Origin of the sequence: Vibrio genomosp. F10 str. ZF-129, from assembly GCF_000287055.2 — a bacterium.
Classification (GTDB): domain Bacteria; phylum Pseudomonadota; class Gammaproteobacteria; order Enterobacterales; family Vibrionaceae; genus Vibrio.
Map to the genome: position 1 here is coordinate 1 of NZ_AJYQ02000119.1, position 57671 is coordinate 57671.

Annotated in this window: 53 protein-coding genes and 1 other RNA gene (1 of these 54 running past the window's edge); 13 read left to right on the forward strand and 41 right to left on the reverse strand. The window is 43.6% G+C overall.

Translation table 11 applies throughout. The features are described 5' to 3' along the window. The 7 genes from A1QO_RS15290 to ectA all read right to left on the reverse strand — a co-directional run. The coding region (locus tag A1QO_RS15290; protein ID WP_017040907.1) for a PDC sensor domain-containing protein at nt 1-2080 on the reverse strand (2080 nt) is incomplete at its 3' end. A 260-nt stretch (nt 2081-2340) separates the two neighbouring features. Further along, the gene (locus A1QO_RS15295) at nt 2341-3117 is read right to left on the reverse strand and encodes a class II glutamine amidotransferase (RefSeq protein WP_017035266.1); all 777 of its coding nucleotides are present in this window, start codon (nt 3115-3117) and stop codon (nt 2341-2343) included. A gap of 218 nt (nt 3118-3335) precedes the next feature. Next, nucleotides 3336-4298, reverse strand: a complete 963-nt coding sequence (locus A1QO_RS15300; RefSeq protein ID WP_017039360.1) for a sensor domain-containing diguanylate cyclase — start codon at nt 4296-4298, stop codon at nt 3336-3338. 179 nt (nt 4299-4477) lie between these two features. Then, nucleotides 4478-5911 carry an aspartate kinase gene (locus tag A1QO_RS15305; protein WP_017039361.1) on the reverse strand — a complete coding sequence of 478 codons (1434 nt, stop codon included), beginning with the start codon at nt 5909-5911 and terminating at the stop codon, nt 4478-4480. An 85-nt stretch (nt 5912-5996) separates the two neighbouring features. Then, on the reverse strand, nt 5997-6383 hold the full coding sequence (locus tag A1QO_RS15310; protein WP_017039362.1) for an ectoine synthase: 387 nt from the start codon (nt 6381-6383) through the stop codon (nt 5997-5999). A 14-nt stretch (nt 6384-6397) separates the two neighbouring features. Next, a complete protein-coding gene (ectB, locus tag A1QO_RS15315) occupies nt 6398-7663 on the reverse strand; it encodes a diaminobutyrate--2-oxoglutarate transaminase (RefSeq protein ID WP_026026825.1) in 1266 nt (421 codons plus the stop codon). Nucleotides 7664-7689: 26 nt separating this feature from the next. Continuing rightward, the gene (gene ectA / locus A1QO_RS15320; RefSeq protein ID WP_038131345.1) at nt 7690-8232 is read right to left on the reverse strand and encodes a diaminobutyrate acetyltransferase; all 543 of its coding nucleotides are present in this window, start codon (nt 8230-8232) and stop codon (nt 7690-7692) included. Nucleotides 8233-8525: 293 nt separating this feature from the next. Between ectA and A1QO_RS15325 the strand changes: the two genes are divergently transcribed. The 3 genes from A1QO_RS15325 to A1QO_RS15335 all read left to right on the forward strand — a co-directional run bounded on the left by A1QO_RS15325 (nt 8526) and on the right by A1QO_RS15335 (nt 11624). Continuing rightward, entirely contained in the window at nt 8526-9356 is an 831-nt protein-coding gene (locus A1QO_RS15325) for a tetratricopeptide repeat protein (RefSeq protein ID WP_426621167.1), read from the forward strand. Between the two features lie 63 nt (nt 9357-9419). Beyond that, nucleotides 9420-10544, forward strand: a complete 1125-nt coding sequence (locus tag A1QO_RS15330; RefSeq protein WP_017040908.1) for a M14 family metallopeptidase — start codon at nt 9420-9422, stop codon at nt 10542-10544. A 234-nt stretch (nt 10545-10778) separates the two neighbouring features. Continuing rightward, nucleotides 10779-11624 (forward strand): ion transporter, encoded by an 846-nt coding sequence (locus tag A1QO_RS15335; RefSeq protein WP_017039367.1) that lies wholly within the window; start codon nt 10779-10781, stop codon nt 11622-11624. A 76-nt stretch (nt 11625-11700) separates the two neighbouring features. Here A1QO_RS15335 and phnE (A1QO_RS15340) read toward each other — a convergent pair whose 3' ends face one another. The 7 genes from phnE (A1QO_RS15340) to A1QO_RS15370 all read right to left on the reverse strand — a co-directional run bounded on the left by phnE (A1QO_RS15340) (nt 11701) and on the right by A1QO_RS15370 (nt 20435). Next, nucleotides 11701-12504 (reverse strand): phosphonate ABC transporter, permease protein PhnE, encoded by an 804-nt coding sequence (gene phnE, locus A1QO_RS15340; RefSeq protein WP_017039368.1) that lies wholly within the window; start codon nt 12502-12504, stop codon nt 11701-11703. Beyond that, nucleotides 12504-13331, reverse strand: coding sequence for a phosphonate ABC transporter, permease protein PhnE (gene phnE / locus A1QO_RS15345; protein ID WP_017035261.1), 828 nt, complete (start codon nt 13329-13331; stop codon nt 12504-12506). The genes phnE (A1QO_RS15340) and phnE (A1QO_RS15345) overlap by 1 nt, the downstream gene beginning before the upstream one ends. After that, complete coding sequence (phnC, locus tag A1QO_RS15350; protein ID WP_017035260.1) at nt 13319-14089, reverse strand: phosphonate ABC transporter ATP-binding protein; 771 nt, start codon at nt 14087-14089, stop codon at nt 13319-13321. Before phnC ends, phnE (A1QO_RS15345) begins: the two co-directional genes overlap by 13 nt. Before the next feature lie 91 nt (nt 14090-14180). Beyond that, nucleotides 14181-15221 carry a phosphate/phosphite/phosphonate ABC transporter substrate-binding protein gene (gene phnD / locus A1QO_RS15355; protein WP_017035259.1) on the reverse strand — a complete coding sequence of 347 codons (1041 nt, stop codon included), beginning with the start codon at nt 15219-15221 and terminating at the stop codon, nt 14181-14183. Between the two features lie 348 nt (nt 15222-15569). Beyond that, nucleotides 15570-16790: a glycerophosphodiester phosphodiesterase family protein gene (locus tag A1QO_RS15360; RefSeq protein ID WP_017035257.1), complete on the reverse strand. Its 1221-nt coding sequence runs from the start codon at nt 16788-16790 to the stop codon at nt 15570-15572. Between the two features lie 340 nt (nt 16791-17130). After that, nucleotides 17131-18486 carry a sigma-54-dependent transcriptional regulator gene (locus A1QO_RS15365; RefSeq protein WP_017037003.1) on the reverse strand — a complete coding sequence of 452 codons (1356 nt, stop codon included), beginning with the start codon at nt 18484-18486 and terminating at the stop codon, nt 17131-17133. Then, entirely contained in the window at nt 18483-20435 is a 1953-nt protein-coding gene (locus tag A1QO_RS15370) for an ATP-binding protein (RefSeq protein ID WP_241790475.1), read from the reverse strand. Before A1QO_RS15370 ends, A1QO_RS15365 begins: the two co-directional genes overlap by 4 nt. Before the next feature lie 446 nt (nt 20436-20881). Here A1QO_RS15370 and A1QO_RS15375 point away from each other — a divergent pair, with 446 nt between their 5' ends. Next, complete coding sequence (locus A1QO_RS15375) at nt 20882-21643, forward strand: transporter substrate-binding domain-containing protein (RefSeq protein ID WP_017040910.1); 762 nt, start codon at nt 20882-20884, stop codon at nt 21641-21643. A 251-nt stretch (nt 21644-21894) separates the two neighbouring features. Here A1QO_RS15375 and A1QO_RS15380 read toward each other — a convergent pair whose 3' ends face one another. From A1QO_RS15380 to A1QO_RS15390, 3 genes are all read right to left on the reverse strand, one after another. Further along, nucleotides 21895-22170 carry a hypothetical protein gene (locus A1QO_RS15380; RefSeq protein ID WP_017035253.1) on the reverse strand — a complete coding sequence of 92 codons (276 nt, stop codon included), beginning with the start codon at nt 22168-22170 and terminating at the stop codon, nt 21895-21897. 89 nt (nt 22171-22259) lie between these two features. Beyond that, the gene (locus A1QO_RS15385) at nt 22260-23579 is read right to left on the reverse strand and encodes a sensor histidine kinase (RefSeq protein ID WP_017035252.1); all 1320 of its coding nucleotides are present in this window, start codon (nt 23577-23579) and stop codon (nt 22260-22262) included. 35 nt (nt 23580-23614) lie between these two features. Beyond that, the gene (locus A1QO_RS15390) at nt 23615-24319 is read right to left on the reverse strand and encodes a response regulator (RefSeq protein ID WP_017035251.1); all 705 of its coding nucleotides are present in this window, start codon (nt 24317-24319) and stop codon (nt 23615-23617) included. Nucleotides 24320-24546: 227 nt separating this feature from the next. Here A1QO_RS15390 and A1QO_RS15395 point away from each other — a divergent pair, with 227 nt between their 5' ends. Further along, a complete protein-coding gene (locus tag A1QO_RS15395; protein WP_017040911.1) occupies nt 24547-25335 on the forward strand; it encodes a phytanoyl-CoA dioxygenase family protein in 789 nt (262 codons plus the stop codon). 177 nt (nt 25336-25512) lie between these two features. On the opposite strand, the gene A1QO_RS15400 is transcribed toward A1QO_RS15395, so the two are convergent. From A1QO_RS15400 to A1QO_RS15440, 9 genes are all read right to left on the reverse strand, one after another. Beyond that, on the reverse strand, nt 25513-26247 hold the full coding sequence (locus A1QO_RS15400; protein ID WP_241790472.1) for a substrate-binding periplasmic protein: 735 nt from the start codon (nt 26245-26247) through the stop codon (nt 25513-25515). A 152-nt stretch (nt 26248-26399) separates the two neighbouring features. Continuing rightward, nucleotides 26400-28304 carry a methyl-accepting chemotaxis protein gene (locus tag A1QO_RS15405; protein ID WP_241790473.1) on the reverse strand — a complete coding sequence of 635 codons (1905 nt, stop codon included), beginning with the start codon at nt 28302-28304 and terminating at the stop codon, nt 26400-26402. A gap of 303 nt (nt 28305-28607) precedes the next feature. Beyond that, nucleotides 28608-29678: a YjhT family mutarotase gene (locus A1QO_RS15410; protein ID WP_017039374.1), complete on the reverse strand. Its 1071-nt coding sequence runs from the start codon at nt 29676-29678 to the stop codon at nt 28608-28610. Nucleotides 29679-29692: 14 nt separating this feature from the next. After that, nucleotides 29693-30853 (reverse strand): N-acetylneuraminate epimerase, encoded by a 1161-nt coding sequence (locus A1QO_RS15415; RefSeq protein WP_017039375.1) that lies wholly within the window; start codon nt 30851-30853, stop codon nt 29693-29695. Between the two features lie 205 nt (nt 30854-31058). Further along, nucleotides 31059-31895 (reverse strand): MurR/RpiR family transcriptional regulator, encoded by an 837-nt coding sequence (locus A1QO_RS15420; protein ID WP_017039376.1) that lies wholly within the window; start codon nt 31893-31895, stop codon nt 31059-31061. Nucleotides 31896-32007: 112 nt separating this feature from the next. Then, nucleotides 32008-32898, reverse strand: coding sequence for a dihydrodipicolinate synthase family protein (locus A1QO_RS15425; protein ID WP_017039377.1), 891 nt, complete (start codon nt 32896-32898; stop codon nt 32008-32010). Nucleotides 32899-32979: 81 nt separating this feature from the next. Continuing rightward, entirely contained in the window at nt 32980-34263 is a 1284-nt protein-coding gene (locus tag A1QO_RS15430) for a TRAP transporter large permease (protein WP_017039378.1), read from the reverse strand. Nucleotides 34264-34271: 8 nt separating this feature from the next. Next, nucleotides 34272-34781 carry a TRAP transporter small permease gene (locus A1QO_RS15435; RefSeq protein WP_017039379.1) on the reverse strand — a complete coding sequence of 170 codons (510 nt, stop codon included), beginning with the start codon at nt 34779-34781 and terminating at the stop codon, nt 34272-34274. Nucleotides 34782-34844: 63 nt separating this feature from the next. Continuing rightward, nucleotides 34845-35810 carry a sialic acid TRAP transporter substrate-binding protein SiaP gene (locus A1QO_RS15440; protein ID WP_017039380.1) on the reverse strand — a complete coding sequence of 322 codons (966 nt, stop codon included), beginning with the start codon at nt 35808-35810 and terminating at the stop codon, nt 34845-34847. Nucleotides 35811-36035: 225 nt separating this feature from the next. Here A1QO_RS15440 and A1QO_RS15445 point away from each other — a divergent pair, with 225 nt between their 5' ends. From A1QO_RS15445 to nagA, 3 genes are all read left to right on the forward strand, one after another. Next, nucleotides 36036-36749, forward strand: a complete 714-nt coding sequence (locus A1QO_RS15445; protein WP_050990363.1) for an N-acetylmannosamine-6-phosphate 2-epimerase — start codon at nt 36036-36038, stop codon at nt 36747-36749. Then, nucleotides 36746-37609 carry an N-acetylmannosamine kinase gene (locus A1QO_RS15450; RefSeq protein WP_017039382.1) on the forward strand — a complete coding sequence of 288 codons (864 nt, stop codon included), beginning with the start codon at nt 36746-36748 and terminating at the stop codon, nt 37607-37609. The genes A1QO_RS15445 and A1QO_RS15450 overlap by 4 nt, the downstream gene beginning before the upstream one ends. 73 nt (nt 37610-37682) lie before the next feature. Beyond that, on the forward strand, nt 37683-38831 hold the full coding sequence (gene nagA, locus A1QO_RS15455) for an N-acetylglucosamine-6-phosphate deacetylase (RefSeq protein WP_017039383.1): 1149 nt from the start codon (nt 37683-37685) through the stop codon (nt 38829-38831). A gap of 523 nt (nt 38832-39354) precedes the next feature. On the opposite strand, the gene A1QO_RS15460 is transcribed toward nagA, so the two are convergent. Next, complete coding sequence (locus tag A1QO_RS15460) at nt 39355-40236, reverse strand: LysR family transcriptional regulator (protein WP_017039385.1); 882 nt, start codon at nt 40234-40236, stop codon at nt 39355-39357. Between the two features lie 62 nt (nt 40237-40298). On the opposite strand from A1QO_RS15460, the gene A1QO_RS15465 reads away from it, so the two are divergent. Then, a complete protein-coding gene (locus A1QO_RS15465; RefSeq protein ID WP_017039386.1) occupies nt 40299-41291 on the forward strand; it encodes a nitrilase family protein in 993 nt (330 codons plus the stop codon). A 554-nt stretch (nt 41292-41845) separates the two neighbouring features. Here the strand turns inward: A1QO_RS15465 and A1QO_RS20775 are convergent. The 4 genes from A1QO_RS20775 to A1QO_RS15480 all read right to left on the reverse strand — a co-directional run bounded on the left by A1QO_RS20775 (nt 41846) and on the right by A1QO_RS15480 (nt 45216). Then, the gene (locus tag A1QO_RS20775) at nt 41846-42001 is read right to left on the reverse strand and encodes a DUF6538 domain-containing protein (protein ID WP_426621166.1); all 156 of its coding nucleotides are present in this window, start codon (nt 41999-42001) and stop codon (nt 41846-41848) included. A gap of 92 nt (nt 42002-42093) precedes the next feature. Further along, nucleotides 42094-42190: signal recognition particle sRNA small type (gene ffs / locus A1QO_RS15470), an RNA gene on the reverse strand. Between the two features lie 133 nt (nt 42191-42323). Further along, nucleotides 42324-44363: a GGDEF domain-containing protein gene (locus A1QO_RS15475; protein ID WP_017040912.1), complete on the reverse strand. Its 2040-nt coding sequence runs from the start codon at nt 44361-44363 to the stop codon at nt 42324-42326. 112 nt (nt 44364-44475) lie between these two features. Continuing rightward, nucleotides 44476-45216, reverse strand: coding sequence for a hypothetical protein (locus tag A1QO_RS15480; RefSeq protein WP_017039388.1), 741 nt, complete (start codon nt 45214-45216; stop codon nt 44476-44478). A gap of 51 nt (nt 45217-45267) precedes the next feature. Between A1QO_RS15480 and A1QO_RS15485 the strand changes: the two genes are divergently transcribed. After that, nucleotides 45268-45570, forward strand: coding sequence for an MGMT family protein (locus A1QO_RS15485; RefSeq protein WP_017035235.1), 303 nt, complete (start codon nt 45268-45270; stop codon nt 45568-45570). A gap of 132 nt (nt 45571-45702) precedes the next feature. Here A1QO_RS15485 and A1QO_RS15490 read toward each other — a convergent pair whose 3' ends face one another. Continuing rightward, complete coding sequence (locus A1QO_RS15490) at nt 45703-46134, reverse strand: YbaY family lipoprotein (RefSeq protein WP_017039389.1); 432 nt, start codon at nt 46132-46134, stop codon at nt 45703-45705. A gap of 159 nt (nt 46135-46293) precedes the next feature. Between A1QO_RS15490 and tesB the strand changes: the two genes are divergently transcribed. Next, complete coding sequence (gene tesB, locus A1QO_RS15495) at nt 46294-47154, forward strand: acyl-CoA thioesterase II (protein ID WP_017035233.1); 861 nt, start codon at nt 46294-46296, stop codon at nt 47152-47154. 66 nt (nt 47155-47220) lie between these two features. Here tesB and A1QO_RS15500 read toward each other — a convergent pair whose 3' ends face one another. Next, nucleotides 47221-47679, reverse strand: coding sequence for an Lrp/AsnC family transcriptional regulator (locus A1QO_RS15500; protein ID WP_017035232.1), 459 nt, complete (start codon nt 47677-47679; stop codon nt 47221-47223). Between the two features lie 124 nt (nt 47680-47803). Between A1QO_RS15500 and A1QO_RS15505 the strand changes: the two genes are divergently transcribed. Next, nucleotides 47804-48871: a PLP-dependent cysteine synthase family protein gene (locus A1QO_RS15505; protein ID WP_017035231.1), complete on the forward strand. Its 1068-nt coding sequence runs from the start codon at nt 47804-47806 to the stop codon at nt 48869-48871. A 109-nt stretch (nt 48872-48980) separates the two neighbouring features. On the opposite strand, the gene recR is transcribed toward A1QO_RS15505, so the two are convergent. The 6 genes from recR to A1QO_RS15535 form a co-directional block, all read right to left on the reverse strand. Further along, nucleotides 48981-49580: a recombination mediator RecR gene (gene recR / locus A1QO_RS15510; protein ID WP_038131343.1), complete on the reverse strand. Its 600-nt coding sequence runs from the start codon at nt 49578-49580 to the stop codon at nt 48981-48983. Nucleotides 49581-49630: 50 nt separating this feature from the next. Then, nucleotides 49631-49960 (reverse strand): YbaB/EbfC family nucleoid-associated protein, encoded by a 330-nt coding sequence (locus tag A1QO_RS15515; RefSeq protein WP_017035229.1) that lies wholly within the window; start codon nt 49958-49960, stop codon nt 49631-49633. Between the two features lie 123 nt (nt 49961-50083). Further along, on the reverse strand, nt 50084-52426 hold the full coding sequence (gene dnaX, locus A1QO_RS15520) for a DNA polymerase III subunit gamma/tau (protein ID WP_017040422.1): 2343 nt from the start codon (nt 52424-52426) through the stop codon (nt 50084-50086). A gap of 21 nt (nt 52427-52447) precedes the next feature. Next, a complete protein-coding gene (gene apt, locus A1QO_RS15525) occupies nt 52448-52993 on the reverse strand; it encodes an adenine phosphoribosyltransferase (RefSeq protein ID WP_017035227.1) in 546 nt (181 codons plus the stop codon). A 141-nt stretch (nt 52994-53134) separates the two neighbouring features. Next, on the reverse strand, nt 53135-53542 hold the full coding sequence (locus tag A1QO_RS15530) for a YbaN family protein (protein ID WP_017035226.1): 408 nt from the start codon (nt 53540-53542) through the stop codon (nt 53135-53137). A gap of 416 nt (nt 53543-53958) precedes the next feature. After that, nucleotides 53959-55062, reverse strand: a complete 1104-nt coding sequence (locus A1QO_RS15535; RefSeq protein ID WP_017035224.1) for a response regulator — start codon at nt 55060-55062, stop codon at nt 53959-53961. Between the two features lie 248 nt (nt 55063-55310). Between A1QO_RS15535 and A1QO_RS15540 the strand changes: the two genes are divergently transcribed. After that, nucleotides 55311-56189: a LysR family transcriptional regulator gene (locus A1QO_RS15540; RefSeq protein WP_017035223.1), complete on the forward strand. Its 879-nt coding sequence runs from the start codon at nt 55311-55313 to the stop codon at nt 56187-56189. A gap of 133 nt (nt 56190-56322) precedes the next feature. Here the strand turns inward: A1QO_RS15540 and A1QO_RS15545 are convergent, their stop codons facing one another. Next, nucleotides 56323-56871: an NAD(P)H nitroreductase gene (locus A1QO_RS15545; protein ID WP_017035222.1), complete on the reverse strand. Its 549-nt coding sequence runs from the start codon at nt 56869-56871 to the stop codon at nt 56323-56325. Between the two features lie 171 nt (nt 56872-57042). Next, nucleotides 57043-57671 carry the 3' portion of a fatty acid oxidation complex subunit alpha FadJ gene (gene fadJ, locus A1QO_RS15550; RefSeq protein ID WP_017040421.1) on the reverse strand. 1540 nt of this gene lie beyond the right edge of the window, so 629 of the gene's 2169 nt are visible here — the last part of the coding sequence; its start codon lies beyond the right edge, outside the window; the stop codon is at nt 57043-57045.

The window sequence follows — 57671 nt, forward strand, 5'->3', positions numbered from 1 at the left end:
ATTCGGTTTCACGATGCTGAGTCGTAACCGCATGGGTGGTTTGAGCACTGGCGACCGACGTTTCTTCTGCCGTTGACGCCAAACCTTGGCTTGCCTCTAGAAGGTGAGCAATCAACTGCTTTAAATTGCCAGACATTTCTCTTAATGATCCATATAAGCTGTCTGTGGGTGCTGAATGGTCAAATTGGTGGGTTAAATCTCCATTCGCGACTTTCTGAGCAAGTAGCATCATATCTCGCGGTTCCCCGCCGAGCGGTTTCTTGATGATTTTAGCAAGATAAACAGCGAGTGCTATGGTGATCAGTAACGTCGCTATCATCAAATAAATGATGCTGCTACGAATTTGATAGACCGACGCAAACGCTTCGCTTTGATCTAGCTCTGCCACCAACGCCCAGCGAATATCACCAATATCAAGAGGCGCATAAGAAGATAGGACTTGGTTTCCATTGTAATCGGTGATGAGACGAGCACCGCTGTTTCCTCTTAACGCCTCGATAGTCGCTTCAGTCTTGACTCCGTTTCTCTCAACATTACCAGAAAATGAGGCAGTGACTGAACGCTCCGATGGGTTCAAATACGAATCGGAACGCATCAAATAATCGGAACCCACTAAGTAAGACTCACCACTGTTACCCATTCCCTCACGCAATTGCATCACCGAGTTAATCGCGTCCAACGACAATTGTAAGGCCACCACCATCACAACTTCTTGGCGTTCATTTAAAATAGGTTTGGCGATAAATGACGCTGGATCGCCATCCGAGGGAGCATAGGGGGCAAAATCAACCACCCCATATTGCTTACTTCCAATCACATCTCGAACCAATTGACCTAAGTTGCTTGACGCGTAGACACCATGAACAAGGTTGGTTTGATAATCTGCTTCTTTGGTGACGGTATAAAATGCTTCACCATTCGGATCGATCAAAAATAGATCATAGTAACCATAGCTTTCAATGTATTTGCTATAGAACTCTACTCCGTTATTGTCTTTTGGTACAAAAGCTTCTGTCACGTCTTGCTCTGAAATAATCCCCCACTGATTTGACTCATCAATAGTAATGGGTTGCCAAACCGACAAGACCAGATTTCCATTGTAATCAGTGATGATGCGAGAGCCTGCCTCATTGTTGAAGACTCGCTGAACAGCTTCTGTTTGTACTTTGGTATTGTTCTTAAACGAGGACGCAACAGAATATCGTTCAGGGTCAAGGCGAGAATCCGATCGCATCAATGAATCGGGGCCAATAAGATACGTTTCACCCGTTTGTCCCATCCCCTGAATTTGTCCGGTAATCGCATTCACTTTATTTATCGGAAACTGAAGAGCTGCATAGCCAATCACGGTTTGTTGCTGATCAGTAATAGGCGTGACAAAAAAACCCGCAGGCGAATTATTGGAATAATGATAGAGAGTAAAATCACCGAAATGGACTTGATCGTGTTGATTTGATTGCTGAGCGCGACGGAATGCTTTCTCTAAACCAGAGCCAACGATATTCTCAGATTGTATGTTTTTTCCTAGATCATTTTCACGCGTGGATGTATAGACAATGTTTCCATCGGTATTAATTAAAAAGGCGTCATACCAACCAAACTGCTGCTGAAATCGGTCTATTTCTTCACCGTAGTTATCTGCGATACCTGACCATTGGCGACCACTCACTTTTCCGCCTTGCGTTTGAAAAGCTCGGTCAAATTCCGACATCACCATTCTCGTTGTGTAAGAATCTGCGAAGAGGCGTAACCCCAATTTAAGCTGAGTAATGTATTCCTCTACTTGTTGGGCTTGAGCTTGATTAAGCGCTTCTAGTTTACGAAACCCTTCGAGCTTGAGCGTCGTGGCAACATCCACAAGGACATCCATGTCCCCTTCTCTCTCAGCAAAAAATGTACTGATTTGTGCAGACTTGATGCTTCTCACCGTATCGAGTTGGTTGTATGAACGTTCGGATAAGGCTGTTTGACTTAACAAAACCGCATTCAACCCTAACAACAGTGCAGGTACAACACCGATAAATACTAGGGCCCCTATTATCAAGCGCGAGAGCTTAATACGACCTAACCACTGACTCATAACTGTCCTTATTCATTTTATTAATAGTAAGGAAAGTGGTACCGACCGCCGCTGACTTATATGCTTGGCATTGCGTTCACCGTTTGGTATTGAATCAGCCTGCAAATGAAAATATCAGTTCTAGAAGGGATACCACCTAATAACAAGTAGTCAGAGGACTATAATTCCTACCGCTTAGCAAGCACCAGAAAGCATTTGTAACACATTGAAATTAAAGAAATTGTAAAGATTAATTTACGAGAAGACCGAAAGAAAAACCCTCACAGATAATTATTCACACTTATTGGATAGGTTTCTACTGACTGTTTGTTAATGAAGGTAATGGTTTGTGGTGGGATGCTTTTCCACAAACGCTCCTTATCTAGGGGCTCTGAGGCTAAAATGATGGCGTCTGTTGATTGAGAAATAAACACGGTCGGCGGCTTATTATCGGAACTGTAACGAATGACCCAAAACGCATTACCGTCGGACACGCAAATAGATGCTTTAAAAGGCTCAGAGATACGGTGCGCTTTAAGCGTATTAGAAATCATTTGGATGGTTTTCTGAAGTGATGAAATTGGGTCCGTTTCAAGGCCATTAGCCAATGCCAGAAGAAATATCAACTCACTGTCAGTAGAACCTTTTTTCTTGAGATACCACTCTTTATCCAACTGCCGCTCTAATTCAAATTTCACACTTTCAAAGTCTCCGATCTGACCGTTGTGCATGAACATCCAATTATCAATGATGAACGGATGGCAGTTGGCTCGTGAGACTTGTGCTCCCGTCGAAGAACGGATGTGCGCCATAAAACGGTGAGAACGAATATGATGAGCAAGTGAACGTAAGTTTTCATCACTCCAAGCCGGTAAGACTTCATGGAACTGGCCGGGAGAGCGCCTTTCGTTATACCACCCGATACCAAACCCATCGGCATTAACCCGAGTTACGGCTTTTTGAGCGTCCATAGACTGATTAATAAGCGAATGGACAGGTTCATAAACCAACTCATCGATATATCTCGGAACACCTTGATAGGCTAACCATCGGCACATTCTATGATCCTAATTAAAAGCAGACTTTACAAAGCTAATTGAAACGACGAAGAACCACAATAAAAACGTGTCGACATGGCACATCAATCGTCACTTTCTAAGCGACTGTGGGGTAACGCTATATTGCATCGGGGAGGGCTAGTGTATATTTAACGAGTGATTACGCTAAAAATAAAGAAGGTATAGAAAAGAGAAAATCTAGCGCTCGGATCTTTGCCTCATTCACAATCAAGATCGACGGTCATTACCGCATTTTTTCCATTTTTCTTTATTTGGTACATGGCTTGATCAGCGGCTTGGTAAACTCCATCAAAGTGATGCTTCCCTTTTTGAAAGAAACAAATACCAATACTCATTCCAATGTTTACGTTAGCAAGGGGCTGATTGAGCGTAGGGATAAAGGATGACAAAAGTTGGTCGCACAGTGCTGTCAACTTGGTGCGGTCAGCGTATGAGCACAATATAACGAACTCATCCCCCCCAATTCTTCCTACTTTAGCGTCACCAGGTGCCCGTTCAGTTAGTTCTTTTGCGATATTGGCGAGTAACGTATCGCCAGCATGATGGCCGAAAGCATCGTTAACCGATTTAAAGTTATCAATATCAAAAAATAGCATGGCTGATTCTTGCGAAAGATCGGGGGTATCTCGACGATAAAAATGTTCAACGATAGCACTTCGATTTAAAAGCCCAGTAAGCGGATCAGTGGATGCCAACTTAGCCAACTCCTGTTCATAACGCTTCTCTTTCGTCAGGTCGATGTGTGTCCCCATCATGCGAAGTGGATCGCCATTAGAGTCGTACTCGACAATACGGCCCCTATCGTAGACCCAACTATCACTTCCGTCTTTATGAATCATGCGGTGAACCACTTCATAAAGATCGGTTTTTCCTTTTATATGATCATCAAACGCACCAACGGCAAGGTCGTAATCATCAGGATGTAGATTACTTTTCCATGTATCTACCGTTGCAGTCAGCTCGTTCGGTTGATAGCCGAGCATTTTGCCCCACTGCATATTGAAAATGGTTAAAGTGCCCGAAGGGATATGCTGCTCCCACAAACAAAGCCCGTTGCTATCGAGAGCAGCATTCAATTTTTCTTGAAGACGGGCATTCTCACGCTTGAGTGCTTCGTTCTCTTTTTCAAGGCGTACGACTCTATTTAGATGCTCTTCCATTGCATTCATAAATCAATTGTATCCACAAACCAAAGCGGGCTTTAGAGCGAATATACAAAAATGGCGTCACTATTTCTATGATGCGCTTTAGATAGTGAGGCTTTAAATAAAGGTTTACCTGTTTTTAGCCAAATATTGATTTTAACCGTAATCCTGACGCCTAGTTCAGCGCTTATCAATTAAGCCGCATTCAGCGTATTATTAGTTTGGTTGCTGTTACACAATGCATCGTGAACAATACTCAACGCTTGTTTATAATTGGCCTCTTCAACAATATATTGCACACTGACGTTACGGATAGGAGCATGCAAGGCTATAGGAGCGATACCTTCGTTAATCAGCGCTTGCGTCCCTATTGCTAATGTCTCGTGAGTATTTAAACTCGAGCCAATAGCCGAGACCAAAGCAACGGTTTGACCTTTGATTTGAGCATCAGGGTACGATAATTTCACTCTTGCTTGCACTTCATTGATGCTGTCTGTATTACCGTTTAAGTAATAAGTTAATGAGTTTGCATCCATCTCTTTACTAATTAAGCCCACCTCTGTATCCGCGATGATCTTCATCATCTCTAGGCTCACCAAATCCAACTGGCACGCCTTGGCTTGGTCGAACAAATGCACCGCGTGCACCTTATCTTTGCCTGCAACGATCTCAACGCTATCGTCTTCTGATTGGAACGTTTCAGAAATCATTGTTCCTTTATGCTCAGGTTCAAACGTGTTCTTAATTTGCAGTCGTATGCCACTTTTACGCAACCCATCGGCCGCATTAGGGTGAATCGCTTCCATACCAAGGCTCGCTAACTGGTCTGTGACATCAAAGTTTGTCTCCCCAATAGGTTGAACCTTATGTGCGCCAACCAATCGAGGATCAGCGGTACTCAGATGGTATTCTTTGTGAATGATCGCTAAATCCGCTTTGGTAACACACGCTAATCGGCTGAATGTCATTTCGCTGTAACCGCGATCGTAATTCGACATCACACCTTCTTTTGATGCGGCATACCCCGTGACAATCGGAAGCTCCTTAGTGACATCTATCAATTCAAAAGCAGCCTGAATACAGTCATCTAGCGTTTCGGGCATGTCTTGGGCATCCCACATCGACAAATCAACAAATTTTGCATTAATGCCCATACCTTTGAGTTTTGTTGCCGTATTGTACGCACTGTGAACTTCACCAATCGAGGCTAAAAACTCACGAATTTGAGGCAAGTATTGCGCGAGATCGAACTGTCCATACTGACACACATCGAGAAGGTTGCTAATGCAAGACTTGGCCTCCGAAATTCTTGAGCGAATGAAATTATCCGCTGGGATTCTTTCCATCGGATCTGCAAACATATGTTCGTTGGTCAAAAGCATTCGACGCTCAATCGTCTCCAGTTCTTCTCTCCACCGTTCATCCGAGTTGGCAATCAGTTGATACACCCCAGGATGCTGAGTTCTCTTGCATTCCAGTAATGCATCGGTAAAACCACCGTATGCAGACACCACAAATGCTCGGTGATACATATGGCTATTTTGGGTGGGGCGAAGAAGTATGTTGTCCAACACACTGTCAAAATCGGACATCGATGTACCGCCGATTTTTTCTACGGTATAAGTCATAGTAAGCCTATTTTTGTTTGAATGAGATAATGGGTTGAGTGAGATTGTGGGCTGAACCACTTGAGTTCACGCATTGTGGTAGCGATCAGTCAATCAATGGATAAACACCCTGTTTATCATGTGTTTCCTGCCCTGTAATTGGTGGATTAAACACACATGCCATTACCATCTCTTTGTTATCGTACGCTCTTAAATAATGTTCATCATGTTGATCTAGTATGTACAAGGTTCCTGGTTTGATGGGGTAGGTTTCACCACCAACCACCTCAATTTCTCCTTCACCGTTTATGCAATACACCGATTCAAGATGATTTTTGTAGTGGATATGAGTTTCCGTACCTTCATAGATGGTCGTAATATGAAAAGAAAAGCCCATATTGTCGTCCTTGAGTAACATTCGGACGCTTTCCCAAGTATCGCTGCTAACGCGACGCTCGCTATCTCGGCATTGATCGAGTGTTCTGACTATCATAGCTTGCTCCTAATTTATGATGCGCGTTGGTACTGATTAGAAATCACCGCATCGACAGCGGATTCAAATAGATTCAAACCATATCCCAGCTCTTCTTGAGTGATCGTTAGTGGACTAAAGAACTTAATCACTTCATCCCGAGGGCCAGCGGTCTCAATAACCAGTCCTTTATCAAAACAGGACTGACCGATTTCCGAAGCCAATTCGCCAGATTTGGTTTCGATACCCTGCATCATGCCTTTGCCTTTTTTACGGACAAATTGATTTGGGTAACGAGCCAGCACTTTCTCTATCGTGTTTAAAACCAAGGTCGCGCATTGTTTAATGTGAGTAGAAAACTGTTCATCTATCCAATATGTTTCTATCGCTTTCGTTGCCGTGACAAAAGCATGATTGTTACCTCTGAAGGTGCCGTTATGTTCGCCTGGTTTCCAGATATCCAACTCCGGCTTGAGTAATACAATGGCCATAGGTAACCCATAACCAGATAACGATTTCGACAAAGTCACGATATCTGGTTTGATTCCAGACGATTCAAAGCTAAAAAATGAACCCGTCCGACCACATCCAGCTTGAATATCGTCAACAATCAGCAAGACTTGGTTGTCTTTACATATCTGAGCGAGTTGTTGTAACCACTGATCTGAAGCGGCATTTAATCCACCCTCGCCTTGAACGGTCTCCACTAGTACCGCCGCTGGTTTATCCAAACCAGAAGAGTTATCTTCGAGCATCACTTTAAACAACTTAAGCCCATCAACTCCCGCATACCCTTCAAACGGAAGTCGTGTTACATCGGGCAATGGAGCGCCTGAACCATTACGGTGATGCTGATTACCCGTTGCAGCCAGTGCGCCACTGGTACAACCGTGAAAGCCGTTGGTAAATGCCACAACATTGCTTCGCCCTGTCACGTTACGCGCCAATTTTAAGGCCGCTTCAACCGCGTTAGTCCCCGTCGGGCCCGTAAACTGGACTTTGTATGTGAGGTTACGAGGCTCAAGGATGTGAGTTTGCAATGCACCTAAAAAATCAGCTTTCGCGTTTGAGTGCATATCTAAACCATGTGTTATGCCATCCTTTTCAATGTACTCAAGCAGTTCAAGCTTAAACACTGGGTTGTTGTGTCCATAATTTAAAGAACCTGCGCCAGCGAGAAAATCTAAGTATTTGTCGCCAGATTCTGTTTCTAACCAACACCCTTTTGCTTTGTTGAAAACAACAGGGAAATGGTTTGAATATGATCGAACGTTTGATTCTTGTTTTTTAAAAATATCCATCATAATTTGTCTCCTTATTTCCTTTGTTATTGATTTTTCTTAAGAGAAATTCGGTATAAATACTCGGTGTCATGCTGACCATCAAAGTGAATATCTCGATCAAGAAACACAGACACCACGCTTTTTTCTCCATGCTCTTTTTCTACTCCGTTAAACAATGCCCAAGACGCTTTGTTATTTTTGGTAATGGTTGTTTCTATCGCCTTTAACCTTCTCAAGTTTTGACGTTCCAGCAGCTTGTTGAGCATTTTTTTTGCTATTCCTTGCCCCCTAAAACCTTTGCCGACAACGACCTGCCAAATAAACAGAGTTTTTGGAACGTTAGGTTTTAGATAAGCCGATATAAAGCCAGCCAATTCACCACGATAGTAAGCGGCCAACGATGTCTCTCTGAAGTGCGTTACTTGAAGAAAGTTACAGTAAGCCGAATTGTCATCGAGGGGTTCCGCAGACTCGATTAACTTATTTACAGCAAGTCCATCCTTAGCGACAGGGGCTCGAAAAGACCAGTTTCTCGATTGAGCGTCATTTTCATTTTCTACCATGAAAAACGTCTCACTGATGTTCATCGCTCTCATTTCCACCTCTAAATTTACTTTGAGCTCTAATTAATTTCCTTTTTATTATCTGACACCCCCCCCCTTTAAAATCAAAAGAAAACGAGCACGATGTGACACAAATCACACTTATTGCTGCCGCCATATTAATTAGATGTCTAACCAATTATGAAATGTTACGATCGAGAAAACTAAAACTCTTCCCGCTTCGCATCTACAGTTAGCTTTAGATCAAATAGTTTTAGACCCAAAAAATAATAAGAATAATTTGGAGTACAAATATGAAAATCTTGGTCATCGTTTTTATGGTCGCCTGCTTATTCCCCTTCACCAGCTTTGCTCAACAAACGGTCTATTCTGATTCAGAGTTACTGGACAGACCCCTGATGGAGCGTTACATCCTCGACGAGCTTAAAACGCTACGCCAAGACCAACAGAGTTTAGAAAAAAGAATGATCGTCCAAATCACCGATCGTGAACTTGCCGTCGCCGATAAATCACTGAATTACGCGAACATAACGGTGACCTATTTTTTCTACATTATTGCAGGCGTTGCGTCTCTTATTGCTCTCGTAGGGTGGCAATCACTGCGCGAGTTTAAGAGCAGCACAAAAGAAATGGCTGATCAGCGACTGGACTCAATAGCCAGTGAATATGAAAAAAAATTCAGTGCTCTAGAACGAGACTTGAAGCGAAAAACACGGATCATCAGCGAAAATAACAAAGAAATTGAAAGAATTAGCGAAATCCACAACCTGTGGTTAAGAGCGCAAAGTATGCAAACACCAGAACAGCGAATAGACGTTTATGATGAAATTCTTACCCTTCGCCCCGGCGATTTAGAAGCGCTCACCTATAAAGCCGATGCAGCAATGGAGATCAAGGAATACCACTGGGCATTAAGTTTGTGTAACCGAGTTCTCGATTTAGACATCACTAACGGCCCAGCCTTATACCAAAGAGCGTGCGCTTACTCGAGATTAGGTATTGAAGATCAAGCCATTGAAGACTTAGAACTGGCCATTGAAGCTAGCCCGTCCATCAGAGATCTCATCAATACCGAACCCGATTTGGAAGGGTTGCATGGGAACCCTAGGTTTGAAGCTCTGATCACTGCTGGATCGCACGAAGGGTAATTCGTTTACTCGAAAAAAAGTGTGATAATCTTACGGCAACTCAACCACGAGATAACAACTACAATGAAAATTTTCAGCAACTTCGAAAGCGGTAACATCCACGTCGTTTCAGCAGAATCTCCACAAAACATTCAACTCACGATTCCTGCCGATAACCAGACAGATATTTCACAATGGTTTCACTTCCGCTTAGAAAGTGAAGCGCAACAGGCGCACCACTTTACGATCAATGGACTGGCAACATCGGCCTACCCAGAAGGTTGGGTTGATTACGATGTGGTCGCTTCTTATGATCGCGAAGAATGGTTCCGTATCCCGGCCACCTTTGACGGTAATGCATTGGCGTTCGATATCATTCCCGAGCATGAGTCCATGTACTTTGCGTATTTTGCACCCTACTCGTACGACCGCCACCAAGACCTGTTACACAGCACCCAAACGCATCCGGCATGTAAGCTAGAAACACTCGGACACACGCTAGATAATAACGACATCAGTCTACTAACGATCGGCGAACCCAGCCCTGAAAAGAAAAATATTTGGGTTATTGGTCGTCAGCACCCGGGCGAAACGATGGCCGAATGGCTTATCGAAGGCTTATTGCTTCGTTTACTCGATGAAACAGACACCGTTGGCCGTTCACTGCTCGACAAAGTGGTGATTCGTGTTGTTCCGAACATGAACCCAGATGGCAGTATTCGCGGACACCTTCGTACCAATGGTATTGGCGTGAATCTAAACCGTGAATGGCAAACGCCATCAATGGAGCGCAGCCCTGAAGTGTATCTGGTTCGAGAGCGAATGCTGGAAACAGGGGTGGATATGTTCTTAGATATCCATGGTGATGAGGCTATCCCATACAACTTTGTTGCAGGCAGTGAAGGTATCCCTTCTTACAATGCACGCATCGCCCATTTAGAGAATCACTTCAAGCAAGCTCTGTTAACCATTACTCCTGAGTTCCAAGACGACATTGGGTACGACAAAGATGAACCGGGCAAAGCAAACCTAACTGTCGGCTCTAACTGGGTTGGAGAGCAGTTTAAATGCTTGTCTTACACCGTAGAAATGCCGTTCAAAGATCACATTAGTCATGCCGATGAGCTTTACGGCTGGTCGCCTGAACGTAGTGTTAAATTCGGCCATGATATGCTCGCGGCTGTATGGGCTACCGTTGGCGAGCTGTAAACTTTTTCATTCAGCATTAACGACAAATTAAAGCGTGTTTCCTTCACGTTCATCGTGGTTCACTCTGACCAAGACGCCTAGTGTCACTGACTCTGGGCGTTTTTATTTGCTTACTATTATGTGGTTCACTGCCTATTTACAGCGCCCGCTAGCCATGTAATATTCGAACGCTAGAATGTTTTCTCGAACAGATTTATCACTCTAGGTATCGTCTTAGTAAAAGGGTTTGTATCCATGTTTTCTTCATTGCACGTGCGTTTGACCGCCATTAATAACAACAAATACTTCCAAGCCATTACTGTTCTGGTCATCGTCCTTGCTGCGCTCACCATCGGTGCTAATACGTTTGAGCTTCCTGAAAGTTTCAACGTGGCTATTTACTGGCTCGATAAGTTCATTTTGCTATTTTTCCTCGTTGAGCTTGTCATCAACTTCTTCTCTTACAAAAATAAATGGGATTTTTTTAAAAGTGGGTGGAACTGGTTCGATGCAATTATCGTTATTGGTAGCCTGATACCGACCGCTGGGCAAGGTATTCTCATTGCGCGACTATTGCGTGTATTTCGCGTGCTTCGACTGGTGTCCGCGATACCTCAGCTCAAGATTCTGATAAACGCTCTATTTAAAGCGATTCCAAAGATGGGCTATATCGCCGTGTTGATGTTCATCATCTTCTACATCTACGCAGTGATTGGCAGCTTAGTTTTTTCTGACATCAACGAGGTGTTATGGGGAGACGTTTCAATTTCAATGTTGACGTTATTTCGTGTTGCTACGTTTGAAGACTGGACAGACGTCATGTATGAAACCATGGCTGTCTACTCAATGAGCTGGTTTTACTATCTTACTTTTATCTTTCTGACTGCGTTTGTCTTTCTCAACATGATGATCGGTGTGGTGATCGAAACCATGACCGCTGAGCATGCTATAGCCGAGCAAGACAAAGACTCGGATATGCCCTTGCTGACTCCGGACCATGAACCAAGACCAATATTCGCGACACACAAGCAAGTCGAATCATTGCAAAAAGAGCTTTCTGAGATCAAGGCACTGCTGAAACAAAAAAATGGACAATCTTGATCCAAAAGAAAAAACGGCTAATCGAGTCACTGAGCTCTAGCCGTTTTATCTGATGGTTGTGTTTAGGAAGCAAAAACTAGATCAATTTGTTTCGAATGTGGATGACCACGGCTTCTGCAATAATGACCACCACAAAAATACTCAACAGCACCATCGATACTTTCTGCCATTCAAACAAGTTTTGTGCGTCATTAAGCACCACACCAATGCCACCAGCGCCAACCAACCCTAATACGGCAGACTCTCGAACATTGATGTCCCAACGGAACAAAACAATAGAGTAAAAAGCAGGCATAACTTGAGGCCAGTACCCTTTCAATATGACACTCATCCATGAAGCACCCGTCGCACGGAGCGCTTCAATTGGCCCCATATTGACTTCAGCAAGTGCTTCCCCCAACAGCTTCCCGACAAACCCTATACTACGAATGGCAATCGCCATCACACCAGCAAGAACGCCAGGGCCGAACAGTGCGATAAACAACAAAGCCCAAACCAGTGAATTGACCGAACGGGAAGCCACAAGGAAAAATTGAGCGACCCAATTTAACACTTTATTTTGTGTAATATTTGGCGCATTAAGTAACGCCAAAGGAATCGCAAATATCAGGGTAAACAGCGTACCCAATGTGGCAATATTGAGCGTCTCAATCATCGCAGCGTGAATCGATTCAGGATAAAAAGCATAGTCCAATGGAATCATTCTCTGAAACATGTCAGCAAACTGCGCAGGTGCGTCATACAAGAACTCAGGAATCACTTCCACGGTCTGCCACGACCACACAATCGCACAGACTAAGCTGAAGTAAATAGCGAACCGGGCAATGCGCTCACTAGGCGTGAAGCGTTGCCACTCTTTATCGATAGAGGCGGTTGTCATTAAAACACTCTCCTAACAATATTAGAAAGAAACTCACCGACTAAAATCAATGCGATGATAGTGATCAAAATGGCGGCCACAAAATCATAGTCAAAACGTTGGAAAGCAGAGAACAGCGTCCCTCCTAACCCTCCGGCTCCTACAATACCGACCATCGTTGAGTTACGTAAATTGGAGTCTAACTGGTAACTTGCAAAGCCAATAAAACGCGAAAAGACTTGAGGCATGACCGCATACAAGATGACACTGGCGAAGCTCGCACCCGTCGCTCTAATCGCCTCGACTGGTTTAAACGAAATCTCTTCAATGGACTCCGCAAACAGCTTGGCAATAAAGCCAATCGACGCAAACACTAAGGTAAGAATGCCCGCTAAAGCACCAAAACCCACCGCTTTAACAAACAAGATTGCGATGATCACCGGATGGAAAGAACGGCATAAAGCAATAAAGCCACGCACAGGCGTTGAAACAAGAGAAGGCATCATATTTCGAGCCGCGAGCAACCCCAGAAACAGTGAAATGAGGATCCCAAAGAAGCTCGAAATAATAGCGATTTGTAGACTTTCGGCAAGACCGCTCAGTAATAAACTCGAGCGAGAGAAATCAGGCGGAAACATGCGCGATAAAAGTCGTTCACTTTCACCAAAACCTATAACCAAACGGTCAACGGTTAGACCAAGCATCGATACGCTATAAAATAGGTAGCCTACAACCGCTGCGATAATGGCACGATTAAGCCAAGACACCTTGAACGGATTTTTACGATCAATAGAAGTGCCGTTAGAAGAAGGCCCGTTTGTCAAAGGGCTTGGGGTTAATTCAGCCATGACTCGCCCCCGTAAATGATCTTCAGATCGTCTTCTGAAATACCCTCAGGGCTACCATCGTAATGAACCTTGCCATTACACATACCGATGATGCGCTTTGCGTAACGTTTCGCCAAATTCACATCGTGGATGTTCACCAAAACCGGAATGTTTTTCTGCTCGGCGAACGTCTCCATGAGTTCCATAATCTCAACCGCGGTTTTAGGATCAAGTGACGATGTAGGTTCATCGGCCAACAGAATATAAGGGTCCTGCATGACGGCACGCGCAATACCAACACGTTGTCTCTGGCCTCCTGATAAGCTGTCGGCACGTTGGTTAGCAAAGTCTTGTAAGCCAACAAATTCAAGCAGTTCAAAGGCTTTCTCGAGGTCTTTTTCCGAGTAATTACGACGCCATGCATTCCATGCCGTCATGTAGCCTAAGCGCCCGCTTAACACGTTTTCAAGGACCGTTAGGCGCTCTACTAAGTTGTACTCCTGGAACACCATACCGATATGACGACGCTCCTTGCGAAGCGCTTGTCCTTTAAGTTGCGTGAGATCCGTACCATCAAATATGATTTCACCTTGGCTAGGATCATTAAGACGATTGATACAACGTAAAAGCGTACTTTTCCCCGTTCCTGAAGGCCCAATAATCGCAATAATTCCTGGTTCTTTAACATCAATGTTGATGCCTTTAAGGATTGGCTTTCCTGCCACATATTCATGATAAAGATTGTTGATCTTTATTCCGTCACAGCTTACTTCGGCCATACTGCATTTCCTTGTACAAATATTAAGATGAACTATGCCCTACCGGTCAGGGCATAGATTTTTAGAGTGTTGGATTAGGTGAAGACGAGAACTACTGGCTGTTGGCTTGTTTCGCTAACTCTGCCGCCTTTTTCTTGGCACGTTTAGCCGCATCTTTTTCAGCCAGTTTTTTCAATCCTGCTTTGGTATAAGCCGTGCCCGTTGCATGAGCGATATCGCGGATAACACCCCATTCTTCTTGGTAAGAAATCGGTGAGAAGCGATCCGCACCTTTGAATGATGCTCTCATTTCAGGTGTGAAACGGTAGCTGAAGAAGGCTTCGTTAATTTTGTCTACCAGTTCTGGTTTTAGGTTATGAGCGTAACCGAATGCCGAGGTAGGGAATCGTGGGCTGCGGTAAATGATTTTCAATACAGAATCGTCTACACGACCAGCGGCTACCATACGATCGTAGACATCAGATGCCACTGGTGCCGCATCGTAGTCGCCATTGAAGACACCCAAAATAGATTGGTCGTGTTTACCAGAGTAAAGTACTTTGTAGTCTTCATCGGGTACTAACCCTTCAGCAGGAAAGAGCGCACGTGGTGCAAGGTTGCCTGAGTTGGAAGAGGCAGATGTGTGTGCAACCTTTTTACCTTTTAGATCAGCCATCGTATCGATGCCACTGTCTTTGCGTACAATAGTGATGAGGTTATAGCCTTGAAAACCCGACTCGTCACCTTTCACTGCAATGGGTACGTAACCCGCTAGGTTCACGGCATAACCCGTTGGGCCTGTCGAGAAGCCAGCAACGTGAAGACGACCAGAACGCATCGCTTCTACTTGTGCAGAATTAGAGTGAACCGTGTAGTAAATCACTCGCTTGCCAGTAATCTTACTGAGGTGAGCTTGGAAATCTGCAAACGCGTCTTTGTACAATGCAGGGTCTTCAACTGGCGTGTAGGTAAACACCAGCGTACTTGGATCGTTCCACTCATCTGGATTCTTCGGTGAATCAGCCACTAGATCTTGGTTTTCGTCACAGTATCGATCGTCTAACACACCACGGCTAGAGCAGTCGCTTGCCATAGCCAATGAAGGGAGTAGTAATGAGCTAGCGATTAACAGTCCTTTAACACTGATTTTCATATTTAAACCTTATTTTTACTTATTGTTGAAAGTCACCATCGTTATTGCAGAGTTTGTGCCATGTTTTTATCCTTTTATTTTCAATAATTTAACCAAGCACAAAGAATATCAAATAAACTTTGTGTCATTGCTGTCCAATTAAATGACCTTCATTTGGGTCATTATTGTCCTCAAAAGCCAGTCCTTAAAAATACAAGATACATAGATTCAAGCTCCTTAAGTTCAAAGGCAAAAAAAGAGCCCGAAGGCTCTTTGGTTCACTGCTTTTTCTCTTTCTTTTTCTTGAAAATTTGTCTACTCGGCCACGCACAGAAATGCCTCTAAATAGCGACGGGCCTAATACATCCCCTAAGCCTCACTGTCCATGCAGTTAGCGTAGTAAGTGACGGTTGCTGGCCAATCACTGAACACCCCTAACACACCAACATCTTGTGCCAATACATCGAGCATTTTCATCATATCGCCATCATTGTTAATCCCTTGCTTAACACTTTGGTAATACCAACCACCACCTTGTGCAAGCGAGCCTGAACGCTCTAGGGTCCATGCAATGATATCCAGATCAGCACCCTTCGCTAGCTTCGCGTAGTTAGATGCCACCAGTTCATTGTTCTCATCGAGATCGACCAAAGCAAATAGAGGGGGTGCGATGATTTTTACACCTGCATCGTGCAGCTCTTTCATATTCTCTACAGAGGCAACAAAGTCAGCTTGCTCATAAACACGATCATCCAGATAAACGGCTTGTTTACCGAATTTAGGGTTTTCGTTGATCCAGTACTTCACATCGTCAAGGTTGAATGATTGCAAGTAAGTATCAGAAGGCTCAAAACCTGCGTCTTTCAGTTCATCCACCAGCTTTTGTGCATACATCTCTTGAGTAAACCCGTTGAAAGGCATTTCTACATCCGCCGATTTAAGCTCAGGCGTCACTTTCACACCATACTCTTTAAATAACGCCGCACTTTCAGCATGAGTCATTAATGTGCCGCTTTGACTATAAAGGTCAGTTCTCCAGCCCGGAGTCCCATTCATGTACTCTTCAACCGTGGTTGCTTTAGGGTTTGCACCATCCATCTTCCCTTTCAGTGTCTTAAACTCAGCAAGAGTGAAATCAGAGGTGCGACATTCCGCTTTGGCATCTTCGCCAGTCACGGGGTTAGCCGGTGTAAATGGCGTCGAACACTTCTTCGCAAGGTCTGGATGAGCTAAGACATCCGTCGTTGTGTGCAAATCACTTTGTGAGTGACGACATACCAAGGCTTTATCTTTTGTAAACGTAACATCACACTCCACGACGCCCGCGCCCATTTGAATCGCCGCTAAGTACGATTCTTTCGTGTGCTCTGGAAACTGCATGGCCGCTCCGCGATGCCCAATAGAAAAATCGCTACGATGAAAAGGCCCTTCACTGCAACTCAGCAGCTTCGTTTTCAAAGGGCTCTCGTCCATATTGTTGACTAAAAAGAGTGGACGAGGACCTAAGTCTGCTGACTCTTGCGCAGCCCATGCCGTTATTGAACTCACGCCAAGTATCAGTGCAATAGAACCTTTCAGTATTTGCTTCATGTTTGTATCTCCTTGCAACAAGCAATTATTTTCTCATTTCCTTATTCAGCCACTCGGTGCTGGATAACCGTCGCGTACGCTTTGGCTATACCCCGAAATGACCTCATGTGGACTCAAGCCACTGCGTAGGGATTGCACGCATTGTGCCAAATACTAAAAGTCTTTTATTACAATAAGTTGAATATATTCTTTATTCATACCACTTTTAAATGAGTCATTCTTGTCCCTATTAATCGCTGACCGAATACTCAACTCATTTCGCCATGCAAGTCGTTTCGCTGACGTCATTGGGATGACCAGTCATTAAGGAGTTTTGGAAAACAATCTTAGAAAACATCGGTTATGACATTTTGAAACTGTCTTTATCCAGTTGATGCTTTTTCATTTTTCGGTAAAGGGTTTTACGGGGCAGATTCAACTTGCTAGACACTTCGTTAATATTGCCTGAGGTTTCAATTAACGCTTCCATCAAGACGTTTCTTTCGTAATGCTCCATCTGCTTTTCAAACGCAAAATCCTCACCCGACGCCTCGCAAATGGGTGACTGCAAATCAAAACCATCCCCCACAATGCCTAACACAAATCGCTCAGCGACGTTCCTTAATTCGCGAACATTCCCCGGCCATTCGTGCCGACATAACTGCTGAATTTGTTCGGGATAAATCGTCGACGGACGTGTTTTGTACTTTTGACTGGCTTGAATCACAAAGTGTCGAAAGAGTACCTGAATGTCTTCTTTTCTATGGCGAAGTGCGGGTAAGTTTAAGCTCGCAATATTAAGGCGATAGAAGAGATCTGAACGAAAACCACCTGATTCACTTAAGTTCGCTAAATCCGTTTTGCTCGCAGCGACAACGACGATATCGACGGAAATCAGTTCATTCCCACCCACACGCTCAATCATGCGTTCTTGTATCACGCGCAGTAATTTGATTTGTACCGCCATTGGCATGCTTTCTATTTCATCAAGAAACAGTGTCCCACCATTGGCTTGTTCAATTTTTCCAATTCGCTTTTTGTTCGCACTGGTAAACGAACCCGCTTCATGACCGAACAGCTCACTTTCAATAATGCTTTCCGTCATACCGCCACAGTTAATCGCCACAAATGGCTTAGATTTTCGGCGACTGAACTGGTGTAAAGCCCGTGCAATGACTTCTTTGCCTGTCCCTGTTTCACCATTAATAATGGTATCAACTCCGGTACGAGACAAGGCCAACACTTGCTTGCGAATGTTATCGATTTCTTTTGATTGACCAATCACAACCGATTCAATTGGCCATTCGACCACTTCCCCATCATCGCGAGTTTTCGGTCGATTTTGCTGGCTTTGAATCAATGCCAGATCGAGTTTTTCGACAAGCTCCCCCGGGTTCAATGGTTTTTCTAAAAAATCAAATGCCCCCGCTTTCATCGCTTCTATCGCCATCGGAATATCGCCATGCCCACTCATTAGCAGCACTGGAACATTCGGCGCGCGATTTTGAATGGAACTCAATAACGTTAATCCATCCACTTTGGGCATTCGTACGTCACACAACACCACCGATTGGCAATTCGCATTCAGTGATTTGAGGCCGACATTTGGGTCCGTAAACGGTGTCACGCTAAAGCCTTCAAGCTCCAGCATTTCGCTCATGGCTTCGATGACGTCTATTTCATCATCAATGAGGACTATGTGTTTTTGGGGAGTCATAAGTGTGTGCCTTTTGGAAGGGTGACGATAAATTCTGAACCTTGGTACTCAATTGATTCAACACGAATCGAACCGCCAAAGTCTTTGATTATGTTGTATGCAATAGACAAACCTAGCCCAAGCCCTTTGCTCGTGGTTTTGCGGGTATAGAAGGGGTCAAACAAAAAAGGCAGTTCATCTTTGGGGATGCCTAGACCATTATCACGCACTGAAATTTCAACCGTCGCTGGAAACGCTTTTACTGATATTTCAAGGCGAGGATGATCACAGTGCTCAACGGCGTCTAACGCATTACTGATGAGATTCACTAATACTTGCTCTAGTCGAATGCGATTCGCTCGAACGTTAAGCTCTGTTTGTTTTAGGTAATCAATCGACAAGGTATTTTGTCGGGTTTCAAACAGCTCTATTGCATCCTCAATGACGTTCGACAACACCACATTTTCTATTTTCCCATCGCTTTTGCGCGCAAACGCTTTTAAATGGCCGGTAATCGCCGCAATTTTTTCGAGCAACCGTTCAATTTTATACAAATTGGCTACGGCCTTATCTGACCGTTCTCTCTCTAACCATAACTGAGCACTGCGAACGTGACTATTGACGGCTGTCAGCGGCTGATTAATCTCATGAGTAATACCCACGCTGAGTTGACCCAACGCTGCAAGTTTCCCCGCTTGGATCAACTCGTCTTGTGTCACTCGCAATTTGGCCTCCGCGATGGTGCGCTCTTCTACTTCGGCTTCTAACTTGCGATTGGTTTGTTTAACGGCTTTGGCGGTTGTTTGGAAAACCTTTAGGTACTTCGCCATCTGAGTGACTTCATCTTTTCCGCGTATCGACACTTCAGTATCCAGATGACCTGTCGAGATCGCGAACATGTTATCTTGCAACTGTAATAGACGTTCTAGAATACTTTTACGAACATAAAACCATGAGATAGCCGCCGCCGCGAGCACACTAAATAAAGAAAGAAATAGAGAGAGCCGTTGATTTGATTGAAGAGACAGTTGTGCCTGTTGAATAGACTGGTCAATATTGCCATTGACCTTGTTCGTATTACGTTCAATCTGGACAGTCAACTGGTTTAGGTGTTCTCGACTATTTTGAAGGAAATATTGCTCTTGATAACGATGATCTAACGCTTTGTTTTTAAGTACATACAAACGGCTAGTGCTCGAAGCCAGGTTGTAAATAATCGCTAACTGGCGATCGAGTTCTGGAAATTCACTTCTTAAATCACCACTCACCCACAGTGTCCACCACTGTTCGCCGATTTGCTCAAGACGATTGCTGGTGTAATCCAATTCATTGAAACTGGAGTCGTTATACAATTTCTCGACTAAGCCAAGTTGGTAATAAAGCAGTGATCTCAGTTGAATGTACTGGATCTTCTCTTTGCTTTTGGCTGGCAAACGGTCAAGCGAATAGCTTGCTTGCTGCAATAAAGGATAAAAGCCCTCAAGCAAACCCCATAACTCTCTGTTCAGCGCGTTTGATTCGATTTCACTCTGATAAAGCAAACTAAGACTGTTGTTAACTTGCGCGATAAGGTCTTTAAAATAGGCGTGATAGTCTGGAAAATTCAGCATAATACTATCCATCACGAGAATAGCATCTTGTATTTCTTGCATCGCATGTTTACGTTCTAAACTCGAATCTGCCTCGCTGAGCTGAGAGGAGGTGGTGATGATCACCCTCACCATATCATTCAGGCGAGACGCATGATCTAGGGCTGGAATCTCACTTTTTTTGAGTGTTATCAGCTGCTGATTCAATTCATTAAACGTCGATGATGAAAAAACAGAAAGAAAAATCGTGGTCATCGAGAGTATCGCGAACGCTAAAACGAGGCGTAACTCTATCCCTTTCCAGCGAAACCATTTCTTAGTCGGCACTGAGCGTGCAAATGCGCCGTGGATGCGTGTAGTGCATGGCTTTGTTTTATCTATGGCTTGATAAGCATCATTAATCACAGAGAATACCCTCTCAATGCTTTTATTATCGTGTATTAAGCGAACGAGTTTAAGAACAGTAATCGCGTAGTTTCATCCATTTTCTTATTTCAATACATACACTTTTGTTACATTGATCGCATTCATCACATATGAGATACAAATTACTTACAATTATCCCCTCAGGTTCAAACTTTACTTTTCCATTCAGGTTTCCGTAACAGAAACCTTCCGCCTTTCAGAGTCAATCATCATGATAACCCACATCTTTTTAGTCGATTTGTCGGTATATCCAACGAGAATCGGGGCAATCATCAACAACTCAAATCTCACCTTTTCCTGTCTCACATTTATGAATGAGCTTCAAATGGCATGCATTTACATTGATAAATGTTAATGATTGGTTAACTGTATGTATCCATCATTACTATCAGGAAATAAAAATGAAGTGGATATTCGTGGCATTCGTTAGTGTTTTTTCTATGTTTACTTACGCGAAAGATTGGAAACAAATTCGCTTTACTGTTGAAGGAGCTTACCCACCGTTTAGTTGGACAACACAAGACGGAAAATTGGAAGGGTTTGAGGTCGATTTTGCCAACGCCCTGTGTACAGAGTTAGGTGTGAAGTGCATCATCTCGAAGACAGATTGGGACGGTATTATCCCAGCTCTTTTAAGTCGCAAAAACGATGCGATCATCGCAGCAATGACGATTACCGAAGAACGAGAAAAGAAAGTTAACTTCACTATCCCATACGCCAAAGTTCCAACTCGCTTTGTCATGAAAAATGATCGGGAAATTAACCTAACGGATGGCAGTTTGAATGACCTAACCATCGGGGTCCAAAGAGCGACCATTGGTGATAAGTATCTTTCCGAGATCTACCCTGATGTCGATATTCGTCGCTACGGCACATTCGATGAAGCCTTTTCTGACTTACTGAATGGTCGTCTTGATGCCATTTTCGGTGGTGCAATGGGGTTAAACGCGGGCTTCCTAGAAACAGACCAAGGTAAGGGCTACCACTTTACTGGGCCTAAATTTACCGAAGAAAAATGGTTTGGTCGTGGTATTGGGGTCGCAGTGAGAAAACAAGACAATGAACTAAAAGAGCTTATAGATAACGGTATACAAAGGCTGATCGACAACGGGCAACATCAAAAGATTGCGAGCAAATACTTTTCATACAGCATTTACGAGTAAACGCTTACTCACGGCAATGTAACTCTCAGTATTTGGGGCAGAGACGAGTCGCCCATGATGGTTAGCTTGAAACGCCGCACAAGCTGGTGATAAATGTGCTACTTTGTGCAATCATCAGTCTCAGACACAAAAAAACCGATGTTAGGTTGCTAACATCGGTTGTTGAATTTTTCACAGGCAGTGAAATGATTTCGACAATGTTTTAAGCGGTTCAGCATTCATGTCTACGGGTGTAGAAACGCTTTGATGACCTACTGCTTTTTACCGCCAACTTGAACATAATCAATACCGATGATGCGATTGATGATACCCAACGCAGAATCAGTATCAGAATCAGTCGCTCGAATGGTTTCAACGGTCGCGCCTTCAGGAACTAAGTCCATTGCGCGGTCTTGAGTGTTACCTGGAATCTGCAACCCTACGATATTAAAGCTTTCAGCATGTGCGGTATAAACTTCATCATTATGAGTAATCCCTGAACAACCTGCTAGTGACATAACACCTAAAATACACAATAACTTTTTCATAAAATACCTTTCAATGAATAGGGTTTAGATACCGCGCCTTGCAATATCTTTCGACCATTAATGAGTAGTATTCCAGAGTCGTTTCGTCTTTACTGTATGGCTTTGTCAGCCGAATCCTGACAAAGAGGGAAGGTCATTGTAAACAGAGCGCCCTTGAGTGTTTTGCTTTGCCCAACCTCAATAGTGGCATCATGTTGTTCGCAGATTTTCTTGACGATAGATAGCCCTAGCCCATGGCCACTTTTGGCTTTGTTACGAGCTTTGTCACCCACGTAAAAAGGGTCGAATAGGTGAGAGTGATGCTCTACAGCAATACCATCGCCATCATCGTGAATCTTGATACGCAGTTCATGGTGATGCGCTGTCGCCTCTAATAGCACTTGAGTCCGCGCATATTTAAAAGCGTTACGTACTAGGTTGTCGAGTGCTCGGTTGAGTAACTTGGCATCGGCCTGTATTGATTTAGGTTGATCTGGCAACAATAAATGAATGTTGAGATCGGTTTCTTTGTTCCATCGGACGAGGGCTATATCTAGGAAGCTTCTTATCTCCACGGGTTCTTGAAGCACGTCTAACTGACTACTGTCTAGCTTGGCATAATATAAAAGCTCATCGACCATTTGTTCCATCTCTTCTGTATCTTCAACGATGCTATCAACGGTCATTTTTTGCTCTTTAGTGAGCGGTGTGTCTTTTAACATTTCAGCTTGCCATTGAATACGAAAAATCGGCGTACGCAATTCATGCGCGACGGCATTAGTGAGTGATCGATTACTTTCAATAAGGCGATTGATTCTGTGGGCCATGAGGTTAAACGATCGGTTGAGCGAACCAATAGCAAGGTTGCTCGAGGTTTCGGCTCGTGAAGAGAGATCCCCTTCTGCAAAGCGCAGTGTAGCGGTTTCAAGTTTTTTGACTCTTCGGAATATGATAAGAAGATGCCCTAGCCCGTAGACGAGGAAACTTAATAGGAAAAACAACCAGATGAGATTTTCTTCTAGCTCCACTTTTTGTCTAACTGGCGCGTCGTAATTGATCACGTAGTGGTAAACATTGTCACTTTCAGCCAAACGGAACCACAATTCACGCTCCTCGTCGTGAAATATTGCACTTTCAGGACGAGCGGTGAAATAGTTTGTGACCACCGCGGGGATTTCATCGTTATGTCCTAAAATGGTCAATGTCATCTTAGACGTGTCAACAAACTGTCTCATAGCCTGATGCGCAGCATCAATACCTTGATGTTTAGCAATATTTTCTATTAGCTGCTGATGAGCGACGGCTTCATAGTCTTCTAGTACATAATCATAATCTGTCGTGAGCTGAAAAACGAAGACCTCATAAGCGACAATACCTGTCATAAAGCAAACCAGTAAACCCAACAAGGATTCCAAATAAATACGTCGCATAATTACTCTCTGTCATTACGCTCATTTTGAACGTGTTAGCACCACGCGGTTGAAACAAACAGGTAACCTTTGCCGCGAATGGTCTGGATTTTTTCTGCTGGGGTTTTATCGTCGCCGAGCAATTTTCTTAATCGCACGATCTTGTTATCGATGGTTCGGTCGATACCGTCGTATTCAATGCCGCGCAGTGTTTGCGTTAGGTAATCCCGAGATAGTGGTGCATCGGGGTGGTTCGCTAACAACCACAGGAGGTCAAATTCACTATCAGTCAGTGCTAAAACGTTGCCTGCAAGCTCGCATTTTTTGTAGGTGTTTTTCAGTACAAGTTGGTCAAACTTCAGGTGTTCTGAATCGTCGACAAGCAGGCTGTTAGACTCCTGACGGCGCAATAACGAGCGTACTCTTGCCAGCAGAACTCTGGGTTTGATTGGCTTCGTGACATAGTCATCAGCTCCCGTTTCTAATCCCGCAACGTGGTCAAAATCATCATCGCTGGCGGTTAGCATTAAGATCTTACCGTTATAGAGAGCACGCGTCTGTCGGCAGATTGTCAGCCCATCGGTTACAGGAAGCATTAAATCCAATAGCACGATATCAGGTTGTTGAGAGAGGATGGTGTGTGCAGCGTCATTGCCATTATCTAACGTGGTGACATCGAAATCTTGCGTGACAAAATAGTCTTTCAGCATTTGCTGCAGTTTCAAATCGTCTTCAATGATGATCATTTTCGCTTTCGTCATTCCATTACCAGCCTTATAACGTGTTGAACTCGTGTATGGGTTTATGCGGGTATGAGGCCCCAAAACACTCGTTTTTCTTTAGATTACAATCAACGCTTATAGATTCAAAGATCGTTTTGTAAAATGACGAGGGCTCATTCGTTACTTGGCTGAATAACACCCGTCTGGCATCATGCGCCTAGAAAATCAGTGGCCGGTAGAAGGCATAGTGAGTATGAAGGTAGTCAGTGGTAGAAAATAGCCAACAATTGAGTAGCCGTTACGACGAACAGGGTTACTTCGTTATCAGAAATTATTTCGATGACGCTCAAATTTCATCGCTTCGACAGGTGATATTGAAATTCCATGAATTATGGAAAGCAGACAACCAGGAGTTCTATCAAGAAGAAGCGTTTAATTCGTCTTTGATTACGGGAAGCGAATATTTACCCGTCGACGATAGAGCAGCACTCTTTGATTTCATCAGCTCAAAAAAAGTCATGGATGTGGTCGATGCGGTGATACCAGACAATCCAGCGTTTATGAATACTCAGCTGTTCTTCAACCCTGTCAATCCGAAGCTAAAAGACTTCTGGCATCGTGATTGTCAATATGACTATGACATTGAAGACCAAATGAACGTCATACTAGGCACACAAGTGCTCCACCTTCGCGTTCCCCTATTTGATGAGCCCGGTATGGAAATCATACCCGGAACACACAAGCGATGGGACAATGAAGAAGAATACAATGTTCGCCAAGAAGTGAATGGCAAAGTCAACAGTGATAGTATATCCGGCGGTAAACAGATCACGTTAGCAGCGGGAGATTTATTGGTGTTTTCAGCGGATATGATCCACAGAGGACGGTATGGATTGGATCGTTTGGCCTTAGACATTTTAATTTTTGATTCGGCTGCGGATTATGTCGACTATGTTGATGACGATTGTTTACCAACACAGTCAATGCTAAATAATATGACCGACCCAAGGTTATTCATGAACACGCTGCGTCTAAAGTCGATGGTGTGTTCTTAGGAAACGGCCAAGATACCACCGGAGTTTCTTGGGATTAGGTATCATAGAATTAGATTGAATTAAATTGAATTAAATTAGCCCTAAGCCCATTCACTGCAGCAAGAAGAAAGATCCTCTCGATAGCTGCCGAATCGGTTCAAATCCAACAACCTCCCTGCCATGCTTACATACCAATACCTATTGGCAGTGCCGAGCGTGGTTCTCGATAATATCTTGGTAACGTTCCGTGCGTTTAATGTCGTCGAGAGCTCTCTGCCATCGCGCCACTTCTTCATTGCTCGTGTTGGGTGACATAGCAAGATATAAATGTGAAGTAAGTAAAACGACATCGGTCGCGCGCAGCGTTGTTGCTGCTAAATTGTTTTTTGATAATAGGCAAGGTAAGGCAGCGTGACCAATAGGAAAATAGTCGCCTCGACGCTTTATGAGCATTTGAAGTGCAAACCCGCTGTTATCTGATAGAACAATGTTCTGATACCCTTCATCTCGTAAAATCTGCTCTTCTGGATACCCTTTAGAGACCACCACAACGTCGTTTTCTTTAATACTTTCCTTATCACGAGGCGGTTGTCCATTTAGCTGATAAAGGGATACTTTGTCTGAGTAGAAAGGCCCAACCCACTTAAACCATTTCTCTCTTTCTTTAGTACGTGCGACCGAAAAGAGGACATGGTTTTCTTTTGACTGAGTTAAACTCATTCCTCGGTTCCAAGGTAATACCTCAATCTCAGAATCAATGTTTAAATCCTCTAAAAGCCAATCAACGATTTCAAAAGCCATACCATCTACCTTTCCATTTTCAGTCGGATAGGCAAATGGCCGGAAGTCTTCAGTAATGATGCGATACTGGGATTGTGCAGCACAAGAAAAGAAAGTCCCAGCCCACGCTAAAAGAAGAAACGCTCGATACATACTTCAACACTACTCTGATTCACAATATTATTAATAGTAGTCAGTTTTGGTTGAGTACATAACAATTAAGAAGAAAAATCATTAAAAATGTGCATATTGTAAATACTTGCCCATGCTGTCAAATAGAGCATAATTAACTATTATCTTAATGTTTACACACGAAACCTCTTTACCACATCTTTTAGCCTCTCATTTGATTCCAACAAACAACCAATATTGGACTGTGTCGCTTTGGCACTATCGATAAGATCACTCGCTATGACATTGATAGTGTTGATATTTATATTAATCTCTTCCGCGACAAGGCTTTGTTGCTTAGAGGCCACCGCCACCTGAGACGTTAAATTCGCTACGCTATTTACAGAATTTCCCATCGATTCCAAGCGATTTGATATTTTTCCAGTTTGCTCCGCGGAAGAAACACTGGCTTCGCTGGTTTTACCCATGCTATTCGCCACACCGAGCGAAAGTGACGTTAAGTCTGACAGCATCGTATCTATTTCATTGGTACTTGTTTGAGTACGAGCCGCCAACGCTCTGACTTCATCCGCTACAACCGCAAAACCTCTTCCCTGTTCACCGGCCCTTGCCGCCTCAATCGCTGCATTGAGTGCAAGCAAGTTAGTTTGCTCTGCAACACCTCCGATAACAGTTAAGACCTCATTGATCCGAGATGCTCCATCACTCATTTGGGCCACTCGCTCAGCCATCACCTCAAATTGATCCACAAAAGCTTCAACACAAACCACCGCTTCATTGACCACCTTTTGCGATTGCTTCATTTCGCAGATGACAGTTTGGGTCAACTCCGATGCAGAAACCGTGCTTTGCGCAACCGATTCAGAAGAAGCCGTCATTTCCGTCATGGCCGTCACCACTTGCTCCGTTTCTAACGCATGGCTATTTAGCTTATTCAAGTTTGAGTCAGCTTGATCGTGTACAAGGTTAAGAGAATGCGTAATTTGATCTGATGACTCCGTAATTTCTTTTATCATCAATTGCAGATTAGAAATAAACTCATTGATAGCCTTCGCTATTTGACCTAAGTCATCATCATTTTTTATAGGCAATCTCTGAGTGAGGTCGCAATCCCCAGACGACAGGCTAATCACTAGTCTTTTAAGCTCGACAATAGGACGGAACAAATACCCTAGAGTTACAATTAAAATCATGGCTGCAATAACGACAGAAACCCCTCCACCAATCAACAGCTGCTGCCAAGCATCTTTCAGTACCTCATCAATGATTTTTCCATTGGTTTCCAGTGTAAGGTGCCACTTTTTTTCACCAAGAACCTTAAAACTCTGAGAAAAGAAAAGGGATTCATTGTTATCTTGGGTATATTTAAATACACCCGATAATTGTTCCAGAAAGCGGTCATTAATAGCATCCGCAACGAACCTATTTTGCAGTGACTGCCCTAGAATGTCAGACGAAGACGTTGAAAATAAAACCTGCTGCTGTTGGTTATAGATGGTTTCTTCGGCCGTCTCTATATTGGCTTTTTGGAGGAAAGCATTAAAACGCTCTAAGTGTATATTCAGCGTCAATACACCATATTTGACCGGTGCAGCAATACTGACCGTTGGCTTGCCCGTTTTTGGATCTTGATAGAACCCCGTCACGCTGGTTTGTTGTTGCTCCATCACGAGAGTAAACCATTGTGTCTTACGCGGATCACTCTCGGTCACGTCTAACATGCCATTTTTTGCAGAAAACCCAGTGCCATCAACAAACGCGATAACCACATCGTCCACGCTGTCTGTTTCTGCCATTAAGCCTAACGCAGTCACCATATCTTTTGGGTTGCGCCTTGTTTGGAAGTACTCTGCCGAACGTTCCAAATTACGAACATTGGACGCAAGCCATTGCTCTATCTTGTAAGACTCTAAGCTCAAGCCCAGCTCTATTTTCTCAATCAGGTTTTTCTCTAAATCTTGCTGGTATTTACTAAACAAAACCATATTGCTAACCGCAATACCTGCCACCATTAACATGATGGACCCAATGATTATTTTTTGCTTAAACCCGATATTGTTCATCCATGTAGAAAGCACGCTCTCACTCCCCTATTTCTCTCCACTGCCGATAATGAACAAAAAAACAAGCCCACTAACACTTTGATTCCTTGGGGAAAATGTTCTCTTTTTTTCACTTTAATTCTCCTTGAATATAATAGAGAACAACAAGCACCTACTACTGAGGTTTACTATCAATAGACAATAACCTCATGGCTTTTGGACCTCTGAGGGTAAACCACCAAAGTGTTTGCTGTTCAATTGGTTCTTAATCAAACTGAGCCCGATAAATAACTATTAGGCCCCGCTATTTACACGTAAGTCACCTATAGGGGGAGCGGCTTATGCGTGCCAATTAATCAAATAACAACTTTGTAGCGCTTGTCCTTTTGCGTTTTCACCTCCAATGATGATTAACCCATGTTCGCTGGATATCGAGATACCATAAGCTTGACTGACAGGTAGTTCGCCTACCCGTCGCCATTGTCGCTCCTGAAAACACCAAATATCGTCAGCATAATGTTTGCTTAACCCTTGATGGGTATACCACTGCTTTTCTCTTGCGTTTTTCTGGCTACCAACAAAAAATGCCCCTCCAGCAACCAAATACTGGCCTTTCACCAGCCCGGCATACGCACCAGCTAAACCTTCATGCTCTTGGGGGGAGGCTTGAATGCTCGGTAACGTGTTGCTCTTCACTTCTTCTATCGAAGAAAAAGTAAATTGTTTTACTTGGGTACTACGCAGACCTGGCTTGATTTCTCCGTCGATCAATACCACCTGATTATCATGTTGTATTAAACAAGCTCCGCAGTTAGCTGGGAATGGATTTTCCACTAAGATTCGCCATTGCAGCGTTTCGCAATCAAACAACCAAATGTCCTGATTCCAACCGTATTTCTCGGGTGGCATTGACATAAACTCAACCAAAGCGGCTTGATGTTTTTCGGTTTCAAGCACGGAGTCTATCTGGCAAAGTCTTGCTAGAAAGTCATCGAACAAAGGTTTGTTATATCCACCCCAGAAAGCAATTTTCCCCGGCGCAATTTCACACCCACTAGCGCCTAATAAACCAACTGGAACTTCCGATGCCATCATTTGCCATTTATCATTTTCAATATCGAAACGATGTACATCGGTAAGCACTTGGATACTCTCACAGCCATCTGGTAACCCGGCGCCAGAGAACACCCAAATGTCACTGCCACTTGCGACCATAACCGCATCATTTCTAACCACACCCGTAAACGCTGCCATCGATTGCCAACCACGTTCAGTGGCATTCAAATCTAGGCAATAAAACTGCGTTCCTGCACTGCCTAATCCTGCGAAGATTCGGTCGGCAATTCGAGCACCGACAGCGTTTTTAATTTCAACGGGAAAGTCAGGATACGTAACGATAGAAAGTGACATGTTTATCTCCGTGATTAATGAGTGACTTGAACAGCTTTGCCGTCCCAAGAAAGCAAATACACTTCTTTACGTGCCACACGCTTGCCATCTTCTCCGCCAATAACCAAGACGCCTTCATCAGTGGTAAAAGAGGCGCCATAAGCGAGACCGTATGGTAAATCCGTAGATTGCGCCCATAGCCCGTTTTTCAACACATACGTTTCAGGATTAAACGCTTTACCAAAACCGTTATGCGCAAACATTTTTCCTTGCTCGAATGCCCCTTTCGCACCATGGAAGTTAGCGCCACCCGCCACAATCACAACACCGTTACTTTCTCCTACAAACGCGCCAGCAACGCCTTCTTGGGTCTGTTGGCTCGATGGCTTAGGCAAATCATGCAAGCTCATCCACGGCTGATCAGCACCGAAAGCAAACTGCTTAACTTCAGAGGTTCTTAATCCAGGTTTTATTTCTCCACTCACCAACGTCGCTTTAGCCCCTTGTTGAACCAAAGCTGAACCACAGTTAGGCAGGTAAGGAGAAGATCCTAATTCGTTCCACACGCCTGTTTCAGGCGTATAACTAAGAACGTTTGAGTTCCATTTGTAATCAACTGGCTTCATTCCCATATAGTCATCGACGATTTTTTGCCATTTTTCTGGCTGATCTTTTTTACTGGTCGCGTTGATATCTGCCAAGTAATTGTCAAAGTAACCTTTGTTGTAGCCGCCAAAAAAGAGAACTTGTTTATTATCTGGCGAATAAGAAGCTGCCCCAAGTAAACCAACTGGCGTTTCTGTATTAACAAGAGCCCAAGAGTTGGCCTTTGCGTCATAGCGATAAACCGTATCGAAAAGAATGGGGGCATCATCACTTGAATGATTTTTACCTGACCCACCAAAAACATAGATTGCCTCACCAACGACGCTCGCCGTTGCGCCACTTCGCGCAGGGCCTGAGAAATCTGCTTGCTGTTTCCACCCTTTTTTTACGTCGGCTAAATCCAACATGTAGAAGTCTTGGCCAGCAGAGCCTAAGCCAACATAAACCTTGCTACCTACCTGAGCGCCAATTCCACTTTTTATACCCACAGGTAAATCAGGCCACTGCTCTTTTGCAAAAGACGCCGTACTAAGGAATACAGAAGCCGCCAGAAGTGGCATAACCAAGCTATTGAGGTATCGTTTATTCATTATCTTAATTTCCTTATTGAAATGACCATCATCTGCCATTCAGTTAATGAGAATACGTATGAATCTCTTGTTTGTAATTCATATGCATTATTGATCGAAGGAAATTATTTTTATAAGATCAACTTAACAAAAAAATAATTTTTATATTTAAATAAAATAAAAGCCTGCAATTGCAGGCTTTAGAGTATAGAGAGCTTTTATTTTGTTAGGAGGTCATTAGAGGCATAACAACTTCTGCAGTCTCTAAAACGGAGTCTGAATATTCTGGATACATATCTAACAAACTGTTCACTAACACATCGACTAGCAGAAGAGCACCCACTTTTGATGAGAAAGCACCACCAGTCAACGGGCCTTCAGGCCTTGCTGCAACAAGCATTTCTGTAGAAATTGCCGACAAAGGGCTATGACTAATATTGGTTAAAGAGACAACAGGCACTTTACGTTTATACGCTTGTGAAGCCGCATGGACCACCTCTTTAGTCGAACCTGAGCTAGACACCGATATCCATAAATCTCCCTCAGTACAACGAACTGCGTTCATTGCAGCAAGATGAGTATCCTCATACATAGTGACTTTTTTACCAATTCTCAACAAGCGAAAGGAAAGATATCTCCCTACAATACTCGATGCACCCACCCCAACACAGCTTATAAAACTGGATTTATGGACTAATTTACAAATCCTCTCCAACGATTTCCTGTCAATGAGCTTGGCGGTATCATTCAAACTTGCTACGGCATTTTGAGCGGAAACATCGCAAATATCACCTTCAATTTCTGGCGCATTTTGGCTAGCCGTTTGGCTTAAATCAATAGCCAAACCCATACGAAAATCGGAATATCCTTTGTATCCCATGTCACGACATAGGCGGACCACCGTCGCTTCACTGGTTTGCGTATTTTTAGCAAGTTCTGTGATTGTTTGAAATTGCACGTCATGAGCATTTTCAATTATGTAGTTCGCCACAATGGTGAGTTTCTTACTCAAGGGTTCTATATTAGAACGCATTCTGACTAAAAGATTTTTAGGCGTATTCACATTGGCCCCTATAGATATGTAACGCTTGAATCAAAATAACAGACTCAATAAAACAATGACATAGAATCCCATCTTAAAGCGTAATATAAGGGGATAAATCCCCCTTATATTGTTACAAAAAGTCAGCGTCTCGCATTTTTGCTACAACGTCAGCTTTTTGCCCTGCTGTTAATGGACGAATAGGTGAACGAGGATGTCCAGCGTTAATACCATGCAACTCCATCGCCGCTTTACCTGCTGCAACACCACCGTATTCAACCAACACCCGAATAATGGCAATAACTTTATCCATCAATACAGCCACTCGAGCTTGATCACCCTTGTTAAATGCTTCAATAATCTTCAAATACAATGGTGCGGCATAGTTGTAGGTGCTGCCTACTGCGCTTAGAGCCCCTACAGCTAAGCCAGCAGGCAAAAACTCATCGACCCCAAACGGGATGTCAAATTTCCCATCAGCAACACGCACACAGCGTTGGTATTCATAGAGATCAACGTTATTAAACTTAGCACCCGTTAGATTAGGAATACGATCATTGCCGTGAATGAGAAATTGCTCCAAGTCGACGTTTACGCCAGACATACCTGAGTGGTAATAATAGAACCCTTTTGACGGTGCTGCCGCTGCCACTTGAGCACAATAGTCCACCAAGTCTTCTACATTACCCGGCTTAAAGAAACATGGGCCAATTGCAGAGGTCGCTAAAATATCCAACTCTTCAGCGTGACGAGTAAGATCTAACGTATCGACGATGCTTAACGCACCCGTGTGTATAATAAGATCAAGCTTTCCATCCGCTGCTTTTACCCATCGCTCTGAAATGGCTTTACGCTCTTCAACCGAACAGTGTATCCCTTCCCCTGTTGTTCCACAGACATAAGCACCGGTGACGCCTTGTTCAACGAGCAACTCGGCAATTTGGTCAATGGCACCAAAATTCACCTTGTTGGCGGCATCAAATGGTGTATGGGGTGCAGCGATTAGTCCTGATAACTTTTTCATGTTCCTACCTTAAATTTTTTCTAATGGCGGAATAAACCATTGCTCATTCCACTTACTGATTTTTATAACTCTGTCTCATAACTATTTTCCGTAATCAAGCATCAATTCTGGAAGGAAAAGTGTGAATTGTGGGAAAACAGCAATAAGAGTCAATACGATAAATAATGGCACCAGAAGAGGAATCACCCCTTTGGTTAAGGTATGGAATGGTATGTCTCCAACCTTAGAAACCACATACAATGCCATGCCCATAGGTGGCGTTAAAATACCAATCATTAGGTTCAAAATAGCCATCACACCAAAGTGAACCGGATCAATACCTACCGCAGCAGCGACAGGGACAAGGAACGGTACTAACAGAAGAAGCAGAGCTAAAGACTCAATGAATGTGCCCAAAAACAATAGAAGTAAGTTAATCAGCAGCAGCAGAACAAGTGGGTTTTCACTGATGGTTAAGAAATAGTCTGCCATCATCTGTGGTAGCTGCTCACGAGCCACAATCCAACCAAATACCGTCACACCCATTACCATCAATGCAACAACGGCGGTAGTATTAACGGTTTCTTTTAAAATATCGATAAAGCTTGTAAGCGTAACTTGGCGGTAAACCACAACACCTAAGAATAAGGCATATAACGAAGAAACAACGGCCGCTTCTGTTGGCGTGAATTTTCCAGAGAAGATGCCGCCAATAATAATAACTGGCGTCAACAACGACAAGAAAGCTTCTTTTAATGATTTAAATCGCTCACCACGTGAAGCTTTACGCAGTGTGATATAACCACGCTTTTTACAGATGAAGTAGCTCATTATCATCAACGAAGCAGCACACATTAAACCAGGAATAGCGCCCGCCAAAAATAGCGCGCCAATCGAAGTGTTTGATACCACACCATAAATAACAAGTGGTACGGAAGGCGGAACCAATGGACCAATAATACACGAAGCAGCCGTGAGACCACCTGCAAAATCATCATCGTATTTAGCATCCCTCATCGATTTAATTTCAAGTTGCCCTAGCCCACCCGCATCCGCCAAAGCCGAACCTGACATACCCGAGAAAAGTAAACTTGCCATAATATTCACATGACCCAAGCTGCCTGTAATGTGCCCCACCATGGATTTAGCAAAGTTGAAGATACGCTCTGTAATGCCAGCGCTATTCATTAAGTGACCAGTCAATACGAAAAATGGCACAGATAGCAACGTGAAATTGTTAATGCCACCCAGCATTTGCTGAGCCGCGAAGTTAATTCCCGTGCTTTGGGTCAATACCAAGAACACCAGTGCAACGAAAATAAGTGAAAAGCCGACGGGCATCCCTACAAACAGGAGTGCTAACCAACCAAAAATTGAACCTGCCATAACGACTCCTACCTAGTGACTGTGTGAGATGGTTGATTAGAGGCTGATACGGTGGTTTGGCGAAACTCGCACAACAACTGGACCATTTTTTCCAATTGACGTGCCACCATAAACAACCCAGCAAGAGGTAAACTGTAGTTCATCCACTTACTCGAAATTTCTAACGTAATCAGTTCAAAAAAAGCGGTGCGTTGAACGTGCTGATAGCCTAGATAGATAATGGCAAAAATCGACACAAGCACTGCTAACTCAAGGGCAAATGCCAAAGAGAACCGTATTTTGTTTGACAACTTATCCGAGAAAAAAGTAATTTTGACGTGCGAGCCCGTTTTGATCGCGAGTGCGCAGCCAATTAACGACATATACATAAAAAGAACTCGCGCGAGCTCTTCACTCCACAGCGAAGGATCATTCAGTAACCAACGGGTTCCGATCTGCCAAGTCAGTACAAGAAGCAGAATCGCCATTAAAGGTACGGTGATGATTTCTTCAATATTATTAATAATCTTACGTAACATTTTTTAGCTCCAAGGCTGGCCTATTATGGCCAGCCAAGCTTATTTACTATCAAAGGCGGAGGCTTACATACTCGCCAGTTTCTTCACAATTGGTTGACCAATTTTCTCTTCAAACTCAGAGTACAATGGCTCCATTGCTTGACGGAACGGGGCGAGATCCGGATACGTAACGTTCACACCTTGCGATTCAAAAAAAGCAACCAACTCTGCTTCTTGCTGTTTCACCGAGTTAGTATGAGCCGCCCCCGCTTTTACTACAGCCGCGCTTACTATCTTGCGATCGGCCTCTGACAATTTTTGCCAAGTTGTTTCAGAAACAATCACCATTTGATCGTTAACGATATGATTTGTAATCGCTAAGTTCTTTTGTACTTCATAGAATTTCATCGTTTTGATAGTAGGCAATGGATTTTCCTGACCATCAACCGCATTCGTCTGCAGAGCTAGGTATACCTCAGAGAACGCCATTGGTGTCGGTGATGCGCCCGACAATTTTGCATAATTCAGATTTGGTTTTGCATTTGGTACGCGAAGTTTCAAACCTTTAAAATCGGAAATGGATTCAAGAGGACGGTTAGACGTTGTTTCACGAGTTCCGTTGTACCAAGTGTCTAGCGCTCGCCAGTTAAACTTGGTTAGCATTTCATCACGAACACCTTGGCCAAAATCAGATTCAAACATACGACGTAGATGCTCATAATCCTTCGCAACATATGGCAAAGTCACCGCTTCTGCACGAGGGATCCAAAGCCCCATACGACCAAATTCCGCATAAGTGATATCCAAATCACCGAGGCTTAACTGCTGCAACATTGCTCGGTCATCTCCTAGCTGCGCACTAGGGTACAGCGACAGAGTAATATCCCCGTTACTCATTTCTTCAATGGTATCAGCTAACAGTTTTGCAGAAGCGTATTCGACTGAACCCACAGATGCTTGCATTCCCATTTTAAGTGTCGTAGCGGCTTGTGCAGAAACAGCAAGTCCGAGAGTCAGCATAGCAATAGTGATTTTGTTCATGGCTTTCATAGTATTTCCTTATCGTTATTTTTGGTCTGATTTCACCACTTTCAAAAAAAATAATTATTTTATTTGAAAAAAATCTTCGTTATGGATTATCATTGCGGTGAAGATTATTTTCAAATTTATATTTAACAAAATGTGATCACGGACAGATATTCAATCCAAATGAAACCAACACCAACCATTCTCCAGCCTGATGGTTTCATTCTAACCGTGACAGTATTTATACAAATGAGGCTCGTCGTGAAAAATAAAGCACTTAGCATCAATGATTTAAAAGGTATGTTGCGCGGACAAACGATCGTCTCCATCCAACCTGTTGAAAACAGTCCACTTGCCAAAACTGAAATTATTGTGGCAATGGCGCAAGCTGCTGAACAAGCCGGAGCAAAAGCACTTCGCATTGAAAGTGTCTACAATGTGAAGGCCGTTTCGGAAAAGGTCAGCATTCCCATTATCGGTATTGTGAAGCGTGATTTGGAGAATAGCCCGGTAAGAATTACGCCATACTGCACCGATGTCACAGCATTGGCAAAGGCAGGGGCAACTATTATTGCGTTTGATGCCACAGACAGAATTAGACCAGAAAGCCGTGAAATCATCGCAAACGCAATTAAAGAGACTGGCTGCTTCGCCATGGCTGACAGTTCATGTTTTGCAGACGGGATTTGGGCTCATGCACATGGTGTAGAGATCATTGGATCGACCTTGTCGGGCTATGTTGGAGAATTTGAACCACTAGAGCCAGATTTTGAACTGGTTAAGCAGTTTTCTAAAGCCGGTTTCTTTACAATGGCCGAAGGCAGATACAACACTCCTGAACTGGCAGCCAAGGCTATAGAATGTGGAGCAACCGCAGTCACAGTGGGCTCGGCCTTAACACGACTCGAGGTCGTAACAGATTGGTTTAATCAAGCAACGCAAGCAGTAGAGACTCTATCATGAACATCCTTGCCATTGACATTGGCGGTACAAAAGTCGCATTAGGGTATGTCTCAAACGGCAAGCTCGTTGATCGAAAGCAAATTCCGACCATTGATGTCACCTCTGCGCATCAATTCGCAAATTATATTTTGAAGCATTGTCAATCCTGGTTAGCGGACGCAGATAGTATTGGTATCTCTACCACTGGGTTGGTGACTGAATACGGCATCAGTGCGATTAATCCAGATACATTATCGTTCCCTACCCCGTTTCCGCTCCATACTGAAATTGAAACACTTACTAGCAAGCCAGTTGCTATGTTGAACGATGCTCAAGCAGCCGCATGGTATGAGTACTTACATTTAACCGAACAAGAAAATAATATGGCTTATATCACCGTATCGACTGGAGTCGGAGGAGGTTTAGTTATTGATGGTAAGCTTCATCGCGGAAAGACCAATTTCGCTGGCCACATCGGGCATTTGGTGATTGATCCGAATGGCCCTATCTGTGGCTGCGGTCAGCAAGGTTGCGTCGAAGCGGTAGCCTCTGGAACCGCTATCAACAAACACGCTCAACAAACCCTTACCAAGGCCATGTCCAATATAGCGCTTTTTGAAGAGTCACATCGAAACCCAAAAGCCGAACAAATTATTCAACAAAGCGCCCAAGCGATAGCGACATTGTGCTGTAACTTAAAAGCGAGCCTTGATTTAGATGTCATAGTGATTGGTGGTGGTATTGGTCTAGCTCAGGGCTATTTAGAAAGAGTGATTCAGCACATCGAAAAGCGACCACCTTCATTTCAAATAAAATTAGTACCCGCTAAAGGTAATCACGATGCCTGCCTTCTTGGAGCGGCTTATCTCTTCGAGCACTGATGCCCAGTCGAGCTCTAAATATAACGGCCCATTAATTAACACGGCTCTTAGTTAAAGAGAAAAAGGATTAATCATGACACTCAAAGCAATCTCAGCTCTGCGCATTTTTGATGGTGAGAAAATGCACTACGAATCAGCATTACTTTGGAAAGGAAATTACATCGTAGCCATCATCCCCGTAAATAGCATTCCTGAGAAAGCAGAAGTAATACGCTACCCTTCAGCGACAATCACTCCAGGCTTTATAGACCTACAAGTCAATGGTGGAGGAGGAGTCATGTTCAATCAACAAACCGATGTAAAAGGAATTAAAACAATTTGCAGTGCACATCGTAAACATGGTACCGCATACCTATTACCAACCTTAATTAGCGACAGCCAAGATAAAATTAGACAGGCTTTGCTCGCAGCTAATGCAGCCTTGGAAAGCAATACTAAGGGCATATTAGGCGTTCACTTAGAAGGCCCTTGGCTTAGCCCAGAAAAAAATGGCGCTCATGACACCCGCCACTTTTACGACCCATCCGTAGAATCTCTCCAAACGCTTCCTTGGCTTTCCAAAGGAAGAACACTGGTCACTTTGGCGCCAGAAGCAGTAAACAATGAAGCTGTTCAGTGGCTATCCCGTCAGGGTGTGTTGGTGTCTTGCGGTCACAGTAATGCAAATGCACAACAACTAAGTGGTGACACGCTATCGCATGTTGATGGTTTCACTCATTTATATAATGCTATGTCCCCTTTGACTGGCAGAGAGCCGGGCGTAGTTGGTGCCGCGCTAATGACCGATCACGCTTGGTGCTCAGTTATCACTGACGGCATTCATGTCGCACCAGAGAACGTCAAACTAGCGCATCGAGTAAAACCCAAAGGTAAGCTACTGATTGTTTCAGATGCAATGGCATCAGTAGGCAGTGAAGACAACAGTTTCATGCTTAATAATGAGACCATCAGAGTCATAGACAACAAGTTAACGAACTCAAATGGCAGCTTAGCAGGCGCTCACATAGGAATGGACCAATCTGTTGCTAACGTTATTAAGTGGGGGTTAGACGAACAAGAAGCCTTCAAAATGGCATCAACTTACCCGGCACATGCACTGCGTAGTGCTAGCTCTCTGGGATACCTGAAAACAGGATTTATTGCAGCTGCAACCATCCTAGATAGTCACTATCAAGCTCAAGCAGTTCTGGTTGATGGCAAACTTTTCACTGAATATCACTGATTTTTGGTCTATTGAAGTCGTATGTTGTTCATCAGATCACGCAAAGCTTTCATTGATATTGGATTTAAACAACCCAAGCTTTACTCCTTGGAAGCGCGACAAAATATTGGGTTTTTCCAATCTAAACAATTCAAAGATAAGGAATTATCGCTAAAGCACTTCCGGACATAATTTAGTGCATTTTTTGCAACAACGGCTACTTCAAACTATGAGTTCTACTGTTGAATGTTATGAATGGTTGAATGAAACTAAATGCGTTGGCCCAGTTGTTCAATTGAACTTGCAGATGTTGTGCACGTGAGAGGACTTTTGGATTGGTCGAACATAGTGCGTGCCACTTTTGTTGTAAACTTAAAGCAAAAAAATAGACCATGAAGACTTAAGCTGAAAATATGAAGAAAGCCTGTAAATTTTAATCTCCCTCGAAATTCTAAGTAGGAAAATTACCACGTAAATATCAGCGGACGAGTCTTATAGATCGAACAAGGCTACGCTCTGTAACATGCTTCTGGACAAAAATGAGTTACCAATAACGTTCAATTTGCATCTTCTCAACAAACTGAATGAAATTATCTTTTGCAAAGCTCTCTAACTGCTCATTCCAAATTAAGCCGACATCCCATGAGCTATTTACCCCTGACAATTCCCAAAAAGCGACATGCTCATTCGCAATATGTTTTACACTTGCAGGAACAATAGTGAAGCCCAAATTTGCTGATACTAGTGCCAACAATGTTTGAATATCATCGGCCTCCTGAACCACATTCAGTTTTTTCTCATGCTCCTCTAATAGCAAGTTTATTTGTTGGCTTAGCCCCTTCCCTCGCTCAGGGTTAAGCTGTAAATAATCGATTGAATCTAACGAAAACCACAGTTTTTTTTTGTCTATGATTTGACTTCTATGCGTCGCAAGCACTAGGTGATCTGTACAGAGCTTTACGCCCTTCAGCGGAGCTACAGTTGGTAGTCGACTAAAACTGAGATGAAGATCCCCTAGAAGTAGAAATTCTGACTGCTTTTGAGATGGTATATCGTTAAGCGTAATATGGATCTCTGGGTAGTGTTTTTTAAACTTAGCTATGTAATCTGGAGCAAGGTGGTAGGAAGATATACCAAAACCTATATTCAGATTTCCTGCAATTCCCTTGGCGACTCGTTGAGTTAGAGATTTATAAGATTCAAAACTCGATACAATTCGTTGCGCTTCAGGTAAAAGAGCTACGCCTGCCGCAGTTAGACTGGCCCCTTGTCTTCCTCTCTCAAATAAAACCACTCCACAAAAAGCTTCAAGGCGCTGAATCTTCTTAGTTAAAGCTGACTGAGTGATGTGTAAGTGCTCTGAAGCTACTCGATAGTTACCATCTACCGCTAACTGGCAGAATGTGCGTAAATCGACAAAATCCATTCCATGCGCTCATTAATTATAGGAATTTTATTCATTATACGGAATCAAAAGAGTTTTTTAAAATGGTTGATATTCACCAAGTAAAAGGAATAATTATGAAAGATATCCGTGTTGCGACTGTCCAATTTAACCACCATGCGAACGACAAAAACTACAACTTATCGGTCATTCAAAGTTACGTAGAAAAGGCGGCTAAACAAGGGGTAAAAATCATCGCCTTCCCTGAAATGTGTGTGACTGGTTATTGGCATGTTTCGAAACTTAAAAAATCAGAGATCAATGATTTGTCCGAGTTCATTCCACAAGGGGAAACGTCTCAACGCTTGCTAAAAATGTCTGAACAATACCAACTCAGCATCGGCGCAGGTTTAATTGAAAAGGACGAGGACGGAAATCTCTATAATTCTTACGTAATGGCAATGCCTGATGGCCAGATAGCCAAACACAGAAAGCTGCATACGTTTGTCAGTGGACACATGAGAAGTGGTAATGAATACACTGTATTTGATACACCACATGGATGCCGTGTAGGAATCCTGATTTGCTGGGATAATAATTTAGTCGAGAATGTTCGAATAACAGCATTACAAGGAGCAGATATATTAGTCGCGCCTCATCAAACAGGCGGAACGAACTCTCGAAGCCCTAATGCGATGGGGTTGATTGATCCCCAGCTTTGGCATAATCGTCACCAAGATCCAGATTCGATTCGTTCTGAAATGCAAGGCTCTAAAGGAAGAAAGTGGTTAATGCGTTGGCTACCCGCGCGTGCCCATGACAATGGCATGTTCCTAATCTTTAGTAACGGTGTTGGGGTTGATATGGATGAAGTTAGAACGGGGAATGCGATGGTGCTCAATCCCTATGGTGAAATTATCGCTGAAACTGACTGCATCGATAATGCTATGGTTATTGCCGATCTCAATGCGAAAGATCTAAACATGTGTACAGGCAAGCGCTGGATCAGAGGTCGTAGACCTAATCTCTATGCTCCCTTAACGATGGAAGGGAATGAATTGACGCCTTATCAAGCAAGGTTCTCGACGCAAAAATAGATGGCGTAACTTATTGAACATTCGCCAACGAATAATGCGTTGGCGATTACATTATTTCATAAATAGCCACTAACAAACTTTGGGGCACTTCTGGGTTAGTAGCTTTGCTAATCTAAGCATCGACATTTCGCAACTGACAGCATTCATTTGGGCGCATAGAAGACAATAGACAAATAGGTGAACCCAATACTGGTCATTCAGTTTCTGCCTACTACGGGGCTTAGAACCTAACTTACCGAGGGTAAATACTCATGTGAAAAGATTTCTTTCAAGTCAGTAAGTTAAAAAGGCTTCTTTCGATCTTTTTCATCTCGAGTGTCGTTATTTTTAATTGAAGTCGATAACTCTGCGAATGGGTTTTTAGAGAGTTCCAAGTGCCTACACGCCCAGCTATATATACTGGAGCACCTTTGTATGTATCTAGCGGCTGTAACATCGATAATTGTAAGTAATCCAAACTCTTTATTTCTTTCAATGGTTTCAAGTACCGACATTGGTATGTATTGGGTCAGATTGATTTTCAGGTTCAGCAATCTTTTGCCTAAGTTTAAGTTCTAGCTTAAGAGCAAGTAAAACAGCATGCTGTAATCTCTGGTGTGCAAGGATCTTTTGGGTTCGGTTCGATTGTAGAATTGGGCTTGAAATGCGTTTGGGATTTGATAACAAAAGTACCAAATACCTGAAGAAGAACGTTGAGTAAGATAGCGCATGTTTAGTACCACTATTTAGTACCAATTGGCTTTCTGAGCTATATTTGTAGGGTAATCATTTGATAAGTAAGGATAAAGCAGTAGAAGGGTGGAAGCCCCAGCCACATCCCGGCACACACGTCGCCTGCTGCGGCTGCTTCCTTCCGGATCTGACCGAGTTCACAAGTTAGTGTTGCGGGAGGACCAGGGCCTCCATAGATTCTGTATCTTAGTGTTAACTAAGAGCGTGGGGGATTATCAGCCATCAATCGTTCTATTGCAAGTCGTATGTCTCTAATTTTACTCACACAGCAACCAAGTGTTTAGTGTTTGACCAATTTGTCTAAATGCGCTGCACATTCGACGAGTAATCTTGATTTGCCGCTTCTTTATGACGCTGTTCACCATGTTTGTCTTTGTACATCGCTTTATCGGCTTGATCCATAACGCTTTCTAACGACATAAAACGGGTTCTAGGAGAAGACACACCAATCGCTATATCGATATCCAATCGAATGCCTTGTTTAAGGTGATGGTAGTCAACCTCACTTAGTATGCTGACGATCGTGTGTAAGTGCTTAGCTTTGATGGAGCCCACCAAAATAAATTCATCTCCACCGATTCGATAGCAACCCCCTCGCCAAACTTTACGAATTTTATATGACACTTGCAGTAATACGTCATCCCCGACTTCGTGACCATAGGTGTCATTGATCTCTTTAAATTTGTTTATGTCGAGGTAAATCAGCGTTAAGTTCGCACCAATACCAGCTCGATATTTCCTGTGCAATGCGCGTCGATTCTTTAAACGAGTGAGATTGTCGGTATTAGATTGAACATGTAGGTACATACTCACAATCAACATAAAGGCGATCACTAGAGTGAACAGCCATTGCGTTCTCCGCGCGAAGCGCTTTTCCGCCACCAATGTCGAGCGCCAATCTGGCTGCAAATCGTATCTCGCCAGTATTTTTTTTACATCTATAATTTTTAGCGCTTGATCAAAGAGTGGTGCTAGCTGAGCACCAAATTCATTTTTCGGAAAAGCAAAGCCAATATCAACGGTGTAAAAGTCGCCGATCAATGCATCTTTCACCAGTGGTAGTAAGTGCTCGCTTTTTTTCAACTCTCGGTTAAAGTTGCTGACGCTGATGGTAATATAGTCGACCTCACCGTTGAGCAACCCTTGTATTTTATCTTCTGTACTCTCATAAAAGACAAACTCTTTATTCGGTAATAATTGGCTAAACAATTCATGAACAAAGCCATCCTTTATTACCCCAATTCTCTCGATAACCAGTTCAGCTACATTTCGATATACATTGTCTTTGTAACCTTCCCGCTTAATCAAAATAGCTTTTGACTGATAGTGCGTATCGGTGAAATACATGAGTGGTTTTCTTTGCTCAGATATAGCGACTGGGGCGAGTAAATCGATCTTCTTATCTCTGAGATCGTTGTACATACTTTCCCACGTTTCATTTTCCGTACTGACGATTTCACATTTCACCATCAGCAATTCACAACTGCTTTTCATTAAATCGGCACTCACGCCGTGTACACTCCCATCGCTTGTATAAAAAGCGTAAGGGTTTAGGTTCTCAAGCTTCACTTTCAGTGTGCGAGAAAGGTTAACATTACTATCGATAACCGATTGTCGAAGAGCTTGCGTACGTATATCTAACTGATAGCGTTCTATCGATTCTCTTAGCTGCTTTTGAATGGGAGCAGAATGAACAAAGTCGACAATCTTAGGTAACAATTCATGGTGTCTACCTTTCGGGGTGATAATAGAGACAGGTTGAATCGACAAATGGTCATTGAGTAATTGTGCATTTAACCCCTTAAGTAACAGAGGCTTGAGTTGATTAATCGCATCAATAACACCGTCAACGTCACCCGAATGAAGCAATTGAAAAGCCTGATCGTGCCCGTTATATAAAACCAGCTCGATTGAGGGATAATTAATGGAAATCAGATCGGAGTAAATTGTGCCTTCAGGTACGCCGAGTGTTGATATTTCAGACAGTTCTAGATACTCGTAACTATATAGGTAGGTATATTCAATGTTGGTTGGTTGAGAAAAATCGAAACGTTGCGAACGAGACTCGGTGTAAGTCACATTCGCTGCAAAATCACTTTCACCGCTCTCAACAGAGTTAAGAATGGCATCGAAATTGGGCTGATCGATGTAGTCAATTTTTAATCCAAATTTATCACCAATGTTGTCAAACAACACTCGTGTGACAATATCATCCGCCTCTGTAGAAACGGTTAATCGGTCTGACTTTTTTACACCGACGAGAGGGCTTGCATGAACAGCAAAAGAGATAAGGTGAATCAGTATAAAAACCATGACGCCACTTCGGTATTGCCTATTCATTTTTCCGCCGTAATTTTTATGCATGTAAAAAACATAGTTATGTATTACATATATGCAACATCGTCAACCGTGAAGGTAAAACTTTAGTTTAATAATCGGATCTAAGACACGATTACAACTGTTGCGACTCTTCCATGCTACGCAACATATAATCGGTAACCCAGGCGGTTCCTAACAAGCAAATCCAAACCACAAACACGGGCTTGGGCACATCAACATTCGGTGTCACCACCAAAGCAGCAAAGCCTACTGCGGGCAATGACCAGCAAAGCAGTTTGTTCCACTTAAACCCTTTGAATCGGTCAAGGCTTTCAAACGAAGCAATGATTCCAATAATACTCAATGAAATCAGAATCGCGTAAGACAACCCCGCAAGCCATAACGGCAAAATAAACAACAGCACCCACCAACTGTGCTTATCGGATCGTTTCCAATGATTAGCAGACCACCAGATAACAATAATAGAAAGCAACTGAACGAAGGTTAACAAAGCACTTCCGCCTAACTTACCCGAAGATTGGGTGAGCATGATGCCAACCTGAAGGGAAATCACAATCAGAGACGTTGTTAAAATAACAGCCAAACTGCTTCGTTTTGAAAAGATCACCATGAGCAGGGGAAACAACATCCATACGCTCACTGAAAGAGAGAATGGCTGACTTGCTAGAGTGAGAGCGTAACTGGTCATCGCAGCTAATAGAGCCAGGCCAGCGACACCTCCTTGTGGGAGTATCCATAAAGCGGGAATGACAAAAGCTATAATAGGAACTTCGCCACCACTTAAGCTCAAAGCGCGTGCACATATCGCCGCTAAGAGTGTTGTAATTAAGAACTGAAATGTTGAGAATATCATGAGCTCTCCTTGTACCTATCCGTGGTACTTCAACTCTAGGACCCACCCAGTATGGATCAGTTTTCAGTTCAAATCTTTGCAGTAATTCACCAAATTCCACATGGGAAAGTAACAAGCTATGGTGTTGTCGCAAAATTAGCTGGCTACCCTGGTTATGCAAGGCAAGTAGGCAAAGTTCTCTCTAACTTGCCAAAAGATACGCGCTTACCCTGGTTTCGTGTCGTCAATAGTCAAGGAAAGATTTCATTAACCGGTGATGCGTTACAAAGACAAAAAGAGAAGTTATTAAGAGAAGGGGTTGAGGTCAGTGAGAGAGGAAAGATTAAAATGAGCGTTTATCAATGGCAACCATAGCGGCAAACATAGCGGCAAACATAGTGACAATCATAATGACAACTGTTGATACCGTCTTCGGAACAAATAAAGCAGCGTCTTTCAGCCAATGCCATTGATAAACTTCGTTAGATGTACAATTTGCACCTACACCTAATCTGCACGAACACTAATGAGTCGAAGATCAACATTCTGTGTTTTGTTCATGTCCGTAATCACTGCATATCGGGTATCGGTAATAAAGCGTAACTTTCCGTCCACTTCGATACGAGCACTAACACTGTAAGTGTGTCTCTGCTGTATTTTATTGCTGTCATAGGCCAAATCAAAATTGAACGGCACTTGTGAACCATTGGTTTCAAAACGGTGCTTAGCAATGACCACCGCTGGTGCATCAGCTAATGAGACATCTTGCAACGTGACCGTCACCAGCGCGTTCTCAGGAAGAGCTATACGCTCACGGTAAGAGACCGTACCCGTGATAGATTCAACATGGCTTGCACCCATCTGTTTCTCTGAAGATTGACAACCCACTAATGCAGCGCCGAACATTATCGACATAATAACCAGTAGTGCCTTTTTCATAAAATCTCTCTTAAAATAGTAAAATCGAAGCAATTGTATGCCCGGTTTGATAACCTGTCACGGTGAAACATAAGATGCTGACAATTTTTTGACTGTGTTAGAATTTCGACCATCTTATGAGTAATGTTTAGTATAAAAATCAGATAAGGTCAAAAATTAATGAGTAACGCCTTGAAAGAACTGTTAAGTCTTCTTCAGTTAGAGAAACTAGAGGAAGGGCTTTTTAGAGGTCAAAGTGAAAACCTCGGTTTGCCTCAAGTATATGGGGGGCAAGTGATTGGACAAGCACTCTCAGCTTCACGATATACGGTTCCTTCAGATAGAACCGTGCACTCATTTCATAGCTATTTTCTTTACCCTGGCGATCCCGAAAAACCCATTATTTACGATGTAGAAAACCTGCGTGATGGCAAAAGCTTTAGCACAAGACGAGTGAAAGCCATCCAGAATGGTCGCCCTATCTTTTACCTTACTGCTTCCTACCATGGCGATGAACCTGGTTTTGAACATCAAAACACCATGCCAGAGGTTCTTGGCCCTGAAAACTATGTGTCTGAAACCGAACTCGCGGCACAAGTAGAGCACCTTTTACCTGAAAAGCTTAAGAAGATTTTCTGTGGCGATAAAGCCATTGAAGTGCGCCCTGTGACTATCGTAAACCCGCTAAACCCGAAAAAAGAAGAGCCAAAGCAATACCTTTGGATGAAAGCAAATGGCGACATGCCCGACAGCCAACTCATCCACCAATATTTGTTGGCTTACGCGTCTGACTGGGGATTTTTGGTCACCGCTCTTCACCCTCATGAAGTGTCGTTAATGACACCCAAGTTCCAAGTGGCAACGATTGATCACTCGATTTGGTTCCACCGCCCATTCAAAATGGATGAATGGCTGCTGTTTGTTATTGATAGCCCAACCGCTTGTAACACTCGAGGTTTGGTTCGTGGGGAAATCTACAATCGTCAAGGTCACTTAGTCGCCAGTGCCGTCCAAGAAGGCGTCATGCGATTTACTCAGTAATCATGGCACGCACTACTTCGCATAAAGCCTTAGCTTCTGGCTTCTTAGCTTCAATCAGCTAGGGCTTTATATTGGTAAAGCTGTGGTGTATTTAAGAGGCTCCATCGCAAAGGTCGACGTCACATCCGAAAGGCCATCGACACTGTTCACCAGACGTTTATAAAACTCATCGAAGCACTTCATGTCCTTCACCAGGACTTTGAGCATGTAATCATACTCACCCGCCATCCGGTAGAACTCCATTACTTCAGGAAACTCAACTGCGGTCTCAACAAAATGGCGATACCATTCGTGAGAGTGATCGCTGGTTTTGATCATAACAAAGGCGGTAAATGACAGCCCTAATCGTTCAGGGTTTAGCAAGGCAACTCGCTTTTCAATCACTCCCGCTTCTTCCAATTTTTTAAGCCGCTTCCAACATGGGGTTGATGTTAAATTGACTGATTCCGCTAAGTCATTCAGCGATATCGTTCCATCGGCTTGTAGAAGCCTTAGTAGTCGCTTATCTATCTCATCAAGTTTCATTTCGACAAAATCCAGTTTTGGAGAAAATAATTCTATTATTATTAAATTACACAGGTAAATAAGCAAAGTTTTTCTCTTCAATTATAGTTAAATTATGAACATACCAAATCGAAGGAATCACCTTATGTGTACTGATCATAACTGGATTAACAATGCGATCCGTAAAATTGAAGCCGACTTTCAGCGCTCTGCAGATACCCACCTCATTAAGCTTGAGTTACCCAGTATCGACGGCATCGATGTTTATCTTAAAGACGAAAGTACACACCCAACGGGATCTTTAAAGCACCGTTTAGCACGTTCTCTGTTTTTGTACGCGATCTGCAATGGTTGGGTAGGCCCAAAAACCACGATCATCGAATCATCTTCCGGCAGCACCGCGGTTTCTGAAGCCTATTTTGCTCGTCTTCTTGGCTTGCCATTTATTGCGGTCATGCCCAAAAGTACTGCGATTAAAAAGATCGAACAGATTGAATTTTACGGTGGGAAAGCACATCTGGTTGACCGTTCTGACGAAATCTATGCCGAATCATACCGCTTGGCAAAAGAGCTAGATGGTCACTATATGGATCAATTCACTTACGCGGAACGTGCTACCGATTGGCGCGGTAATAACAATATTGCTAATTCGATCTTTAGCCAAATGGAACGTGAAGATCACCCCATACCTGACTGGGTTGTGATGAGCCCAGGTACTGGTGGTACGTCAGCAACCATTGGTCGATTTATTCGTTACCAACAACACAATACAAAGCTTTGCGTGGTAGACCCTGAAAACTCGGTATTCCACGACTATTTTAAGACCGGTGATGCCACCATAAAAGGTGACTGCGGAAGTAAAATAGAAGGCATTGGTCGCCCTCGTGTCGAACCCAGTTTCATCCCTGGTGTGGTGGATGAAATGCGTACCATTCCTGATGCAGCGAGTGTTGCCACGGCTCACTGGCTAGAAAATATCCTAGGCCGTAAAGCGGGTGCTTCAACAGGTACCAATCTCTTTGGTGTGCTTCAGTTAGCGAGTGAGATGAAAAAACGCGGAGAGACGGGATCGATCGTCACTCTGCTATGTGACAGTGGAGAGCGCTATTTAGATACGTATTACGATGAGAAATGGGTCGCGGATAATATTGGCGATTTAAGGCCGTATTTAGACAAGCTCGATACCTTTTATGAGACAGGTCACCTAGACTAACCCGCTGTAAAAGAGAGACAAAATAAAAGCCGCTATCCGATGAAATAACATCATTGATAGCGGCTTTTTTGTCTTTTGATTGTGACATTCTTTTGAGAGCGACTTAATGCTACAGCTTGTGTCTGCCTAACAGTGAATGAGACAAGGTCGTGCCATCCACGAGTTCAAGTTCACCACCGACTGGGACACCGTGTGCAATGCGACTCGCTGAAACCTGATGTTCTCGGCAAAGCTCAGCAATGTATTGCGCTGTGGCTTCCCCTTCAACCGTTGGGTTCGTCGCCAAAATCACTTCAGTAATGTCCTTCTGACGAAGGCGAAAATCAAGCATATCTAGGCCAATATCACTGGGGCCAATCCCGTCTAATGGTGACAAATGCCCCATTAACACAAAATATCGTCCAGAGAATTGCCCTGTTGCTTCCACTGCTGCAATATCGGCAGGGCTTTCAACCACACAGAGCAAGCCATTAGCTTGACGTTTAGGATTGCTGCAAATATGACAAACCTCTTCTTCTGTAAAGGTTCGACATTCGGTGCAGTGACCAATCTCGGTCATGGCTTGGCTGAGTGCATCGGCAAGCTGTAAGCCGCCTTTTCTATCGCGCTGTAACAAATGAAAGGCCATACGCTGTGCCGACTTGGGGCCAACCCCAGGCAGACAACGTAAGGCCTCCATCAAATGCTCCAGCATATGACTGGTACGCATCTATAATTCGCTTATTTAGTTCAAAAAGCTAATGACAATAAGCTTGAGCTTTAAAACGGCATCTTCATACCTGGTGGTAATTGCATACCGCCAGTTACACTCGCCATTTTTTCTTTTTGAGTCTCTTCTACACGTCGTGCTGCATCGTTAAATGCCGCTGCGATAAGATCTTCAAGCATCTCTTTATCGTCTTCCATTAAGCTCTCGTCAATTTCTACACGACGAGTGCTGTGGCTGCCTGTGATCGTTACTTTAACAAGGCCAGCACCAGCTTCACCGGTCACTTCCATGCTTGCGATTTCTTCTTGAAGCTTTTGCATGCGCTCTTGCATTTGCTGGGCTTGCTTCATCATGTTGCCCATACCGCCTTTACCAAACATTCGCGTCTCTCTGGTTATTGGGTGTTTCGTTATTTATGGGGTTGACGTTGTTTAAATTCAACCCCACGGATTCTATATTATCTGAGTGTCAATTCCGTTGGCTTATCATCAATTCGTGTTCAATTAAATAGGCCTGACACTGTCTCTATCTAAGGTCGCTGCAAAGCGTTTTTCAATAAACTGGACATTGTTGTCCGCTTCTAAACTGTCAAAAGCCTGCTGTAATTTCCCTTGGTAAAGTTTTTCTCTCAACTCTAAGGGTGTTTCACCACTCTCGCCTACTTCAACCACCAACTGACACTCGTTCCCCTGCACTCGGCTAAGCGCTTGCTGTAATTCTTGACAGGCTCGTTCGGTGTTCAAATGCGCTTGCGCGCTTCGTAACGTTAAGTTCACTGTATTCCCTTCTTGGCGATACGATGAATTGAGAGCCAATTGTTCAACAAGTTTTGCGGTTTCTAGCTTTTGGATCAGTGCAGCCCATTCGCTTTGCTCGATAGATTCACTCATTAACCTATCCACCATTTCTGGTGTTTTGATGTGCTCTAGAGCCGCTTTGATTTGAGTGGGGGTGAGTCCATTATCTTGCTTTGGCGCGATAGGCTTTGATGCTTTCCACTGGTAAGGTTCGTCCCCACTTGTTTGAGCATTTTCAGCCCCTTCAATCAGTGAGGAATGAGAACTTAGCGACACCGGCGCTGTTCCTGAGTGCTTTTTAGCCACACGATCAAGGACAGTTTCTGATTTAGCGGATGCCGCTCTAGGCTTTTTTGGTCGTGAGTCCTGAACTTGTGGGGTTGTTCTTGGCGATCCCGTAGGCTGATCGTTTGAAGAACTTGGCGCCGATTTCAACCCTTGGCGTTGCGAACGTAATTGGTGACGCAAGCCACTCAATGGTGATGACGCTGTTTTTGTAGGCTCAGGGTTCGCTGGCCTCTGAGGCGGTATCACCTCGGCTTGAGCAGCTTGAGGTTGCTCTGAATTCATTTGCTGAGTTCTTGAAGGAACCCTCTGTTCTTGAGGCACATAAGGCGCCTCTTCCTCTGGCATATAGCCATGAGAGGGGCGGTCATATTGATCATACGATGGCGGTGTTAATTCACTACCAACCACACCACTATTATTTACGCCACTATTATTTATGCCACTCTCAACAGCGGATTGCTGAATCGGTTGATTCGTCATAACCGGTGCAGTCGTTGTAGATGCTGAATTCATCGTCTCTGTATGCATAGTCGCTTCATGCATAGATGCTGTATGCACAGCTGAACTAGCCGCCTGCGCGCTAGATTTATCTATTGCAGCCGAATGCTGAGGCTGATTTGGGGCCGCAACAGGTGCATCACTCAACTGGGTTGAAATACGGCTTGCACCCGTCACTGTCGCAGGACGAAACGCTAACATGCGTAAAACAATCATTTCTAAGCCCATACGAGCACTCGGCGCTTGAGCAAGATCGCTGCGACCTTTTAAAACAATTTGGTAATACAGTTGAATATCTTGTGGGCTCAGAGCTTGCGAAAGTAGCTCGACTTTTTCTGCGTCTGGTTGCTCTTTATCAAGCGTGGCTGGTAACGCTTGATACATGGCCATCCGATGAAGCTGCGCTGCGAGTTGTTGTAACAAACCATCCCACTCGACGCCATTTTCAGCCAACTTTTCAATGCAGTCCATCGCCATCTTAGGTTGCTTATGGCTGATCGCTTCTAGCAGATGAATCGCTTGGTCAGTGTCTAATGTACCCAGCATGTGCGCAACAAGTGTTGATTCTACATGACCATTACCTAACGCAATGGCTTGATCCGTTAAACTCAACGCATCACGCATACTGCCATCCGCTGCATGGGAAATCATGCCGAGTGCTCTTGGCTCAGAGGATACACTCTCTTGGGCTAGAATATGGTCCAATTGCTGATGGATAGTATCGACACTGATCGGTTTCAGATGAAACTGTAAACAGCGTGATAAAATGGTGACTGGGAGCTTTTGAGGATCGGTCGTCGCCAATATAAACTTCACATACTCAGGAGGCTCTTCAAGAGTTTTGAGTAAGGCGTTAAAGCTGTGACGAGAAAGCATATGAACTTCATCGATAAGATAAATCTTAAAGCGTCCACGTGCGGGTTTATATTGAACGTTATCAAGAAGATCACGAGTATCTTCCACTTTAGTACGTGAGGCGGCATCAATTTCTAGTAAATCAACGAATCGACCTTCATCAATCTCTTTACACGTATCGCACTCACCACATGGGGTGGCTGTAATGCCCGTCTCGCAATTGAGCCCTTTAGCGAACAAACGTCCTATGGATGTCTTACCGACGCCACGAGTGCCACTCAGCAAATAGGCATGGTGCAAACGGTTTTGTGTTAACGCGTTTTCTAACGCTGTTAAAACATGTGCCTGGCCTACGACTTCATTAAATTTAGTCGGTCGCCACTTTCGTGCTAAAGCAAGATAACTCATCAATTCTTCCAAATAACCAGATTAATGGCCTTCAAATTCGCAAATGCTATAAACATCAAGATTCAATGCCGCTAAACGTTTCTCTCCACCAATTTCCGGTAGGTTGATAACGAACGCAGCGTGTTCAACAATACCGCCTAAACGACGAATCAATATCGTTGTCGCTTCAATGGTACCGCCAGTCGCAAGTAGGTCATCCACCATCAAAACTTTGTCGCCATCAGAAATCGCGTCAGTGTGAATTTCCAGTGTATCAGTGCCGTATTCTAGCTCGTAAGATTGACTGATGGTTGCACGAGGAAGCTTGCCTGGTTTCCGCACAGGAACAAACGCAACACCCAGCTCTAGAGCAAGAGGAGCACCGAATAGAAAGCCACGAGCTTCCGTACCTACAATTTTGGTGAATCCCATATCTTTATATTTTTCGACCAACAGCTGAATCGTTGCACGATAAGCTTGTGCATCTTCCATTAGGCTGGTTACGTCACGAAATAAGATGCCTTTCTTTGGGTAGTCAGGAATACTTTTGATACTAGATTTGATCAGTGAAATTGTTTCGGTCGTCATAATTCAACTTTCTTTCGATTGGCAAATTCACCCAAAAGTACGTTCATTTGGGCATATCAGCATTGATTACAGTGCAACAAATAGCACAACCTGTTGCGATAAAAAACAAAATGCCCACTTCATGAGTAGGCCAATGTAATTTTAGTGGGTTTCTTTATTATCAGCAACCGACTCTATCACAGGTAAACGGATAAACCACGCTAACAGGACAAACATGAATATCAACAGCGCGGCATTTAACCAAACGTGCGGAATGACCCAAATAGAGAACGAAAAGCTAAGCACTATCATTACCGTTCCTCTTTGTTTGACTTTCAATGTGACACCACGATGTTGGTGCCAATGGGTCAGTATTGGGCCGAGAGTTGGATGGCTGTGTAGCCATTGATGAAAACGGGGGCTGCTGCGCATAAAGCAGGCACTGGCAAGTAATATAAATGGAGTGGTCGGAAGAAGAGGAAGTAAAACGCCTAATAGGCCTAAAAATAAACTCAAGCCACCAACAATATTGAGGAAGATACGACGAATATTGATGGTGAACTCCAACAATAACTAAATAGATATGCTATGGAAAATAACGGCGCTTTAGAAAAACGGCGCTAAGAAACCCTAAAACACCGCGTAACCATTAAACACGCGAATCCAAGTCAAGATCATTGGAAGCAAGGGAATGGATAAGACGGCGATAAATCCGAGGAAGTAGAAGATATTATAAGGTTCTTGAAAGTCATTGTCTGCCATGATTTTACTACTCTAGTGTGAAGGTTATCTTTGTCGCTCTAGGTCATCGCAAAGTTGAAATTTTGCTAAATAAATGAGCGTTTTTTGTTGTTCGCGAACTATAACTGATCACAAAAGAGATAAACACCAACAAAAACTAGGGTTTTTGTTGGTGTTTTAACCACTTTGAATTGTTTTTCTTGAACAATACTTCACTTCTTTCGACTTGAAGTATTGTTCGGGCCTTATGCATTTGCTCCTTGATAAATATCTAGGGCAAAGCTGCTGATACCTAATTTACTTAAAGAAAGTTGGCACGCACTGTTGATGGCAAGATCAGAGGTCATAAAGTTTTTATTGCAGTTATCGCCCAACATCACGCCACCAGCGATGTGCTGAGAAGTGTACCCATTGGACCACTGTGCATCTAAACCTGCGGGCAGTATCGTGACCGAACCTTCTGCTAGGTCGGCAATACCAAATATGGCATTCACAGGGTTAGCACAGGTTGAGCAACTGATTCCTCTTTCAATAATCGTCCCAAGATCTTTTAAGTCAACATGACCACTCTTAATATTTCTCAAATAATCATGAAACAGCGCTCTTACCAGTAACGTCGTTGCCGCACCATGGGTTTCACTTGACGACGCATCAACTAGATAGAAAACAAATTGACCATCCATCAACCACGCATAGTCAAATACTAATGGCATGCTGTCTGTCGATTGGAGTAACCGATAGTTACACTTCCAGACACCTTGTGATGTGTCTTTTTCTGGCAGTAGTGCATGAAGAAGGTCTCTTGCTGCACTTGGGTTTTCTTGCAAGTATTCTAAATGCCAGTGCAGCTCCTGATCTTCTGGCACTTCGCCGCCATCGTCCACCTGAAACCACTGGGTCGCAAAGTCACGCATATCAGACAAGTGATCACTGCTGTCTTCGATAGTGCTTTCAATGGCGCTGCCCAAATGCTCAAAGTTGGTCATGGGTTTTGGCAAAAAGTCTTTGATGCCAAATTTAAGCGCTTTAGCGACATCCGCCATGTCGTCCGTTGCGGAAACCACAATCAGAGGTAACGATGGATACTCCAAGCTCACTTCTTCTGCGAACTCAATGCCATTTAAGACCGGCATGGATAAATCGCTAATAACGAGATCGGGTTCATCCGATCTGAGTTTTTTCAGTGCTTCTAAGCCATTTTCAGCTTCTACAACACCATAACCTTGACTCTCTAAATACCCACCCGCGATACGACGAAACACAGGGTCGTCATCAACGAGCAAAATTAACTTGTTATCTGGTGCCGAGTATGCCGAATGCACCGCAGCCGAACTGTGACTTTTGTACATAAGATTTAACCTCATCTATCCAAACTCACTAACGTTTCTATTACTATTATTATTATTTTTGTTAGCTATAAAACTTACTCTTAAAAATAGCCGCGAAAGTTAATTTATACAAATATTCCGTTTTTTAGCTCAGTTGCATACTATATGTACACATAGGCACATTTATCACGACTTATTGACGCGCCTCATATTTTAGCAACTAATAAACGTATAGATTGTAACGACATGTAAAATTCGTACCGGTAAGAATGAAAATAGACGACCTAAATCTCTTTAGACTTGTTGTCGAGAATGGGAGCTACACTGCAACTTCTCGAAAAACCCTAGTTCCGGTGGCAACCATTACTAGACGTATTCAAGCCTTGGAAGAATCCCTAAATCTTCGATTGCTGAACCGCCATGCGCGTAAACTTTCCTTAACCGAAGCAGGTGAACGTTTCTTCAATGAGTGTGGGCCGTTATTACAGCGACTCACCTCGATGACCGAAGAACTGTCCGATGAGTGCCGAGGGGCGGCTGGTAAGATAAAGCTTTCTGCGCCTTCTAACCTAACAAAGCGTTTGATGATGCCGATGTTAAACGCATTCATGAAACGATACCCAGACATCAATATCGAGTTGGCGATGAGCAACCATGCCGATGAGCTAGATCCAACCGAGTGGGACGTGATCTTTCGAGTCGGGCCACAACGAGACTCTAGCCTCATCGCGCGGAAAATTAGCGAAGTCAAAGATATATTGGTGGCTAGCCCTGAATACTTGGCGTCGGTACCAGAACCAAAACATGCGGAAGAGCTCAGTGATCATGCATTATTAAAGGGTCATCCGCTTATTCGTTGGCAGTTGTCTAACCTCTCTGGTGAAACGGTAGTTAATAATGAAAAAGGCCGTTTTAGTGCCAGTACTCTCAATATTGTCAGAACGGCCTGCTCTGACGGTTTAGGCATCACGCTTATGCCCGATGTGATGCTAAAAGAATATATTGAGAATGGTGAGTTGGTCAGGGTTCTCAGTGATTGGAGTGCCAACCCTAGAGATATCTATATGCTTTATAACCACAAAGCGCATCAGCCTGAAAAAGTACGCCTATTTATTGATTTTGTTATCGAGTACTCGCTACCAAAATAAAGCGATGAGCGATAGAAACGCACCAAAGAATAAAGATCAGAAATTAGGAAATACATAGGTAATGCATAGGTAATAAAAAAGCGAGAGTTCATGGCTCTCGCTTTTTCGTTCATGCATACGTGGCTTAGCCGAATTACAAGAACGATACGAATTTCGACAACTCTCTTTCTGGCACTTTCATTGGTGTGCAGCCCGGTGTTCCAAGATACAAAAAGCCAACAATTTCATCTTGTTCGCTAGCACCTAACGCTTTTCTCACCTCAGCGTCGAACATCCATTTCCCTGAACGCCAGAAGCCTTGAAAGCCTTGCGCTACTGCTGCCATTTGCATGGCATGAGCCGCACATCCTGCCGAGATCACTTGCTCTACCGCAGGGACTTTTTCATGAGGTGTAATTTTCGCAATCACGGTGATCACCATCGGTGCTCGAAAAGGCGCCTTCTTGGCTTTCTCTACCACCGCTTCCTCTCTACCCGCATTAATTGCCGACTGTTCTAATATCGCAGCAAGTTTGTTTAACCCCGTACCTTGTGCAATCACAAAATGCCAAGGGGTCAACGCGGCGTGATCTGGCGCTCGTAATCCAGCCTTAATAATATTCTCTAATGCTACCCCTTCAGGAGCCGGCGCTGACAACTTTGCTATCGAGCGACGATTGAGCAATAAATCAAGAGCATCCATTTTACGTCCTTCTATTTTCATCATTTTAGATAAGTTACGCTAATACGTTATTGATAATAGCTCTCAATAATGAAAAAGGCGAACACTAAATGTTCGCCTTTTTTATAGCAAAGCCCTGATATAACGAGGGATATAGAGGGTCACGGCCTAACACCGCTACCCCGTTCGAGACTACTCGGCGTTATCGCCTTGCGGTTCGTCTTGTGATTTTTTAGCGTCAGGGTAGAAGGATTCACCGATTTCTGCTCGGGTCAATAACCCATCACATGGCGCAAAACGATTCCCGTATCTTTCCGCATGTTGGTTAAGCATTTCCACTACCGTCTTAACGCCCAGTTTATCGATGTAACGGAACGGGCCACCAAGGAATGGCGGAAAGCCGATACCGAAAATCGCCCCAATATCGCCATCACGAGGGCTGCGAATAATGCCTTCATCTAAACAGCGAACCGCTTCATTGAGCATCAGTAAGGTACATCGGATAGCAATGTCTTTCTCGCTCGAACGAATGTCAGGATTCAATTTAAGCAATTTGTAAACCGACTTATCGACGTCCTTCTTCTTACCTTTATAGGAATAAAAGCCTTTATTACTCTTTCTTCCTTTACGGCCATCATTGAGTAGCGTGTCAAAGACATCTGGGCCCTGGAAACGTTCACCAAGCTCTGAGACTAAAATGGGCATAATTTTCGCGCCAATATCAATACCCACTTCATCCAACAAGGTAATCGGACCTACTGGGAAACCGAAATTAAGCAGCGCTTTATCTAAATGCTCAATCGGCTCTCCTGATAGCAACA

Excerpts from the sequence above, each read along its gene's own strand:
- A1QO_RS15295 (WP_017035266.1), bottom strand. The coding sequence starts at position 3,117 with ATGTGCCGATGGTTAGCCTATCAAGGTGTTCCGAGATATATCGATGAG.
- A1QO_RS15300 (WP_017039360.1), bottom strand. The coding sequence starts at position 4,298 with ATGGAAGAGCATCTAAATAGAGTCGTACGCCTTGAAAAAGAGAACGAA.
- A1QO_RS15305 (WP_017039361.1), bottom strand. The coding sequence starts at position 5,911 with ATGACTTATACCGTAGAAAAAATCGGCGGTACATCGATGTCCGATTTT.
- A1QO_RS15310 (WP_017039362.1), bottom strand. The coding sequence starts at position 6,383 with ATGATAGTCAGAACACTCGATCAATGCCGAGATAGCGAGCGTCGCGTT.
- ectB (WP_026026825.1), bottom strand. The coding sequence starts at position 7,663 with ATGGATATTTTTAAAAAACAAGAATCAAACGTTCGATCATATTCAAAC.
- ectA (WP_038131345.1), bottom strand. The coding sequence starts at position 8,232 with ATGAACATCAGTGAGACGTTTTTCATGGTAGAAAATGAAAATGACGCT.
- A1QO_RS15325 (WP_426621167.1), top strand. The coding sequence starts at position 8,526 with ATGGTCGCCTGCTTATTCCCCTTCACCAGCTTTGCTCAACAAACGGTC.
- A1QO_RS15330 (WP_017040908.1), top strand. The coding sequence starts at position 9,420 with ATGAAAATTTTCAGCAACTTCGAAAGCGGTAACATCCACGTCGTTTCA.
- A1QO_RS15335 (WP_017039367.1), top strand. The coding sequence starts at position 10,779 with ATGTTTTCTTCATTGCACGTGCGTTTGACCGCCATTAATAACAACAAA.
- phnE (WP_017039368.1), bottom strand. The coding sequence starts at position 12,504 with ATGACAACCGCCTCTATCGATAAAGAGTGGCAACGCTTCACGCCTAGT.
- phnE (WP_017035261.1), bottom strand. The coding sequence starts at position 13,331 with ATGGCTGAATTAACCCCAAGCCCTTTGACAAACGGGCCTTCTTCTAAC.
- phnC (WP_017035260.1), bottom strand. The coding sequence starts at position 14,089 with ATGGCCGAAGTAAGCTGTGACGGAATAAAGATCAACAATCTTTATCAT.
- phnD (WP_017035259.1), bottom strand. The coding sequence starts at position 15,221 with ATGAAAATCAGTGTTAAAGGACTGTTAATCGCTAGCTCATTACTACTC.
- A1QO_RS15360 (WP_017035257.1), bottom strand. The coding sequence starts at position 16,790 with ATGAAGCAAATACTGAAAGGTTCTATTGCACTGATACTTGGCGTGAGT.
- A1QO_RS15365 (WP_017037003.1), bottom strand. The coding sequence starts at position 18,486 with ATGACTCCCCAAAAACACATAGTCCTCATTGATGATGAAATAGACGTC.
- A1QO_RS15375 (WP_017040910.1), top strand. The coding sequence starts at position 20,882 with ATGAAGTGGATATTCGTGGCATTCGTTAGTGTTTTTTCTATGTTTACT.
- A1QO_RS15380 (WP_017035253.1), bottom strand. The coding sequence starts at position 22,170 with ATGAAAAAGTTATTGTGTATTTTAGGTGTTATGTCACTAGCAGGTTGT.
- A1QO_RS15385 (WP_017035252.1), bottom strand. The coding sequence starts at position 23,579 with ATGCGACGTATTTATTTGGAATCCTTGTTGGGTTTACTGGTTTGCTTT.
- A1QO_RS15390 (WP_017035251.1), bottom strand. The coding sequence starts at position 24,319 with ATGACGAAAGCGAAAATGATCATCATTGAAGACGATTTGAAACTGCAG.
- A1QO_RS15400 (WP_241790472.1), bottom strand. The coding sequence starts at position 26,247 with ATGTATCGAGCGTTTCTTCTTTTAGCGTGGGCTGGGACTTTCTTTTCT.
- A1QO_RS15410 (WP_017039374.1), bottom strand. The coding sequence starts at position 29,678 with ATGTCACTTTCTATCGTTACGTATCCTGACTTTCCCGTTGAAATTAAA.
- A1QO_RS15415 (WP_017039375.1), bottom strand. The coding sequence starts at position 30,853 with ATGAATAAACGATACCTCAATAGCTTGGTTATGCCACTTCTGGCGGCT.
- A1QO_RS15425 (WP_017039377.1), bottom strand. The coding sequence starts at position 32,898 with ATGAAAAAGTTATCAGGACTAATCGCTGCACCCCATACACCATTTGAT.
- A1QO_RS15430 (WP_017039378.1), bottom strand. The coding sequence starts at position 34,263 with ATGGCAGGTTCAATTTTTGGTTGGTTAGCACTCCTGTTTGTAGGGATG.
- A1QO_RS15435 (WP_017039379.1), bottom strand. The coding sequence starts at position 34,781 with ATGTTACGTAAGATTATTAATAATATTGAAGAAATCATCACCGTACCT.
- A1QO_RS15440 (WP_017039380.1), bottom strand. The coding sequence starts at position 35,810 with ATGAAAGCCATGAACAAAATCACTATTGCTATGCTGACTCTCGGACTT.
- A1QO_RS15445 (WP_050990363.1), top strand. The coding sequence starts at position 36,036 with ATGAGGCTCGTCGTGAAAAATAAAGCACTTAGCATCAATGATTTAAAA.
- A1QO_RS15450 (WP_017039382.1), top strand. The coding sequence starts at position 36,746 with ATGAACATCCTTGCCATTGACATTGGCGGTACAAAAGTCGCATTAGGG.
- nagA (WP_017039383.1), top strand. The coding sequence starts at position 37,683 with ATGACACTCAAAGCAATCTCAGCTCTGCGCATTTTTGATGGTGAGAAA.
- A1QO_RS15460 (WP_017039385.1), bottom strand. The coding sequence starts at position 40,236 with ATGGATTTTGTCGATTTACGCACATTCTGCCAGTTAGCGGTAGATGGT.
- A1QO_RS15465 (WP_017039386.1), top strand. The coding sequence starts at position 40,299 with ATGGTTGATATTCACCAAGTAAAAGGAATAATTATGAAAGATATCCGT.
- A1QO_RS20775 (WP_426621166.1), bottom strand. The coding sequence starts at position 42,001 with ATGCGCTATCTTACTCAACGTTCTTCTTCAGGTATTTGGTACTTTTGT.
- A1QO_RS15475 (WP_017040912.1), bottom strand. The coding sequence starts at position 44,363 with ATGAATAGGCAATACCGAAGTGGCGTCATGGTTTTTATACTGATTCAC.
- A1QO_RS15480 (WP_017039388.1), bottom strand. The coding sequence starts at position 45,216 with ATGATATTCTCAACATTTCAGTTCTTAATTACAACACTCTTAGCGGCG.
- A1QO_RS15485 (WP_017035235.1), top strand. The coding sequence starts at position 45,268 with ATGGATCAGTTTTCAGTTCAAATCTTTGCAGTAATTCACCAAATTCCA.
- A1QO_RS15490 (WP_017039389.1), bottom strand. The coding sequence starts at position 46,134 with ATGAAAAAGGCACTACTGGTTATTATGTCGATAATGTTCGGCGCTGCA.
- tesB (WP_017035233.1), top strand. The coding sequence starts at position 46,294 with ATGAGTAACGCCTTGAAAGAACTGTTAAGTCTTCTTCAGTTAGAGAAA.
- A1QO_RS15500 (WP_017035232.1), bottom strand. The coding sequence starts at position 47,679 with ATGAAACTTGATGAGATAGATAAGCGACTACTAAGGCTTCTACAAGCC.
- A1QO_RS15505 (WP_017035231.1), top strand. The coding sequence starts at position 47,804 with ATGTGTACTGATCATAACTGGATTAACAATGCGATCCGTAAAATTGAA.
- recR (WP_038131343.1), bottom strand. The coding sequence starts at position 49,580 with ATGCGTACCAGTCATATGCTGGAGCATTTGATGGAGGCCTTACGTTGT.
- A1QO_RS15515 (WP_017035229.1), bottom strand. The coding sequence starts at position 49,960 with ATGTTTGGTAAAGGCGGTATGGGCAACATGATGAAGCAAGCCCAGCAA.
- dnaX (WP_017040422.1), bottom strand. The coding sequence starts at position 52,426 with ATGAGTTATCTTGCTTTAGCACGAAAGTGGCGACCGACTAAATTTAAT.
- apt (WP_017035227.1), bottom strand. The coding sequence starts at position 52,993 with ATGACGACCGAAACAATTTCACTGATCAAATCTAGTATCAAAAGTATT.
- A1QO_RS15535 (WP_017035224.1), bottom strand. The coding sequence starts at position 55,062 with ATGTACAAAAGTCACAGTTCGGCTGCGGTGCATTCGGCATACTCGGCA.
- A1QO_RS15540 (WP_017035223.1), top strand. The coding sequence starts at position 55,311 with ATGAAAATAGACGACCTAAATCTCTTTAGACTTGTTGTCGAGAATGGG.
- A1QO_RS15545 (WP_017035222.1), bottom strand. The coding sequence starts at position 56,871 with ATGGATGCTCTTGATTTATTGCTCAATCGTCGCTCGATAGCAAAGTTG.